The organism is Frankia sp. AvcI1 (assembly GCF_001420875.1).
GTDB classification, from domain to species: Bacteria; Actinomycetota; Actinomycetes; order Frankiales; family Frankiaceae; genus Frankia; species Frankia alni.
The window spans coordinates 115344-173014 of the sequence record NZ_LJFZ01000007.1 but is presented as its reverse complement, the minus strand read 5'-3'; the positions used below and the strand labels follow the sequence as shown (position 1 = coordinate 173014).

Genomic DNA, 57671 nt, shown 5'->3' with positions numbered 1-57671 from the left:
CGCTCACCGGCGGACTCGGTCGAGCATCGGATCGAGCTTGGCGTCGATCTCCGCGATCTCCGCCTCCGTCGGGTTGTAGCCGTTCCAGGCCCGCAGGATGGCCAGCGTGCGCCCGGACCGCTCGGCACGCTCGCCCGGGGTCATCGCGGAGTCGGAAAGGCGGGTGAGGTAGGCCCGCAGGGACATTCCCTCCGCGGAGGCGATGCGGGCGAGNCGGTCACGTACCTCGGTGGGAACCCGGATGTCGGCGTCGGTCATGGCCATGTTTCCTCCGGTCATCTCGGTGGACGGGTCATGTCTGCAGACGGACAGTGCTCGGTCAGCGTACGCCNCGTGGGAGCCATCTGGATCATCTTTGAAGCAAATGCTGTCCGCCATGTGCAGACCGCCAAGAGCAACGGGGAGACCACCGTTGCCGCCGGTCCGGCACGGTCGAGCTATCCGCGCGGGTCGGCGGTCACCTCGTCGCGGGTGAGCAGGGAGGCGAGGTCGGCGGNGGCCCGGCCGGACGCCCAGCCCTCCCGGTCGGTCGCGCTCACCGACCGGGCGACGATCTCCGGGAACATCGTCTCCGTCGCCTCCCGGACGGAGTCCGTCCGGGCTGCGAGCACGGGCAGCAGGCGGCCGTCACCCNCCTCGGCCGCGGCCTGCTCGCTCACCTGCTCGGTCGCGGCCATCAGGCGTTGGCCGATGCGGACCGCGAACGAGGCGAGGAAGGACTGCCGGAACGACCTGGTGCGGGATCGTCCCGCGCGGTCCTGGCGGGACCCGGCCGTCATCATCGCCGCGGTCGCCTGGACCAGCAGCGACGTGTAGAGCAGCTCCACGGCGTCGAGGTCGGGTCGGAAACCGATGACCGTCGCGAACCCGAGGCTCTTCGACCATACCGAGCGGCACCGGTTCGCCTCCGCGACCACGTCGAGCAGGCTGGCCTTGGCCACCTCGTAGGAACTGTCGATGCCGACCCGGCAGCCGGCCGGGGCGTCGCGGGAGCCCTCCCCCGCCGCGGCCGCGAGCAGCGCCTCGTCGATGCTGTGCCGGGCCATCAGCTCCTGGGCCTTGGCGGTGAGCGCCTCGGCCTCCTCGGCGAACTCGGTCGACTCGGCCTTCGCCAGCAGCGCCCGGACCTTGTCGAGGATGCGCGGATTCGTGCGCGGATCGGGCTGCGGCCCGGACGCCTGGCCGGCCGCGGTTCCCCGGCCGTGTCCGTGGCCGTCTCCGTCTCCGTGCCCGTCTCCGTGGCCGTCTTCCTCTCCGTGGCCGGCGGTGTCGCGTCGCGNGGTGCCCGGCGGGGGGCACAGCGTCTCGATCTCGGGCAGGGTGTTCAGCACGCCGAGCAGGTCGAGCGTGTCGACGAGGACCTCCGCCCGGTCCCGGTTCTCCCGCTCACCCCAGGCGTCGAGCCACGCGTCGTCGCGGTCCCACCACACCGTGGCGTCGAGTGNCTCGAGCTGCGCCCTCCACCGCTCGTCGACGGTGGCGGCCGCGTACCGGCGCATCTGCAGGGCGATCGCGTCGACGGCGAGCCGCGCGTGGCGCGGGCCGGCCCGGCGGTGCACGATCCGATGCACGTCGACCGGCTGCCAGCCGCGCTGCCAGGCGGCCTCGACGCTGCGGTCGGCCCAGCCGGTCAGGGATCGATGGACGGCCCGACGTCCGCTCGGCCCGCCCGACGTGGCAACGAGCGACTCCACGCAGGCGGCCAGCGCCGCGTCGTCCTGGTCGATCAGGGCGTTCATCGCCGCCACGACCAGCCGGTCGATCCTCTCCGCCAGCAACTCACGGCGGCTGCGCTCCTCGTAGAACGGCCCCGCCGCCGGCCCGGCCGCCTGATCGCGGCCGCGGCTCGCGCGGGCCTTCTGCTTGGCTTTGCGTCGTTCACGGTTCCGGCTGCCCACGATCACCTCGCACGTTCTCCCGCCCGGAACTGCCTGCCAGCGCCGAGTATCGCAACCCTCGCATGACGGCCTGAACGGATCTGCGGTGGGATAGCCGTGCTTTCCTGTGGTCCCGACCTGGATTCGTCGAGATGCACGCTGACAATTCAGCGCTGCAGCCCGTTCCACGACCATCGCGGGATGAACAGGCCCACCGGAACGTCGTCGGCGGAGTCGTGGTAGGACGACATGGTCGTCGTGGTGGCCCAGGCGAAGTAGTCGTGCAACGCCCGCCGAAGAGGTTCACCGAGGTGCGGCCGGACGTCCGCCAGCGCCTGGTCGAAGCAGGCGATCGCCCGGCGGTCCATCTCCTCGTGCGGACCGTTGCCGCTGTGCATCCGCACGACCGACGTCTCGTCACCGTAGGCGTCGGAGTACGAGGCAGGACCGCCGAGGGCCTCCGCCCAGTACGCGGCGAGTCGCTCGCTGTGCCGCGGGTGGAACCCGTGGCTGAACGCGTGGCTGACGACCTCGTCGGCCATCACCCGCCGATGCCACGCCTGCGCCAGCCGGAGCAGACCCTCGCTGCCGCCCACGGCCTCGTAGATGGTCTGCATGACCCGAGGATGCCACGCCGGCCAGCGTCCACCTCTCCCGGACACCGGCGGCCAGGCCACCGCCTCGGACGCCTCATCNGCAGGGCCGCCGTCGCGGCAGCCTCCGCGATGATGTTGATCGGAGCCTGGTGCAGGGACCGGGTCGGCGCGCCCAGCGCGGGCGAGAGCTCGGCAATCACGACGGAGCCGTCGTCGTCGAGGTGTCCGCCGAACGCCTCGTACAACGGAGGCAGGATCGTGTCGTCGTCGAACTCGTCCACGGGATTGTCAATGGGTTCGAACCCGTCGGGGACGACGCCGAGATCGAACCCGCTTCCGGTCGTGATCGCGATCAGCCGCTCGGGATCGTCCGCGTCGACGACGACGGATCGGCTGAATCCCATCGCGTCCAGCATGGAGTAGGTCATCGTCACCGGTGCCACCATCGCGGCGACTCCCTGGTAGTCGAGCCACCAGGGCTCGACCGCGAGCACGCACAGCGGTGCNGCCATGATTCCCCCCGCGCTGTTGNGCATGTCGGTCCGCAGGGGCATCGTCTCGCGGGTCGCCCCACGGTCGAGGTGGGGATTGTCCTTCCCCAGATACCGATAGCTCATCAGCGCCCGATACGACTGCTCGAACAGTCGCGTCGCTTCCGTNCTGTCCAGGGTCATCGCTTCGTCGCCCTCGCTCACACGGTCGGTTCCGGGGACGTCAGCGTCCGGCGGCCCGGGATCCGGCGGGGATGGTCCACAGCCGGATCGTGTGGTCTCGGCCCCCNCTGGCGAGGAGGCGGCCGTCCGGGGAGAACGCGACGGACTGCACGAAATCGGTATGGCCGGACAGGGGCGGTCCCAACGGGCGGGGATGCGCACGGTCNGTCACATCCCACAGGCGTATCGTCTGATCGAAGCTGGCGCTTGCCAACGTGCGGCCGTCNGGGGAGAACGCCACCGACCACACGGTGCTGGTGTGCCCGGACAGTGCCCTGCCCAGCGGCGCCGGGGCGGCCGGGTCGGTGATGTCCCACAGGCGCACGGTGGTGTCCTTGCTGNCGGTCGCCAGCGTCCGCAGATCCGTGGAGAACGCGATCCCGTACACCGACCCGCGGTGGCCGCTCAGCGGGCGGCCGAACATCCGGGGATGGGCCAGATCGCTCATGTCCCACANCCCCACCGAGTTGTCTCCGGCGGGACCGGCCAGAACGGTGCCGTTCGGGGCGAGTACCGGTCTTGCCCAACTGTTGTCGGTATGACCCGTCGGGAACCGGCTTCGCGGCTGCGGATGGGCCGGGTCGCTCACGTCCCACACCCGCACGACGCCGTCGGTGTTGCTCTCGACGAGGGTGCGGTCGTCCCGGTAGAACTCCACCGAGCTCACCGGGCCGGCATCGGCGGGCGGCACCATCGTGGGTGGATGTGGGTGGGCCGGGTCGGAGACGTCCCAGAGCCGGACCGTGGCGTCCCAGTTGCCGCTGGCGAGGAGGCGGCTGTCCGGGGAGAAGGCCAGCGACACCACGCCGTCGGTGCGGCCGGGCAGGGGCGGACCGAGTGCGTGGGCGTGGGCGGAGTCGGAGACGGCCCACAACCGGACCGTCCCGTCCTTGCTGGCGCTGGCGAGGAGGCGCCCGTCCGTGGAGAACGCCACCGAGGTCACCCAGTTGGTGTGGCCGGTCAACGGCGGCCCGAGCGGTTCCGCGGCGGGGGGATCCACATCCTGGTGACTGGCGACGACGGTGACCACCGTGCCGGCGACGGCCAGCAGCAGCGCCGCCGCAACGGCGAGGAGGCGCCGGCGGCCCCGGCGGCCGGCGGGCGGCTGCGGGGTCGGACGGCGATCCGGCTGCGCGCGATGGCGGCGGCGGTCGGGGCTCCCCCTGGGCGCCAACGCCGGCGGCGACGAGGCCGGCGATGACGAGGCCGGCGGCGACGAGGCCGACGGCGACGCCGCGTGGATGGTGGCCGGGGGCCGCTCGGCGGCGAGGCGGACGTCGTCGTCGAGCCGCAGCGGAACACCCGAGCGGGCGATCCACCCCGGGCCNTAGGCGCTGGNGGCGGCCCGGGCGAGTTCGAGCGCGAACACCTGCGCGGACTGCGGCCGGTCGGCCGGGTTCTCCGCGAGCGCCCGCGTGACCACCTCGGCGACCGGCGCGGGCACCCTGACCGGCGTCCGCAGGTCACGGGCGCCTCGCTTGCCCCGCACCGCGCCGGCGGACGGGTTCGGCTCGCCCGGCGTCACCCCGCCGAGCAGCAGGTACAACACCATGCCGAGCGCGTACAGATCCGTGGCCGCCCCCAACCGGCCGCCCGCCCGCTGCTCGGGTGCCATGAACAGCGGGGTCCCGATCACCGCACTCGCGTTGCCTGCCCCGCCCAGTACCAGCTTCGCGATGCCGAAGTCCGCCACCTTCGGCATCCCGGCGAGGTCGAACAGCACGTTGTCGGGCTTGATGTCCCGGTGCAGCACACCCTCGGCGTGCGCGCAGGACAGAGCCCCGGCCACCGCCAGGCCGACCGCGCACGCACCCGGCTGGCTCAGCGTGGTCCGGCGGCTGGTCAGCGTGCCCCCGCCAAGCATTTCCATGACGATCAGNCGGAGGTCGCCGGTCTCCACGTAGTCGTAGACCCGGACGATGTGGGCATGATCAAGGCGGGCGAGGATCCGCGCCTCGGCGGCGAAACCGGCCGCCGCCCGGTCGTAGCCACCGGCGGTGAGTACCTTGATCGCGACGTCGCGCTGCAGGCGGCGGTGCCACCCGGCCAGCACGAGCCCGAAGCCACCCGCCCCGAGCTGGTCGCCCAGCTCGTAGCCCGGCAGGGCCGCGCCGACCCGCTTCCGATCCACGATCACGCCGGGACCCGCTCCTCGCCAACCTTTCCCTAAAACCACCCCAGATCCGTCCATCTCACCCGACACGATGCGTGATCCTATGGCCTTGCTCCGCATCCACGACAGTGGCTCGACGTCCCCCCTTCCGGACAGGAGGGGGNCCACTCGTAGCCAGGACGGGCCGCGACAACGAGCTGGTCGGCGCATCACTTGGCACAACCGTCAAGAAAGGGCAGGCTGTGGTGCGGGACACGTCGAGTGGACGAGTCGATTGGACGAGGAGCACACGTTGCGGTTCGTGTACCAGTATCCCGAGACCAACGGCACCGAGGCTGACCTGCTGGACGCCGGTGACGTGGGCGAGCTCGCCGTCGCCGCCGAGGCCGCCGGTTTCCACGGGTTCGCCTTCACCGAGCATCCGATCCCCGGCGCCCNCTGGCTTGCCTCAGGTGGCCACCAGTCGCTCGATCCGTTCGTCGCGCTCAGCGCCGCGGCCGCGGTCACCACCCGGCTGCGGTTGCTGACCTATCTGGCCGTGGTGCCCTACCGCAACCCGTTCCTGCTGGCGAAGTCCGCCGCGACCCTGGACAAGATCTCCCACGGCCGCCTCACCCTCGGCGTCGGNACCGGCTACCTGAAGGCCGAGTTCTTCGCCCTCGGCGTCGACTTCGACGAGCGCAACGAGCTGTTCGACGAGGCCCTCGAGGTGCTGCCGCTGCACTGGAAGGGCGAGCCGTTCAGCTACCAGGGCAAGCACTTCACGGCGCGTGACGTGATCGCCCGGCCCCGGCCGGTGCAGGACCCGATCCCGATCTGGATCGGTGGCAACTCCAAGCTGACCCTGCGCCGGGTCGCGCAGAAGGTGCAGGGGTGGATGCCGCTCGGGGGGCCGGCGGAGCTGTTCACCACCACCAGGACCGCCCAGCTCGCGACCACCGAGGCCATGGCCGCGAAGATCCGCGAACNGCGGGACCTGGCCGGCGAGCGCGCATCGCAGCTCGACATCGCCCCGGCCTACCTCGACGCCACCATCAACCGCCCCGACCACGAGGCCGACCGTCACCGCGAGGCGTTCCAGACCCTCGCCGACGCCGGCGTCACCAACCTGATCATCTCGGCGCCGGGCGGGTCACCCAAGGAGTCGCTCGAGTTCATCGAGACCTTCGGCGCCACCTACCTCTGACCCCCCGATCCTGACGCTGGCCCNGGGACGCGCGTCGTCTCGACCGGACGGGCCGGTCGAGACGGTCGGTCTGAGCCGCCGTCCGGTCAGGGATGCCGCCCAGGAAGGCCTGGGCGGCATCTGCCTGACGCAGGACGTCCGCACTCCCGGTGCCGGTGTCGGCCTCGATCAGCAGGTCGGAGGAGCCGGGTCCGGGTAGTCGGCCGCGCGGCCCCCGGGCCCCGCCGGCGCATCGGCGAAATGGGTGGTGCCAACCTCTCCCCACGCACCGCGGTAACCGAACCAGGGTTGCTGACCCGCGTCCACCAGATGCGCGTAGGTGTTCCACCGTTCACCCATGGTGGTGACATCACGCCGATCCGGCCCCGTGGGGAGACCCGCGGTCGGATAGTTCGCGTGGGTATCCAATGCGCTGAAGGCGACGATACGACCATCCCTCTTTTGGGAGCTCCCAGTCACCTTCGTGATCCAACGCCGTCAACTTTCCGGCAGTCACATTGTTGAAGACATAGAAGAAGCAATAGGTAATGCACTCTCCGCGTTGGCACTGGTAATAGACGGGCGCGCGGGATCCCACGTCATCCCCGATTCCATGCCGATCGACATTCGATGGTTGAGGTAGAACCCCTCCTTCTTGGATAGACCATTCTTGTGGTCTTCTCCAAGGGCAGTCCACTCGTTCGACCGGAACACGCGCCCTTCCTTACTGCACCGCGCCAGCCCGGTCTCCGCTCTGGATCCGTACCCCCCGAATTTCAGCCGCCTCAGCCCGATCGCACCTCTCGGGCGTTCATCGCGAGCCACTGTTCCCCACGGGAGCGATAGACGGTCGGGGCGTATCTCTGCACGGGGCCGACAAGTCCGTAACTCAGGCGCCTCACGTCCGCCATGGTGATACTCGAACAACGGGGACCCCGCTCCCNCACCCAACCAGCATTCAGATCGATTGATTCCACCGAGCACCAGGAGTCGCGGCGGTGGGGCAGAACCTCGGGCCTCGAACCGTGGTCGGCCTCGGCATCATCTGACCGCCACCTCGCCGGACGGCAGCGCCAGCGGGCTGGCGACTATCGGTCTGCGCGGTGGCCGGCGGAGAGTCCTTGACGGCCCGGAAAGGGTGGAGTGAGAAGGTTCTTCCTATATCTCCGCAGAGGCGGCAGACCGGTGATCGGCTTAGAGGTGAGGCTGTGGTGGATGGGAGCGCGTCGCTGCTCGGACGGGACTCCGCGCTCGGACGGGACTCCGCGCTCGGACGGGACTCGCTGCTCGGATGGGGCGACGTCCAGGGGGTTCCGGTCGATCGGCTGTCGTACGGCGGCGCTGGCGCAGGAAGGGGAGCCCCCCAGCGGAAGCCGAGGTGGGTGAAGCTTCAGCTGCGGGCCGAACGGGTGACCAGGCGACGGGTGCGGCGGACCGTTGTCGCCGCCGCTGTCCTCACCGTCGGCCTGGCGGGCTGCGGAGGTTCGGTCGCTGGCGGGGAGCCGAGCGGGCGGCCTGCGGCCTCCCCCTCGGCGACGGCCTCCCCCTCGGCGTCGGTCGACCGCGTCGGGGNCGGGATGGGCGGCGCGGGAACCAGCGGTGCGGGAACGGCCGGTGCGGGGACGGCCGGAGTGGGGACGACCGGAGTGGGGACGACCGGTGCACGGCAGGGGGAGGCGGTGTCGGCCGCGGCGACCGGGCTCTCTGTCCCCGGCGCGGGCGGCGCGGCGCACGGCGCCCCTGCCGCCGGCAGCGCCGGAGCGGGCACAACGGCGCCGCGGGCCGCCGAGCCGGCGCGGATCCCGCCGTCTGCGGTCCCGGCCGGTCGGGGCGGCGCCGCGCCACCCGCGGCCGCCGGCACCGGCGGAGCTGGCACTGGCGGGGCTGGCGCCGGCTCGCCCCAGGGGATCAGTCGGACCTTCTACGGCGCCAACAGTCCGGGCGAGAACCTGCCCCAGCGCAAGGCGGGACCCAACGCCAACTCGGGGGGACCGGGGCTGGTGGTCACCTACCCGCCGGCGTCGCCGTTCGTGGTACCCCAGTGCCACAAGCCCGAGCGGTGCCGCGGCGACTCCGCGCAGCAGCCGACCCCTGCCCCGCCGTCGTCCACCGGCGCGTCCACCCACTGGACCCGCCCGCCGAGCGCGGACGGGCCCGGCTGGCGGCCGGCTAGGTGCGGTTGTGCGTGCCCTGGTCGATGGGCAGGGCGACGCCGGTGACGTAGCGGCCCTCGTCGCTGACCAGCCACAGCAGCGCGTTGGTCACGTCGATCGGTTCGATCCAGGGACGACCGAGCGGCGAGACCTTCGCCAGCGTCGCCTTGGTCTCCGCCAGGCCCGGGGCCTCGAGGTCGGGTCGGAAGAAGCGGTGCTGGGACCGGTTCTCGGTCACCATCGGCGTGCCCACGGTCCCGGGGCACAGGGCGTTCACGCGGATGTCATGGCGGGCCAGCTCGTTGGCGAGGGTCAGGGCCAGGCCCACGACGCCGTGCTTGCTCGCGTTGTAGGCGCCGAGGTGCGGGATCCCGGCCAGGCCCGCCCCCGAGCTCGTGAGCACGATGGCCCCGCCGCGGCCGGCGGCGATCATCGGCGGGACGACCGCGCGGATCGTGTTGAACACCCCGGTCAGGTTGACGGCGATCTGGTCGTCCCACTCCTGCGCCGTGATCTCCCAGAGCTTCGCCAGCCGGGGGGAGATCCCGGCGTTGGCCGACACGACGTCCAGCCCGCCGAGCTCGGCGACCCCGCGCGCCACCAGGTCCGCCACGGCGTCGAAGTCCCGGACGTCGGCCTTGTCCCACACCACCCGCCGGCCCGCGGCCTCGACCGCCGCCACCGTCTCGGCCAGATCGTCTCCGGTCCCCAGGGGGTAGTCGAGCGTCGGCAGGTCCTCGAGGACGTCGAGCAGGATCAGATCGGCGCCCTCCTGCGCGAGCCNCACGGCGTGGGATCGTCCCTGCCCGCGGGCCGCGCCCGTGACGAGCGCAACCTTGCCCTCAACCCGACCCATCGCCGCACTTCCTCCCGACGTGACCCATCCGTCAGAAATACCACGTCCCCCGCCCGCCGTGCTGCGAGACGGGTGGGGGACGTGCGCCGTTGCGGACGGCTGCGGCAGGGGTGGCCCAGGGTCAGCCGAGCAGCGCGAGGGCCTCGTTGAAGCTCTTCGAGGGGCGCATGATCTCGGTGGCCTTCACCGGGTCGGGCTGGTAGTAGCCGCCGATGTCGGCCGGGTTGCCCTGCACGGCGAGCAGCTCCTCGGCGATGGTCTGCTCCTGGTCGGTGAGGGTCTTCGCCAGGGGGGCGAAGGCCTCGGCCAGGGCGGCGTCGTCGGTCTGGGCGGCCAGCTCCTGCGCCCAGTACAGGGACAGGTAGAAGTGGCTGCCGCGGTTGTCGATGCCGCCGACGCGCCGCGCCGGGGACTTGTCCTCGTTGAGGAACGTGGCGGTCGCCCGGTCGAGGGTGTCGGCGAGGACCTTCGCCCGGGAGTTGCCGGTGGACAGGGCGAACTGCTCGAAGCTCACCGCGAGCGCGAGGAACTCACCGAGGCTGTCCCAGCGCAGGTAGTTCTCCTTGACGAGCTGCTGGACGTGCTTGGGCGCGGAGCCGCCGGCGCCGGTCTCGAACAGGCCGCCGCCGTTCATCAGCGGGACCACCGAGAGCATCTTGGCGCTCGTGCCGAGCTCCAGGATGGGGAACAGGTCGGTGAGGTAGTCGCGCAGCACGTTGCCGGTGACGGAGATGGTGTTCTCGCCGCGGCGGATCCGCTGCAGCGAGAACGCGATCGCGTCGACCGGCGCCTTGATCTCGATCGTGAGGCCGGCCGTGTCGNACTCGGGCAGGTAGGCCTGGACCTTCTCGATCAGGCGGGCGTCGTGGGCGCGGGCGGCGTCCAGCCAGAACACCGCCGGGTCGCCGGTGGCGCGGGCGCGGGTGACGGCGAGCTTCACCCAGTCCCGGATGGGGGCGTCCTTCGTCTGGCAGGCGCGGAAGATGTCGCCGGCGCTGACAGCCTGCTCCAGCACGGCCTCGCCGGCGGCGTTGACCACGCGGACGGTGCCGGTGGTGGCGATCTCGAAGGTCTTGTCGTGGCTGCCGTACTCCTCGGCCTTCTGCGCCATGAGGCCGACGTTGGGCACCGAGCCCATCGTCGCCGGGTCGTAGGCGCCGTGCGCGCGGCAGTCGTCGATGACGACCTGGTAGATGCCGGCGTAGCTGGAGTCCGGCAGCACGGCGAGGGTGTCGGCCTCGGCGCCGTCCGGGCCCCACATGTGGCCGGAGGTGCGGATCATCGCCGGCATGGAGGCGTCGACGATGATGTCGCTCGGTACGTGCAGGTTGGTGATGCCGCGGTCGGAGTCGACCATCGCCAGGGCCGGGCCCTCGGCGAGCTCGGCCTCGAACGACGCCCTGATCGCCGCGCCGTCGGGCAGCGCGTCGAGGCCCTTGAGGATGCCGCCGAGGCCGTCGTTCGGGGTCAGCCCGGCGGCCGCGAGTACCTGGCCGTAGGTGGCGAACGTCCTCGGGAAGAAGGCGCGGACCCCGTGGCCGAAGATGATCGGGTCGGAGACCTTCATCATCGTGGCCTTGAGGTGCAGGGAGAACAGCACTCCCTCGGCCTTCGCCCGGGCGATCTGCGCGGTGAGGAACTCGCGCAGCGCGGCGACCCGCAGGACGGCGGCGTCGATGACCTCGCCGGCGAGCACCGGCAGGGCGGGCAGCAGGACGCTGGTGCTGCCGTCGTCGCCCACCAGCTCGATCCGCAGGGTGTCGTCCGCGGGCAGGATCACGGACTTCTCGGTGGAGCGGAAGTCGTCGGCGCCCATGGTGGCGACGTTCGTCTTCGACTCGGCGCTCCACGCGCCCATCCGGTGCGGGTGCGCGCGGGCGTAGGCCTTCACCGAGGCGGGGGCGCGACGGTCGGAGTTGCCCTCGCGCAGCACCGGGTTGACGGCGCTGCCCTTGATCCTGTCGTAGCGGGCGCGGATGTCGCGCTCGGCGTCGGTACGCGGGTCGTCGGGGTAGTCCGGCAACGCGTAGCCCTGCTGCTGCAGCTCGGCGACCGCCGCCTTGAGCTGCGGGATCGACGCCGAGATGTTCGGCAGCTTGATGATGTTCGCCCCGGGGGTCTTCGCCAGCTCACCGAGCTCGGCGAGCGCGTCGTCGATGCGCTGCCCGGGTTCGAGATGCTCGGGGAAGCTGGCGATGATCCGCCCCGCGAGGGAGATGTCGCGGCTCTCCACCGGGACGCCGGCCGTCGCCGCGTACGCCTGCACCACCGGCAGGAACGAGTACGTGGCCAGGGCCGGGGCCTCGTCCGTGTGGGTATAGATGATCGTCGAATCAGTCACCGAGACTCCGCTTCACGTCTACTCCGTCTGGGTATCAAGATATGCCGCGCCGGGACCCGCCACCGTGATCACAGCGATGGGTGTGGGCGGGTGCTCGTCGACGAGCCGGCGCCGCTGTGGTCACGATCAGGGCCGTGGCCGGGCACGCCATGGCCGGCGCGCAGGTGGAGCGCGTCGATCGAGTTCGAACGCGGAATCGACACCGAGAGGGTCGGCGAGTCGCCGCCGGGATTCTACGGCACCCGGTTCGCGCGGGTGTGCTCCCGGACGGCCGGCCTGCGGCAACCTGGCCCCGGGTGGCCGCCTTCGTGGCGGTCCGGCCGGGCCGGTGCCACCCGTGGGTGCCCGTCGCGGGCAACGAGGCGAGCACGCGGGCTGCCGATTCTCGACCCCCCATCTGGTGTGACACAGTTCATCCGGAAAATCCGTGGACGGCCGCCTCGGGCAGGATCACGCGGCCGACCGGCCGGTTCGTGTGGGGCGGGGCCAACGGGGTAGATCGTCCGCCATGACCGCCAGCACCNACATCTCCGACCCGTCCGGCCCGGGCCGGCGCGCCGACCAGGAGGACCCGGAGTCCGCACAGGAGCGCCGCAACCGCAACTGGGCCGACATCCTGCAGGAGCTGCGGGTGGCCCAGACGGGCGTGCAGCTGCTGACCGCCTTCCTGCTGGCCTTGCCGTTCCAGAACCGCTTCGCCGACCTCACCNACGGTCAGGAGTGGCTCTACCTCGCGATCGTACTGCTGTCGATCACGGCCACCGGATTGTTGATCATGNCGGTGAGCCTGCACCGCGCCCTGTTCCGCCGGCGGGAGAAGGAGACGCTGGTCCAGATCGCCAACCGGCTCGCCCAGGTCGGGCTCGCCGTGCTGGCCCTGGCGATCTCCGGGGTGGTCCTGCTGATCTTCGACGTCACCAAGGGCCGGACCACGGCCGCGGTCGCCGCGAGCGCCACCCTGGTCGTCCTGGCGGTGCTGTGGGCGGCGATCCCGGCGTTGATCACCCGGTCGGGCACGGAGGACTGACGCACACGGAGGACTGAACCTATGCGCAAGGGCCTGATGACCCTCGCCCTCGCTGTCGCGCTCCTCACCGGGGGCGTGGTGGCCTGTCAGGATTCCGCCTGCGCGGCCGCTCCCGTCGTGCTCGCACGTGGCGGAGGCGGCGGCCACGGCGGCGGAGGGGGCGGCCACGGCGGAGGGGGCGGCGGGCACGGGGGCAGCGGCGGGCACGAAGGCAGCGGCGGGCACGGGGGCGGCGGCGGGCGGGCGGCGCCGCACGGGTCCGGCAGCGGTCACGACGACTGCGACGACTGACTCCGAGCAGGGCCGGCGATGGCGGCGGCGCGGGTGACGCCGAGCGGGCCGGTGGCGGCCTCGGCGGCGCGGGTGACGGCCCGGCGGCAGGCCGCCTGCCGCCTGCCGCCTGCCGCCTGCCGCCGGCGTTTTCGCAGGTATGGCCGGGGAAACAAGCAGCAATGACGACCGAGGGTGTACGGACGGTAGGAGTCGAGGAGGAGTTCGTCCTCGTCGACCCCGACCGGCACGCGGTGCGCGCCGCCGCCTCGCGGGTGCTGGCCCGGGGGGACCGCGACGGCGCCGGCGGGCCGCCGGGCGGCGCGGATCCCGACGGGGATCTCGACGGTGATCTCGACGTCGAGCTGACCCGCGAGCAGGTCGAGAGCGGCTCGGCCCCGCACACCAGCCTCGCCGGGCTGCGCGGATCGCTGGTGGGGCTGCGTCGCGCGGCGGCGCGGGCCGCCGAGGCGGCGGGGGTGGCCCTCGCCGCCACCGCGACCTGCCCCACGCCGACCCGGCCGACCATCACCCCGAAGCCGCGCTACGAGCGGATGCGCGGGGAGTTCGGGCTCACCGCCCGCGAGCAGCTCACCTGCGGCTGCCACGTGCACGTGGCGGTGCACTCCCGCCAGGAGGCCGTGGGCGCGCTCGACCGGCTGCGGCCATGGCTGTCCGTGCTGGTCGCGATGACCGCGAACTCGCCGTTCTGGCAGGGGGCGGACAGCGGCTACGCCAGCTACCGCACCCAGGTGTGGCAGCGTTGNCCCACCGCCGGCGCCACCGGCGCGTTCGGTTCACCGGCGGAGTACGACCGCGTCGTCGACCTGCTGATCCGCACCGGCGCCGCGATGGACGACGGAATGATCTACTTCGACGTCCGGCTGTCGCACCACTACCCGACCCTGGAGCTGCGGGTGGCCGACGTCTGCCTGTCCGTCGACGACAGCGTCCTGCTCGCCGCGCTGGCCCGGGCGCTGGTGGCGACGGCGGCGCGCCAGTGGGCGGCGGGCGAGCCGGTCCCGACCGTGCGCCCGGAGCTGCTGCGCGCCGCGGGCTGGCGGGCGTCGCGCCACGGGGTGTCCGGTGAGCTCGTCGACCTCGAACGCGGCGAGCTCGTCCCCGCCCGGGCGCTGGTCGACCGGTTCGTGGAGTGGGTGGGCCCGGAACTGTCGGCGACCGGCGACGGTGACGCGGTCGCCGCCCTCGTCGACAACCTGTTCGCCCGGGGCACCGGCGCGGACCGCCAGCGCGCCGCCTACGCCCGCCGCGGCCGCATCGACGACGTCGTCGACCTCGTGATCCGCGAGACCACCACCATGGCCTCCCCCTGACCCACGCGACGGCTCAGAACCCAGGGCTCGGGGCTCTGGGTCGTGCGTCCGCCTGTGATCTGGTTTATCCACGCCCAAGGACCCGGTAGCCCCCTCCCCCTGCGCGCCCCCGCCCCCGCCCCCCTACCGGTCACGGAACGTAGTCGTCGACGTGACCCGGACCCGCCCTCCGGGCAGAGTCCGAGCCCACGCGCGGAACGGTTCCGCGGAACCGCGTGATCATCGAGGTCGCGTGCCTCCGCACGCCACAGAGCGCATGTGGACGCGCGCTCCCGGGCTCGGGGAACGGTCAGGGCCCGGGTTCAGGGGCCGGGGCGGAACGAGGCGAAAATCGTACGCATCTGGCCGAGGGCGGCGTCCCAGCCCTGCTCGGGCACGCGCCAACGCAGCCCGTAGCCGTGCCCGTTGNGGACGACGCCGAAGTCGAGGACGTGGATGGTCTGCCCGCCGGAGGTGAACGTGAACTCCCAGATCGCGGCGCTGGTCCCGGCGCCGCCGTCCGCGGGCCGGATGGACAGGCGGCGGTAGCCGGCGGAGCTCCCGCGGACCGCGGGTTCCTGGTCGTGCCAGGCGCCGATGGCGGAGGGACCCGCCTTCGCCTGCACCTCGATGAGCAGGTCCGGGTAGCCGGACGGCGCGGTGGTGATCACCCGCCCGTTGCCGCGCTCGGAGGTCCGCCAGCCGGCGGGTAGCGCGGCCGACCATCCGCTGCTGTCCCGGTGGGTGGTGTACCCGTCGGGTGCCTCCGCGGGGTCGGTCGTGTCCGGGATGAGGGCGCCGAGGTTGTCGCCGGCCGACGACACGGCGGGCGAGGCGGTGGACGGCGCGGACGGCGTGCCCGCCGGCGTCGGGCCGGTTGCGGACGGCGACGTCGTCGGGGACGGCTTCGACCCTGCCGTGGCCGTCGCCGAGCTGCGCGGTGCAGGCGTCGGGGCGGCGGTGGCCGGCGATGTCGTGGCGGCAGCCACCGGGGATCCGGGTGAGCCACCGCCCGCGAGGACCAGGCCGAGCACGATCGCCACGGCGGCGATCACCACGGCCGCGACCCCGGCGAGCACCGCGATCCGCCGCCGACGCGCCGGCCCGTCCGGGTGGTCACGTGGCGCGGCCGGGTCCCGGCGCGGCGCAGCCCGGTCCCCGCCGGACGCGGCCGCATCGAGCCCGCCGGCGGCCCCGGACCCGGCCGCATCGACCCGGCCGCCGGCGCCGGACCCGGCTGCATCGAGCCCGCCGCCTTCGGAGGCGGCGGCCGGACCCGCCGCAGCGGCCTGGCCGGGCTCGCCCGCGGAGCCGGGCCGGGCAGCCCAGCTCGCCCCAGCGTCGAGACCAGCCGGCCCGACCGGGCCGGGCTGGTCGGCGCCGTCAGGCCGATCCGCGAGACCAGGCCGGCCGGTGGGGGCCGGTGTACCGGCTGCGGAGGGGGGCGCGGCCGGACTCACGTTCGACGCCGGCGGCGGGGCCGCGCCCCCCAGGCCGTTCGCGCCATCCGGGCCGTCCGGGCCAAGCTGCGGGATCTCCACGAGCGTGCCGTCGAGGGTGTGGTCGGTCTCCTCCAGCCGGTCGGCGATCTCGCGGAGCCGGCCACGGGCCTCGGCGAGCGACGGCCGCCGCGCCGGATCGGAGTCGAGCAGCTCGGTGAGGATCCCGCGCAGGGGGCCGCTGTGCTGGAACGGCCGACGCCGGTCCTCCACCACGGCCGCGAGGATGGCCAGGGGGCCCTCGCCCTGAAACGGCGGCACCCCCTCGACCGCCGTGAACAAGGTCGCGCCGAGCCCCCACACGTCCCCGGCGGCGCCGACGCGGGCGCCGCGGGCCCGCTCGGGGGCGATGTAGGCGGGCGAGCCGACGAGCGTCCCCGCCTCGGTCAGGGTCGCGTCCCCCTCGGTGACGGCGATGCCGAAGTCGGTGAGCCGCGCCTGCCCGTCGTTGGTGACCAGGACGTTGCCGGGCTTGACGTCGCGATGCACGACACCGCCGCGGTGGGCGGCCTCCAGGGCGTAGGCGAGGCTGACGCCGATGCGGGCCACCTCCAGCGCGGGCAGCCGCCCGGCGGCGCGGATGAGCTCGGCGAGCGAGGTGCCGTCGACGTACTCCATGACGATCCACGTGTGGTCGTCGGTGTCGAGGACGTCGTAGACCGTCACCAGGCCGGGGTGACGCAGCCGGGCCGCGGCGCGGGCCTCGCGCAGCACCCGTTCGCTGAGCACCGCCCGCTCGGCCGGGGACGCCACCGCCGGTCGCCGGACCTCCTTGATGGCCACCCGACGGCGCAGCAGGGTGTCCTCGCCCTCGCGGACGACGCCGCCGCCGCCGCTGCCGAGCACCCGCCCGAGCCGGTAGCGACCGGCGAGCCGACGTTCCTGGCCCGTGGCGCGATCGGTCGCCATCGCTCGCACAGCCCCCTGATCGTGAGGATTTCTCCGCTCTACCCATCCTCTGACGTGGAAACCGGAAAGATGGGGGAAATGGCGCGCAGAGTTCGCCCACAATCCCACAGCCCCGGTCAGGTCGGGCCCGGGCCGGCACCGCCGAGGCCAGGCGGCCACCGCCTTCGGCCCTGACGGGAGGCCCCCGTCGCGGCGCAAACCGTCCCGTCCGGCTGGGCGGGCCAGCGCACCGGGTGCCCATCGGTGCTGCGGCACGGGGCCCGGACGGAGCATGCCCGCACCCCACCGATCACGCACAGACACCGAGATGTCCGGTCGGCGGCGGCGATGACGGCGGGACGACGACCTGGTCGTGCGCTGGCACCGCGCTGGCGCGCCGTCCGGGCGTTGTACAGCGGCGCGCCCGTGCAGCAGGGTGGAGGCCATGCCGAAGCACGTGCCGCCGCGGCCCGCGCCGTCCCGCCCTGCGCCGCCCCGCCCTGCGCCGCCCCCGGCCTCCGCCGCCCTGGTCCCCGCCGCGGCGGATCAAGCTGCGGCGGATCAAGCTGCGGCGACCGCGTTGCGCCGCGCTTTCCGGCGTCACGCCGCCGGGGTGACGATCGTGACGATGAACGGCGCGCAGGGCCCGGTGGGGTTCACGGCGACGTCGGTGGCGTCGCTGTCGCAGAGCCCGCCGCTGGTGTCGCTGTCCNTGGCGGCGGGCTCGTCGATCGTCCCGGCACTGCACGCGGCGGACACCCTGGTCGTGCACCTGCTCGCGCACGACCAGCATGACCTGGCCGCCCGGTTCGCGGCGCCGGGCGCCGACCGGTTCGCCGCGCCGACACGATGGCGCCCGCTGGGCACCGGGGAACCGCTGCTGATCGACGCCGCGGTCTGGCTGCGCTGCCGGATCCGACAGCGGATCCCCGCGGGCGACCACTGGCTGGTGGTGGCCGAAGTGGTCGAGAGCCGGGCGGGGCGGTCCGTCGCGCCGCTGGTCTACCACGACGGCGGCTATGGCACGTTCGTCGGTGCCGCCGCCGGCGGCCGAGGAGACGGCGGCGGCGGGAGCGGCGGAGGGAGCGGCAGCGGCAGGAGCGTCGGCGGCCCGCCCGCCACGGACGACGGCGACCTGGGCATCCGCGCACGTCAGGCGGCTCGCCCGGTCCGGCCGGGTCGAACCACGTCCACAAAGGGCGGGCGATGACGGTTTGTCTCCCCGTCGACGGGCACACAACCGGCACGCACGAGGCACCGGACGCCGACGAGGAGGGATTCCCGATGAAGATCCTGGAACGCATCAGGGGCGACGTGCGACGGTTCCGGCTGCGGCGCCGGGAGCGGGCCGCGCATCCCGACCGCAACCCGCGGTACTGATCGCGCGGCACCACCAGCACGGCCCCGGGCGCGGGGTGGGAGGGCATCACCCCTCCCACCCCGCGCCCTTCGTCTCTCCGATGGCCGCCAGCTCGCCTTCATGATCTTTTCGAGGTCGCCGGCGATTCGTCAACAGCGTTGATTATCTTGTGGTTCCCGAGGTCCGATCCTTCCGGCCGCGCCGGTCCGGATCCGCCAGGGGTACCAGCCGGCGCTCCCCGAGGGCCGTGAGCGCGGCCAACGGGCGGGTGGCCAGCGTGAACAGGACGGCCAACGCCGGGCGGTGCTCGCGGACCAGCTCCGGGCCGATCCTGGCCATCACGGCGGTGAGCCCCGGCAGCGGGCGACCGAACAGGGTCACCTCGGCGATGCGGTCCTCGGCGTCGAGGCGGAGCAACTGCGCCTCCTCGAACTCCTGGCGTCCNCAGCGGCCACGGTAGAACAGCGCCCGCGTCCGGCCGTCTGGGTCGGTGACGACGGTGTGGTACTCGATCGCGTCGATGACGTCGAAGGCGGCGTGCAGCATCTCCTGCGCCCGCGCCCGCCCGCGGAAGCGGAACGCCGCGGTCAGCGGCGAGATGACGACGACGTCATCGGCCAGGCAGGCCGCCGCCGCGGCACTGTCGAGGGCCTCCCCTGCGCGCTGCCAGCGCTCGACGACGTCGACGGGCTCGAGGGGATCCGCGGGAGCGAAGGACATCCGGTGTCTCCTCTTCGCGCCGGCCGGCCGGCCCCGACCGTCCGTCGATGTGATCGCCGCCACGAAACGATACGCCGGGCGCCGACCCCACAGGACGCGGTCGAACGCCCACTCCCCCTGCTGCCGGGCCCGGTCGAACCGGCTCACCACGGCGAACTCCTCCGCGACGGCGCCGTGCTGCCCTGATCACCGTGCTGGCACGGAGGTTGACCGGCCGGCGGGTCCTTCTGCCCCACGCAGGGCGACCCACCCGTTCGGGGGCCCTCGGCAGGCCCGGCCGGGCACCACCGTCGGAAGCNCCGGCAGCCGTCCTCACCTGCCATCCCCTTTTCCCTGGCCGGCGGAGGGTGGCGCAAACGGGCTACACCCTTTCCGTGAGCTCTTTCCGGTAGCCACTTTCAATCTTCACCCCTAGGTCCATGGCGGACCAACAACCTGCGCACCGCGCACCGTGACGGGCCGAAATCCGAGAAACTCGTTGATTGAAGCCCGAAAGGGCTCCGTTCGACCCGTGCGGACGGCCCTTGACACGCCTTCACGCTGACGAAGGTTGCGCCACCAAGGGCGCGACTTCGATCGCAGTTCTGCCCGAGGGTCGCCCCGGACGTCCTTCGTATCGCTCCCCACCGCGGGGTACCCCGTTCGTCGGCGATCTCGCCTTACCCTCTCTGAACTGGTGTTTTGCCTCGGACGGCGGACGAAGTACGTGCCGTCGACCCCGTCCCGCACTCCGAGCGACGCCGTCTGCACGCGTGTGCATCTTCTCGAGTCGAAGCAGGCGGGGAGCCCAATCTTCGTCCCGANCCCACCGCGGTAAGGTGCAAATGCCCAGATTTCTGGATGACGTTGCCGGGAGCTCAAAGTAATGCAATGGATCACACGCTCTCATCTGAGAGCGGGCGCTCGAACGATCGGCGCCGTGGCGGCGACGGGATGTCTGACGTTGGGTCTGCCCGGCGTGGCGTCAGCGACCCCAACGCCGAACAAGGATGCCGGACTGGTGACGCTGGTTCAGGGGCTNCCGGATATGAAGGCGGACGTCACCATGGACGGGCAGACCCTCATCAAGGACCTCGTGGCCAAACAGGTGGCGGCGCCGACGCCGCTGGTCGCCGGGGACCATCGCGTCGAGATCCGGCCTGTCGGTCAGGCGGCGAGCGCGGCGACGCCGGTCGCGACCGACGTCGCCGTCCGCCCGGGCACCCGGCTCTCGGTCGCCGTGGGTCTCGACGCGGCGGGCAAGCCCCTTGCGCGGGTCTACGACGACAGCACCAGCAAGAACTGGCCGGCCAACACGTCGGCGATCGTCGTCCGCGACGTCGCGGCGCTGACGAGCGGCCAGATCAAGATCGACGGCAAGTACGTCGGCGACGTACCGAGCGCCGGTCAGGTCGTCCACCTCTTCCCTCCCGTCTCGCCCGAGGTCGCCGTCAACGGCGTCACCTGCCTCATCACCGGCAAGACCAAGGACGGCCTGCCCTGCGTCTACGTCGGTCCGCCCGTCGTCGGCGTACCGGGTGTCGGCACTCCGGGTGTCGGAGGCGTGGACGTGCCCTGCGTCACCACCGACAAGACGAAGGACGACCTCCCCTGCGTCGGCGGCGTGCCCGGAGCCGGGGGCGTGCCCGGAGCCGGGGGCGTGCCCGGAGCCGGCGGCGTGCCCGGAGTCGGCGGCGTGCCCGGAGTCGGCGGCGTGCCCTGCGTCACCGACAAGCCGGTCACCGACAAGCCCAACGGCATCCCCTGCGTGCCCGGTGTCGGCGGCGTTCCCGGCGGCGGCACGCCAGGCGGTGGCGTTCCCGGTGGCGGCGTTCCCGGTGGAGGCACCCCAGGCGGTGGCGTTCCCGGNGGCGGCGTTCCCGGTGGAGGCACCCCAGGTGGCGGCGTTCCCGGCGGCGGAACCCCGGGCGGTGGCGTTCCCGGCGGGGGCACCCCAGGCGGGGGGACGCCCGGTGGAGGTACGCCGGGTGGCGGCACGCCAGGCGGGGGCACGCCAGGGTCGGGGGGGTCGCACACGGTCACGGTGACCGACACCACGGGCAAGCCGCTGGTGCCGGCCCAGACGGTGCCGACCAAGNCCGGGTCGACCACCAACCTGTACATCGTCGGTGGCCCCGGCTCCTACAGCTGGCTGTCCCACCAGGCCGCGAACTCGCCCACGTCGGTCAACGCCGGCAACAGCGGGCTGGCCGCGGATGACGATCACCCGCCCGTGCTGGCCATCGGCGCGCTCGGCCTCGCGGTCGGGTCGGCCGGGGTCCTGTTCGGGTGGCAGCGCCGCCGAGCGTGGCTGGCCCGCCGACAGGGATGATCGAACATCGCCGACGAACGGCGACCGCCGGTCCGCCGTCCGAGGACGCCACGGACGGACCGGCCGCGCCGGCCGCGGGCCAGGAGCCGGTGCCGGGCGGGCCGGATCGGCCCAGGTCGCCGGGCACCCGGCTGGCGCGGACCCGTCGACGTCGCCGTGGCCGCCGCCTGCTGGTGGTCACGGCGACGGTCGCCGGCGTCGTCGGCGGCAGTGGCATGGCCGGATGGGTGGCGTCGAGACCCCCCGCCGACGTCGGTTCGCTCGCCGCGGGTGCGACGCCGGCCGCCTCCCCGGGGGCGGCGGCGTTCGCGAGTTCCACCCGAACGGGCGCCGCGGCGGGGACCGCGGCGCCGTCGCCGTTCACCGATGCCCAGACGGTCCAACAACGCCGGCCGACGGCCGTCGCCGCGGCGAGCCTGGGCATCTCGGCGCCGGTGACGGTGGCCTCCGTCAACGCGACCACGCGCGCGCTCAACGTGCCGGTCGACCCGGCGATACTGGGATGGTGGGCGGGAGGCGCGGCCCCAGGCGCGTCCTCGGGGACGGTCGTGCTCGCCGGGCACGTGGACTACAACGGCCGCCCCGGCGCCCTCTACCCGCTCAGCCGGGTCGAGACAGGGGCCCTGGTCGAGATCACCAGCGCCGACGGCACGAAGCACGACTACCGGGTGGTGACCCNCCGGCACGTCGTGAAGACCAGGTTGGCGGACACGGGTGTCTTCCGGACGGACGGCCCGCCCCGCCTGGCCCTCATCACCTGCGGCGGCGCGTTCAACACGACCACACACAGCTACCGCGACAACCTGATCGTCCTGGCACTTCCCGTCTGAGCCGGCTTACCGGCTGGCCGGGTGGCCGGGTGGCCGGGTGGCACGCCCGGACGGGCGCAGGCCCGCTCCATCACACGCTGGTCGCTCCGCCCCACGCCGGACGCCGCCGGGTCACGCATCCTGGACCTGGCCTTACTCGGCGCATACCCACAAAAATTGTGCGTAAACGGACGATTCCCTAGTGTCTCGCCCATGAGAACGCGGATGTGGAGACGGCGGATCCTGCTGCCCTCGATGATCGCGGTGAGCACGCTGGTCGGCCTGACGGTCGGGGGCGCCCCGNCACGGGCGGCGACGTGCCCGGCGACGGGGACCAGCAGCGACGANGGATCGTCGATCACCTGTGTCACCTCCCCCGTGGCCGGCGACGCGCGCCTGGTCGACGTCACGATCCACTCGACGGCCATGAACGCCGACGAGTNCGTGCGCCTGCTGCTGCCGACCTCCTACGACACCCAGCCCGACCGGACCTGGCCGGTGCTGTACCTGCTGCACGGCGGGGCGAGCAGCAGCGACATGGCCTCCGACCACACCGACTGGTCGGAGAACACCGACGTCGAGAGCCGGACCGCCGGCCGCAACGTGATCGTCGCCATGCCCGACGGCGGCAGCGCCGGGTGGTACAGCGACTGGGTCGGCGACCCGGCCCGCTGGGAGACCTTCCACACCGTCGAGCTGCGCCAGCTCCTCGAACGCAACTACCGGGCCGGCTCCGACCGGGCGATCGCCGGCCTGTCGATGGGCGGATTCGGCGCGCTGTCCTACGCGGGCCGCCACCCCGGCGACTTCAAGGCCGTGGCCGCCTACAGCGGCGTCGCCCACCCCTTCGGCGACCCTCAGGGCTTCCAGATGCTCCTGGCGGGATCCGGGAAGGACATCAACGCCCTGTGGGGCGACCCGACGACCACGTCCGGGGCGGCGACCTGGCAGCAGCACGACCCGTACTACCTGGTCGACAACCTGGCGTCCATCCCGGTCTACATCTCCTCCGGGGACGGCACCCCGGGCCCGGACGACGACGACCCCGGCCTGGTCAACCTGGAGACGACCACGAACACCCAGAGCCAGGCGGTCGCCCAGCACCTCGCCGACGCCTACGTCGCCGCGCACCCCGGGGCGAGCGGCGATCCGCTGCTCACGACGCACTTCTACAGCCCCGGCGTGCACACCTGGCCCTACTGGTCGCGCGAGCTCGACGCCTCCCTGCCCACCCTGCTCACCGCGATCGACGCCTAGCCGTTCGCACGCGGGCGGCCCCGGTCGCGGTGCGTTCTGCACGGTCTGGGCCCGCGGAGATCTCCTACGGCCGCGAGTGGACAGGCCCCACCCGTCCAGGCCGCGTCCGGTCCCGCGACGGCGGTGTGCTCGCCGCCCGGTAGGCGGCGAGCAGGTGGGAGCCGATGAGGGCGTTGCCCCGCGCGGAGGCGTGCAGGCCGTCGGGGGCGAACAGGGTCGGGTCCGCGCCGAAGCGCCGTGACACGGCGGTCCGCAGGGTCACCGGCGTGCCGCCGGCCGCGGCGACCGCCGGCGTCTGCGCCCGTTCGAGCAGCAGGCCCAACAGCCAGAGGACCTCGCGCAGCGGCGAGCGGACGGCGGAGATGACGCTCAGGTCGGGCGTGGTGCCCACGATCACCCGGGCACCGCCGCGGCGCAGGTCGGTGACGGCGCCGGCGAGGTGGCGGGCGGCGGCCGCCGGGGAGGTCCGGTTGCGGATGTCGTTGACGCCGATCGAGATGACGGCCAGGTCGGGCGCCGCGGGGGCGACCCGGGCGACCTGGGCGGCGAGATGCTCGGCCCGGGCGCCGTCGCGGGCGGCGCTGACGACGCGCACGTGCCGGCCGCCCCCGTCACCGACGCCGTCACCGAGGGCGCGGGCCAGCCAGCCGCCGAGGGTGTCGTCGTAGTCGTGCACGCCGGTGCCCTGGGCGCTGGAGTCGCCGAGGATCCCGAGGGTGAACGGCGGATGCGTGGGGTTGCCGTAGTACTCGCGCACCGGCGGCGCGGGGGTGGTCAGCGGCCGCACCCGGCCGTCGGCCGCGCCGCCCTGGTACAGCGCCAGACGCCACACCCCGACGCCCGCCCCCACGAACGCGCCGCTGCCCGCGGCCCCCGCCGACAGCAGCAACCGGCCTCGCCCGATCATCGCTCCCCCCTCCGGCCACCGACGGGTGGCACGTCCCCCGGCGATCGATCCCCGCCCGCGGCGCCCGTGCCCGCCCGACCGGCGACGCTCGTCACCGGCGGGTCGAACGGACCCGCGACGCGAGGCCGGCGACGTCCCGCGGGCCGTGCTCGGCGAACGCGACGCGGACGGCGGACAGCGTGCCGCGGGCAGGCCCAGATTTTACCCACGGCAGTCGTCACCGCCAGCCGATCCGCCAGCACCGCCCACCAGTGCGGCGCAGCGCCGGAGAGGTACTTCCGATTGGGCGAACGNCGTCCCCGGCCCCCGATCCTCCGCCGCCGTCGCCCCGCCGCGCAGCGGGGCGACGAAGGTCACCACGCCTGCCCGCGGAATACCCGAGACGACCACACGACGCTGTTTACCAAGCCGTAACGGAGAATCGATCCCCGGCCTCCGGACGGATATGGTTTGCTTCCCTCATCCCTCTCGCGGCGGAAACGCCCGCCCGGGCGGGGCACGCGGATCCGGTCCAGATACCGCGTACGGACCGGCGAGCCCGTGAGCGGCGACGAACGTGCCGCCTCGGCGCCGGCGACCTCGGCGACCCGGCCACCCCGGCTGCTGCGGTGACCCCGGCTGCTGCGGCCGTTCTGCCGGATCATCGGCCTGCGCTCGGCGCTCGGCCGGCGCTCGGCGCCGACCCTCACCAGGTCCGACCCAACACCGGCCACGGCCCACCACCTGCCGCGGACACGAACACGGACACGGACACGGACACCATCGGATCCAGNCCATCCCGAATCTGGCACACCCCGGACCCCGCCCTGCCCTGCGGCGGCCGACCGGCGCCCATCCCTCCATCCACGCCCCACTCCCGCGGACGGATGCAATGACCTCACAGAATTCGTCGACGGTCGCCNACCTCACCATCCTCCCCCTGTCACCGAGGTTCGGCGCGGAAGTCGGCGGAATCGACCTCCGAACGGATCTGACCCCGGAACGGCGCGCACTNCTCCGTACACTTCTCTTTGAACACGGGGTGTTGGTCTTCCGGGATCAGGCGCTGGACACCGCCGGTCACGTCGCGTTCGCCGAGGCGTTCGGCCAGATCCTGGTGTTCACCAGCGTCGTCGACCCGGAGCCGGCCCGCCCCGGCGTTCACGAGGTCCACGGCGGCAGCGTCGGCTGGCACTTCGACGCCAGCAGCCTGCCCGCACCGCCGGTGGCCACGGTCCTGCGGGCCGTGCGCGTGCCGGCCGAGGGCAACGACACCCTGTGGGCCAGCGGCGTGGCCGCCTACCAGGCGCTGACCCCCGAGCTGCGCGCGCTGGCGACCGGCCGGTACGTCACCCACGGCCGCGGGGTGGTGCGCGGCCCCGACGACGAACGCCCCGTCGTCGCGCACCGGCTGGTCCGCCGGCACCCGCACACCGGCGAGCACTACCTCTACATCAACCTGCCGGACTGGGACAGCCCGCTGATCCTCGGGATGAGCCCGGACGACAGTGACGCGCTGGTGGCCGAGCTGCGCGCCGCGTACCNGCGCCCGGAACACCAGATCCGCCTGCACTGGACGCCGGGGACGATCGTGCTGTGGGACAACCTGGCCGTCCTGCACAGCGGCACCGGAGAACACGATCCCGACACCCGCCACCTCGTGCGGATCTGCCTCGCCACGCTGCACCCGTGACCACCCCGGGCGGACCGCGGGGATCGCGCGGATCGCGGGGATCGCGCGGATCGGCGCCTTGACATGAAGTCGGGTTCAGCATCCAGGCTAGGTACACGTGATCGGATGACCACCGCGGCACCCGACGCGACGCCCGGAGGAGACCCACCCGATGCCACCCTCGACGCCGCCGATCGCCCCGACGTCGGCCGCCCCGACGTCAGCCGCCCCAACAGCAACCGCCCCGGCTCCCACCACCACGTCGACCACCGCCCCGGCACCCACCGACGACGCCGCCCGGCCGCTCGCGCTCGCCGTGATCGTCGGCAGCGTGCGGGCGGGACGGCTGGGGCCGGCGGTCGCCGGCTGGTTCGCCGGCCACGCCCGTGACCGTGACGACATCCACCTCGACGTCCTCGACCTGGCCGCCTTCCCGTTGCCCGCCGACATGGCCGCCGCCCCCGGTTCGCCGCCCGAGCGGCTCGTCCGCGAGCTCGGGCAGCGCCTCGCCGCCGCGGACGGGTTCGTCGTCGTCACCCCCGAGTACAACCACAGCTACCCCGCGGCGCTGAAGACCGTCATCGACACCTACCGCGAGGAGTGGTTCGCCAAGCCGGTCGGGTTCGTCTCCTACGGCGGGGTGAGTGGCGGCCTGCGGGCCGTCGAACACCTGCGGGCCGTCTTCGCCGAGCAGCACGCCGTCACCGTCCGCGACGGCGTCAGCTTCCACGGCCCGAACGCCGACGACTTCACCGCGGACGGCCCGGCGGGCGGGGCGGGCTCGCCGGCGTACGCCGCCGCCACCCGTCTGCTCGACCGGCTCGGCTGGTGGGGCCGGGCCCTGCGCCACGCCCGCGCCACCGCCCCCTACGCCGCCTGAGCCACCGGAGCCACCGGAGCTATCGGAGCCATCCCTGACCGCGACCCCGCCACGGGGTCTACGTCGATCGCCGCCTGCTCCAGCGGCACCGCGCCACGGTCCGTTGCGCGCGCCGCGGCGGACGACACGGTCGGGGTCCGTCGCCCCCGGACCGGCCGGCCGGGCGCCCTTGCGCGGCCGAGTGACCGNGCCATCGCCGACCACGGGACATCACAGCGTCCAGATCACGGCCTGGGGCACGAAGGCCCCGGCGACCGCCGAGCTTCCCACCACCGTCTGAGCCCCGGTGATCGCCGCGGCGAAACTGTAGTCGCCGCCGAGCGTGCCGAGATCGGTGGTGGTTCCCTGGTACCAGCGGATGGCGTGGTCGTTGCCGGCGGTGTTGAGCGCGGTCGCGCAGACATATCCCCGCGCACTGATGNCACCCGGATCGACGCGCAGTCCGAAACCCGTGATCCGAGTGCGCCGGCCCCGGCTCCAGACGAACGCGTTGATCTCCGTTCCGATGCTGCGCACCAGGATTTCGCCGTTNTCGTTGATGCCGACCGCCTCACTCTGCTGGTCGCCGGAAAGAACGCCCAGATCACGCAGCACCCCGCGCTCCCACAGAAATGCCCGACTGCCCCCGCCGACAGTCTCACTCGTCCCCGCCACCTGGCCGCGGGCGTTCAGCCCCACCGCCCGGCTCCAACCTCCGCCGAGGGTGCCGACGTCGTGGATGCGCCCGTCCGACCAGACGAAGGCATGGTTTTGACCGGTCGCCGTCGCACTGGTTCCGCAGACCTGCCCATGGTCGTTGACGGCCACGCCCTCGCTCGACGGCCCGCCGAGCGTCCCCAGGTCGGTCATGACATTGTCCGCCCAGAGGTAGGCGTGCCGGTCGCCGCCCGCGACGCTGGAGGTACCCACGATCCGCCCGCGGGCGTCGACGCCCGCGGCCTGGCTCCACCGGCCGCCCAGCTCGTCGGTCCCGCCGAGGTAGCCCAGCGGCTGGTGACGGCCGTGGGCCCAGCGGAACGCCTNCCGGGTGTAGTGGCTGACGAGATCGNCGACGACGACGCCCGACTCGTTGATCGCGGTGGGGCGGCTGCTCTGCGGCAGCACCCGCAGCACGCCGGCCCGCCAGACGAAGCCGCCGACCTCGAACGCCGAGCGCTGCCAGAAGCCCGCCACCAGGCCGTCGACGTTCCCGCAGACCACCTGGCCGGGTCCCACACCGGTGGGGTCGGGGATGGCTGTGGCGGCCAGCGCCTGTGGGCCGGTCCGCTCCCGTGCGGACGGCTGCGCGGGGAGCGTCGCGGGCCCGCCGCCGCGGCCGGCGACTCCGTCGAGGACCGCGCCGGACCGCAGCCTCGAAGGAAAGCTGTTCCGGATCCGGCTGACCGGCAGGGCGGGCGTCAGAGCTGACAGGAGGCCTGCCTGTACGAACGCGCGTCGATTTTCCACCCGGGTTCCCTTCAAGCCTGTCGGNGACGTAACCGTCGATGCGTGGACGGCGTCGCGTTCAGCGATCCCCCGCGCTTTCCCGACCCGCCCTCCGGGTCGGCACTATCCCATCGGGACGATCAGACGGCCGGCAGCGACACGACCCCGGACCCTGGAGCCGGGTCCGTTTCCGGGAGATCGAGAGAATTCGGAGCAGCGATAACATCTCGCTGACCAGACTTTAACCGGGCGCTGGTTGGCCGTAGGAGGCGGTAGCGCACCCGGCCGCCGTCGGCATGAATCGTCGCCATTCCCCCTCGGAGTGGGCGGACTGCGGACATCGCGGCCTAGATGGTTACGATTCGCAGGGCGTCTCCGGCACCCTCCCGACGAACCGTCCGCTCACTGAAGAGCAGTTGCTCCGCCCTTGCCAGAAGATCCTGCGGTATCACCAGCAGAACCATCGGATACTGGAGTTCAAGCTTGACCAGGAAGGGCTGGAGCCGCTGGATCTCGACCACCGTGTGACCGAGCTGGACCACGCCGACCACGCCGCCGTCCAACAGGACCAGCCCGTCGGGGACGGGCACGCCGGGCCTGACCGCGTCCATGTTCTCCACGTGCCACTGACGAGCGCTCACCCAGCCGCGCACCTGCGTGCCCACCACGCCCTCCTCCTCGATCCGCAGCCGGGCCCTGGCCACCAGTGCCTGGTGGATGACGNCCATGGGATGGGAGACGGCGATGGGCACGGTGTCCAGATCGNCCCGGATGACCAGGTGCACCCCGGTCGGCGTGAGGTGGACGAGTCGTCCCTGATAGGTGAGCGCGTGCTCCGCGTGGACGATGNCCGCGCTTTCCCACCGCCGCACGACCGCCCGCACGGCGTTCCTTGTGATTAGTCGCTGCGGATCCAGGAGATGCGGGATGTCCGATTCGAAGATGGCCACCATATCGTAGATCCACTCCAGCGCGAACAGGTCACGCCGGTTGAGCCGGATGGACCCNTTGTCCGCCCTGGTCCGACGCTGGATGTCGGCCATATGCGGTTAGCCGGCGAGCGGCGGTGGAGGCGGCGATGGGGGCAGAAAGTCGACCCCGCCAGGAGGGGGCTTGCAAGACGGTTGTGATTTCCGGTTCATAGCCGTGACTATACCTGAACCAGCGCCTTGGAATGAGCTTCCCCACCCGCCCCTCGGGGCACCGGGAAGCGCTGCACGAGAGGCAATTCATTGAATGAGACACACGGCTGGGACAGTGTCTGTAGATTGCCTGGTCACCGCCCTGCCGGGGTCCGCCCAGCAAGAACGTATCCACCCAGAATTGGACTCTCACCCAAGAAGGACGGTCCGGTCGAACGTCGGATCCGGCCACGGTGCGCGCGCCCGCCGGTCCCGCCGGTCCCGCCTCCGCGGTCGAGCGTGGCCCGGCCGCGCGAAACCGACGCGGTCACGACCCCGGGAGTGCGAGAGCGAGTGCGGCAGTGAGTGCGGGAGGAAGCGAGCCTCGGCCGGCCCGGCCGAGGGCTCCGGGAGTCAGATGGCGACGATCTGCAGGCTGTCGCCGGCGCGACCTCGCCGATCGCGACGTTCANGGGAGAGAACGCCCTCGGTCCTCGGCAGAAGATCCTCCGGAATCACCACCAGGACCACAGGATATCGGAGCGCGAGCTCAGCCAGGAAGGGCTGGATCCGCTGGACCTCCACGACCGTGTGACAGACCTGAACCACCCCGACCGTGCCGTCATCCAGGCAGACCAGACCATCGGGATCAGGCCCGGCGGCCCGCACCATCGCCACGTTCTCCACCTGCCACCGGCGGGCGCTCACCCAGCCGAGCACGCGCGCGCCCGCCACGCCACGCACCTCGATCCGCAGCCGGGCCCGCGCCACGAGGGCCTGGTGGATGACTCCCATGGCGGCGTGGTCAGCGGCCGGCCCGGTGTCGAGATCGGCCCGGATGACCAGGCGGGTCCCGGCCGGCGTGAGCTGCACCAGTCGACCCTGGTAGGTGAGGGCATGCTCCGCCGGGACGATGCCCGCGCTCTCCCACCGGCGAACGATCGCCCGCACGGCGTTCCTCGTAATCGGCTTGTTCGGATCCAGTAGATGCGGGATGTCCGATTCGAAGATGGCCGCCATATCGTAGATCCACTCCAGCGCGAACAGGTCACGCCGATTGAGTCGAATGGACCCTTTGTCCACTCGCGTCCGGCGCGGGAGGTCNCTCATCCCCGGCTAGCCGGCAGACGACGGCGCCGGAGAAACGAGGCAACCCGGTGGGGACTGCCGAGCAGGTGGCATCTGATCCATGCGCGGGATTGTACCCGGCCAGACACCAGGGAATGCCCCCACATCGCCACCCCTGAAGCGACGGAAGAGAGCCGCTCCCAGGCGGTCGGTCACCGCGCTACGCGGCCCTCCAGAACTCCGACAATGGCTGTACTCCGCCCTTCCACCGACCGGAGAAATCCGTATTCAGACAGATGGCTGCGCAAAGTTTGCTTTGCCTGCGGAAACGTCGGGCTCGGCGAGCCCGGGCCATCGCCGCGGCGACGATGACCGGCCGGACGTGGCCGGGCTCCGGTTCGCCGCAGCACCCACGGAGCGTGGCGAGCGCTCACAGCCAGCCCTTGCGGCGGAACACGACGTAGAGGATCGCCGCGGACAGCACGAGAACGAACAGGTCGACGGAGAATCCCCAGCTCTCGCCGCTGCCCGGGTAGGGGACGTTCTGGCCGAAGAAGCCGGTGATGAGGGTCGGCACGGCGATGATCGCCGCCCAGCCCGTCATCTTCTTCATCACGAGGTTCAGCCGGTTGCTCTGGATCGTCAGGTTGGTGTCCAGGATCGAATTGATCATGTCACGCAGGCTGTCGGTCCACTCCGTCGCACGCAGCACGTGGTCGTAGACGTCCTGGTAGGCGGAGACCAGCCCGTCGGTGACGAGCCCGGTGTCGCGGCGCATGAGGCTGTTCACCGCCTCACGCATGGGCAGGATCTCCCGGCGGAGCTGGACCAGGCTCTTGCGCAGCTCGAAGCTGCGCCGGTGCACGGTCCCCTCCGGCACGTCCTCGTCGAAGAGCATGTCCTCGAGGTCCTCCAGGGCGCCGTCCAGCGCCTGCACGGCGGTGAAGTAGCCGTCGACGACGACGTCGATGATGCCGTGGACGAGGTAGGCGACGCCGTGCGCGGCCAGGTCGGCACCGTGCACCCGGCGCAGCACCTCGTCGAGGTCGAACGTGTCGTCGCCACGCACGGTGACCAGCGTCCGCCCGGCGATGAACGCGGAGATCTCCTGGCTGACCAACTCCCCGGAGGCCACGTCGAGGCGCACGGCGTAGGTGTTGAGGAACAGGTGGGTCGGGTAGCGGTCCAGCTTCGCCCGCTCGCCGGCCGACAGCGCGTCCTCGACGGCGTGCGGGTCCAGGCGCAGCTCGTCGGCGACGAGGTGGAGCTGCTCGGCGTCCGGGGCGCACAGGTCCAGCCAGACCACCACGTCGTCCTGCCCGCGGAAGCGATCGACGTCGGAAAGGGGGAAGTTCTCCTCGGTCAGCACGCCGCCGCGGAACGCCCGGGTTCGCGCCGCGCCGCCGCGGGGGTGGCCCGCCGCCTCGTCGCCACCGGCCGCCGCCTGACTCGCCGGACCCGGCCGCCCCGATCGCCTGTCCGCGTCGAGGCCGGCGTCGGGACCGGGACCGGCGTCCGGGGCGGGACCGGCGTGGGCGCCATCGCCCACGCCGGTGTGGGGCGGGGGTGTGTCCGCCAGACCCACACGTCCGGATCCGCCCTGATCGACCATGGCCGCCACCGCCTTTCGCCTGCGTGCGGCCCCGCGACCGCTCCGCTGCGAAGGCGGTACCCAGGTCGGCCCGGTCACTCCCGTCGCGCACTGGACCGATCTGTCAACAAACCGATCCGCCGGTGTGCGCCTGCCGCGGGCGGTGGGGACCTCAGCGCACGTCNCGCGGGCGGAACTGGACGCTGATCCGGGGACCCACCGGGCGGGCCGACTTGGGCACCGCGTGGTCCCAGGTGCGCTGGCAGCTTCCGCCCATGACGATCAGGTCGCCGTGGCCGAGTTCGAAGCGCAGCGCCGGGCCGCCGCCACGCGGGCGCAGCAGCAGCGGCCGGGGGCAGCCCAGCACGACGATCGCCACCATCGTGTCCTGCCGGCCACCGCGCCCGATCCGGTCGCCGTGCCAGGCGACGCTGTCCCGGCCGTCGCGATACAGGCACAGGCCCGCGGTGACGAACCGCTCCCCCAGCTCGGCCGCATAGCGCTCGTCGAGCGCGTCGCGCGCCGCGGCCAGCGCCGGGTCGGGCAGNGCCTCGCCGCCGCCGTAGAAGGCCAGCAGCCGCGGGACGTCGACCACCCGCTCGTACATGGAACGCCGCTCGGCCCGCCAGGGGACCCCGTCGCGCAGCCGCTCGAACAGGGCATCCGCCCCCTCAACCCAGCGCGGCCGCAGATCCACCCACGCGCCCGCGGACAGCACACGCCGGCGCACGGCCCCCGCGAGCGGACCGACCTCGACCGACGCCGCCGCATCGAGCAGCGACGCCTGGAACGGGGCGACCTCCACCGACCCAGACTATCAAACACCCGTTCGATCGGGGCGGGTGCGGGGCAGGAGCACCAGCGTGACGAGAAGGGCGGCGGCGGCGAAGAACGCCCCGGCGAGGAAGGCGTCGTGGAAGACGTCGGCCCGCGCCTGGTGCACCAGCGCGGGCACGCCGTGCGCCCGGTCCGTCCGCTCGGCGAGGTCACGGAAGGCATAGGTGGCGGCGACCGCCAGGCCGATCGCGCCGCCCACCTCCTGGCTGGTGTTGATCAGGCCGGCGGCGAGACCCGACTCGTGTTCGCGGACGCCGGTGAACGCCACGACCTGGATCGGCACGAAGGACAGGCCGAGCCCCAGACCGGTACCGAGGAAGGCGGGCAGCAGGTCGACCGGGTAGGAGGCGTCGACGGGCGCTCGGAACAGCAGCAGCATGCCCCCGACGGTGAGCAGCAGCCCGATCATGAGGACCAGTCCGACGGGCACCCTGGTGACGAGCTGTGCGGCGATTCCCGCGCCGACCGCCACGATGACCGCGAGCGGCACGTATGCCAGCCCGGTCCGCAGCGGCGAATAGTCGAGAACCTGCTGCATGAAGAGGCTGGCGAAGAAGAACAGCGTCACCACGTTGCCGAACAGGAGCACCGCGGCGAGGTTCGCCGCGCGCAACGACGGCCGACGGNGAATTCCCAGCGTGATCAGTGGATCGCGGGCGCGTCGCTCGATCAGCAGGAACGCCCCGAGCAGCAGCGCGGAGACGGTGAATCCCGCCGCGATGAGCCCGACGGGCGGATCGGAGTCGTCGACGGTCTGCCCGAGAGAGAAGATCAGCAGGACCAGGCCGGCGGTCAGGGTGACCGCGCCGGCGAGGTCGAACGAGGAGCTTCGCCGGTCGGCCCGGCTCTCGTTCACCACGCCTGGCGCGAGCAGCGCGCCGAGCAGGCCGATCGGCACGTTGATGAAGAAGATCCAGCGCCAGCCGGGGCCGTCGGTCAGCAGGCCGCCGAGGGTCACGCCCGCCACGGACGCCACGCCGCTGAGCGAACCCCACACGCCGAGCGCCCTGGTGCGTGCGGGCCCCTCGGGGAAACTGCTGGTCAACAGGCTCAGCGCCGAGGTGGCGAGGAACGCCGCACCCAGGCCCTGCAGCCCGCGCGCGACGATGAGCTGGACCGCCTCCTGGGCGAACNCACCCAGCAGGGAGGACAGCGCGAACAGCGTCAGCCCGGTCTGCAACATCAGGCGGCGGCCGTAGGTGTCCGCGAGGCGTCCGCACAGCAGCAGGAATCCACCGAGCACCATGCCGTAGGTCGTCACCACGTACGGTAGACGTGTCGCGGAGATGTCGAGCTTGTCCTCGATGGTCGGCAGGGCGACGTTCACGATGGAGACGTCGAGGAAAGTCATGAAGCCGGCAATGCTGAGAAAGGCGAGGATGAGNCCGGGCCGGCGGCCGGACCCGGTCGGCGGAGAAGAGCGGACGACCGTGCCCCGCACGGATTCCGGNATGGACATGAAAGTGCTCCTGCTTCGGCGGCGCGCAACGGCGCACAACGGCGGACCGGAGGTTCGGGGCCCCCGGCACGAGCCAGTTCGACAGCGTTGGTCGAATGCATCGCGAAGCTAGCATTCCGGCTACATTAGGAACCTAGAAGAAAGCCACTATCCCGGAGGTGACCGTGCTCGACCCGCCCCAGACCCGGCCGTCCCCGGCCGCGCCGGCGACCGCNCTGCACCCGCAGCAGGCATGCCCCGTCTCGCCGGTGGTCGACATCGTCTTCAGCCGCTGGACCACTCCCATCCTCTGGACGCTGCACACCTTCGGCCGGCAGCGGTTCGTGGAGCTGGAGCGGCGGATCGGCACCATCACGCCCAAGGTGCTCACGCAGCGGCTGCGCCAGCTCGAACGCGACGGGCTGGTGGTGCGCACCTACCACCAGGAGGTGCCCCCGCGGGTGGAGTACGAGATCAGCGAACTCGGCGTCAGCCTCGCCCCGCTGTTCGCCGCGCTTGCCGGCTGGTCGCAGGCCAACGTCGACCGGGTCGAGCAGGCCCGGCGGTCCTTCGACGCGGCGCAGCAGGACCGTATGGATCACCGTCGGTAGCCGCGCCTCCGCGCGCCGTCCGGTCGTCCCGGCGTCGTCTTGGTGAAAAACAGGACAACTCCGGCCACGTAGGGTCGCCGGCCTTCTACTCTGACGGGGCACCGGGTGGAGGAGTCATGCGGACCGAACGTCGCGGGAGTCGGGCAGGGTGAGGTACGGACTCGGAGTCGATCTCGGGACCACCTTCACCGCGGTGGCCGTCGGTCATCCCGTCTCCGCGGGTCTCGGCCGCTGGGGCCACACCGAGATGGTGAGCCTGGGCAGCCGCAGCGTCGCCACCCCCGCCGTGGTCCACGCCGGCCCGGACGGCCGCCTGCTGACCGGCGAGGCGGCCGTGCGCCGGGCGGCGCTGGCGCCCGCCCACGCGGCCCTGGGGTACAAGCGCCGGCTCGGCGATCCCACTCCCCTGATGCTGGGCGACGCCCCGTTCTCCCCGGCGGCGCTGCTGGCCGCCTCGCTCGGCGACACCGTGCGCGCGGTCACCGACCTGCAGGGGGCGCCGCCGGAGACCATCGTCCTGAGCCGGCCGGCCGTGTGGGGCCCCTACCGGATGAAGCAGTTCGACGAGGTGGCGCGGCTGGCGGGGGTCGGCGACGTGCGGATGGTGACCGAGCCGGTGGCCGCCGCCACCCACTACACCGCCGTCCGCCCGCTCCCACCGGGAGCGATCATCGCCGTCTACGACCTGGGCGGGGGCACGTTCGACACGGCCGTCCTGCGGTTCCGCGCGGGCGGAATGGAGATCCTGGGCCTGCCCGAGGGCGTGGAGTGGCTCGGCGGCCTCGACTTCGACGAGGCCGTCGTGCATCACGTCGACCGGGAGCTGGGCGGGGCCGTCAGCGACATCGATCCGCAGGACCACGCCGGTGCCGTCGCGCTGGCCCGGCTGCGGCAGGAGTGCGTGCTTGCCAAGGAGGCGCTTTCCTTCGACGAGGAGACCGTGATCCCGGTGTTCCTGCCGACCGCCCGCGCCGAGGTGCGGCTCACCCGCGCGCGGTTCGAGGACATGGTCCGCCCGGCGATCCACTCCACCGTGGACGCGCTGCACCGCACCCTGAGCTCCGCCGGGGTCGAGCCGGCGGATCTGTCGGCGGTCCTGCTGGCCGGCGGTTCCTCCCGCATCCCCGCGGTGGCCCGCACGGTCGAGTCGGCCCTGGGACGCCCGACCGTCGTCAACGCGCACCCCAAGCACCTGGTGGCGCTCGGCGCGGCCCGGATCGCCGCCCAGCTCCTCGAACCGGCCACCCCCCACCGCGCCGCCGCCGGCACGCTCCCGCGACCGACCGCTCCCCGCCGGCCCGCCACCACGCCGCCCCCTCCGCCTCCTCCTTCTCCTCATCCACCGCCACCAGCGCCGCTGCCACCGCCACCAGCGCCGCCGCCACCAGCGCCGCCGCCACCAGCGCCGCCGCCGGCGTCCTACCTCCCCGTGGTCGTCGGTCGTCCCACCCCTGGATCCGCGGCCCGCGGGTTCGCGGGCAGTGCGCCGGCCGGGCCCCTGCGCCGGCCCGCGACGGACCCCGCGGCCTCGCCCCCCGGTCATCACCGACGCCCGGCGGTGATCGCGGCCCTGGCCGTCACCGTCCTGCTGCTGGCGGCACTCGTCGCCGTGCTGCGCGGTCAGACCGGATAGGAGGCGTGTCTCCTTGGNCACGACCTCCTGCATCCGCTGACCACCACCCCGGCCGCGGCTGCCTCCGGCCAGTCTTCACACCACGCGTGACCGGCAGAGCACGACGATGCCTCAGCCCGAACCCCAGTCGGATGATCTTGGTGTTCCGCGGAACCGCGCCAGCACCCAGGGTTGGGCTCCGGCGCAGCCGACCGGCACCAGCCGTCACGGTGCTCCCGCACACCATCCCGCGATCACCACCAGCTACGCGCCCACGGCAGGAGCCTGCGCCATGACACCGTCCGCTCCCGCGGGGCCGCTCGACCCCGGCGCCTCACTCGCGCCCGGCGTGCTGCGGGTGGCCGCCGAGCTGCCCTCCGCCGGCCCCCGCGGCGGCGACCTCACCCCGGTGGTGGCGTGGATCGGCGCACAGGTCGGAGCGGAACTCGTCGTCCTGCGGGTGCTGGACCCACAGGATCCGTGGGAACACCGGTGGTCGAGGCCAGGACGGGCAGACGGTCCCGCGGCCGCGACCGTCACCTCGGCGCACCCGATCCGCCATCACGGGGTCGAGGTCGCCACTCTCCTCGTGACCCTGACCGCGCTCCCTGAGCTGGACGAGCGGCGACGCCTGGACGAGCGGCGACGCCTGGACGAGGTCGCGGCCGTGCTCGGCGTCGTCATCGCGGGTGCGGCGGCGCAGACCGGGGCGCGTGCGGCCCGCCGCTGGGGTCAGGACGTGCTCGCCTGGATCGCGGACGCCCGCCAGCGTGCGGCGTCCCGGATGGAGAGCGAGCGCCACGCCCTCGAACGGGATCTGCACGACGGCGCGCAGCTACACCTGGTCTCGCTGCAACTGGCCGCCGCCGTCGTCGAACACCGGCTGGCCACCGCCACCACGGACGAGGACACCGCCACCACGGCGGTGGCCGATCTCGGCGCCCGGCTCGACCGCACCCAGCAGCTGCTGGTCGACACCGCGGCGGGGATCACGCCCGTGCCGCTGCAGGCCGCCGGCCTGGCTCCGGCACTGGCGCTGAGCTTCCGCGAGGCGCACAACGTCACGTTGGACATCAGCGCCGACGTCCGGGCCCGCCGCTATCCGCCGAGCGTCGAGAGCACGGTGTACTTCACCTGCCTCGAGGCGGTGAACAACGCGCACAAGCACGCACCGGGCGCCGCCGTGATCGTCGCCGTCCGCAACACCTATCAGGGGCTGTGGTTCGAGGTCGCCGACGCCGGGCCGGGCCTGGCCGACGCCGCCAGCACCGGCCTGGCGCAGCTTCGGGCCCGACTCGCCGCGGTGGGCGGCTCGCTGCACGTCAGCTCGGCACCCGGGGCGGGCACCAGGGTCGCCGGCACCGTGCCCCTCTGAGCGCCCCTGTGCACTCACCGCCGCGGAGCCGGCGGGACGTGCCGGACGTGCGGGGCCGGCGGGACGTGCGGGGCCGGCGGGACGTGCGGGGCCGGCGGGAGCGGCGGAGGGCCGGGATCGTCGTCGCCGGCGAGCCGCTGCGGCAGCCAGATGTCGACCAGCGCCGCGCCGGTCGGGGACGCCTGGCAGCGCAGCCCCCCGCCGAGCGCGGCCAGCAGCCGGGCGTCGTCGGCGAGGGCGGCCCGCAGTCGCTGCGCCGAGCCGGCCGGGTCGCACACCCGCACCGCGAGGCGCTCGCCGACCCGGGAGAAGTGGACCGACAGCGGCGCGTCGGCTGTCGCGGGCACGGCGGCGAAGACCACCGCCGTCGCGTGGTAGATCCCGGACTCCACCTCCCAGCCGACCCGCCGCCCGAGGTCGCCGGTGCAGTGCACCCGCCGGGGCAGGCTCGCGGCCAACTCCCCCAGTGCCGCCGCCGTCCCCCGGCTGCGCAGGGTCGAGGGGTGCACGGCCCGCACCACCGTGCGAAAGTCGTCGATCAGGTCGTCGACGGCCGCCCGAAGTTCGCGCAGGGTGGCCAGGGTCCGGCTGGGCTCGTCGCGGGCCGCCGCGGCGAACTCCCGCCAGCGCAGGGTCACCTCCGCGAGCCGGCGAGTCGTCCCGGTCAGCACCCAGCCGGCCAGACGGTGCCGCTCGACGTCGAGCACCGCGGCAAGGTCCGCCTCGACCGTCGCCGCCCGCCGCGCGAGGCCGGCCGCGTGGACCGCCTGCTCCCGCTGCGCGGCGTCCGCACGGACCTCGCGCAGCAGCAGCGCCACGCAGTCGGCCGTCTGGGCCAGCAGCTCGGCCGGCACCGCCGCGGCCGTACCGTCCTCCCCGTCGGTGACGACCAGTTCGCCGACCTGCGTTCCGCCGTCGCGGACCGCGGCGACCGCCCGCACCCCCGGTCGGCCCGGCCCGGCGTTCGCGACGCCGTCGGGCGGCGGGTCCTCGGGCAGCCAGAGGTTCGCCTGGCCGGTGCCGGCGGCCAGGGCCAGGTTGCGCAGCAGCGGCGCGACCCGCTGCCCCAGGGTGGCGCCGGCGGGCAGGGGGGCGACATCCTCGGTGAGTACGACCCACGCCGGCCGCACCACCCCGGGCGGCACGACCGTCACCGGGAGTCACCCCAACGGCGGAGACGCGCAGGAGGTCGGCGACGCGCAGGAGGTCGGCGACGCGCAGGAGGTCGGCGACGCGCGGGTCGGGATGGAGCGTCCACGGCCGGTCAGTCTCCCGATGCCCGGGCGTCCAGGTAGCGCAGGACCGCCAGCACCCGACGGTGATGCGCCGCCGAGTCGGCGGGCAGGTCCAGCTTGGTGAAGATGCTGGCGATGTTCTTCTCCACCGACTTCGCCGACAGGTACAGGGCGGCGGCGATGCCGTTGTTGGATCGGCCCTCCGCCATCAGTCGCAACACGTCCGACTCGCGGGGGCTCAGCGTCGCCAGCGGACCGCTGGGGCCGGCGGGGCGGTCGACGAGGCGGCGAGCGAGCACCGGTTCGATCACNATCTCCCCGGCGTCGATGCGGGCCAGGGTGTCGGTGAGGACCTGCACCCCGGCGATCCGCTCCTTGAGCCGGTAGCCGATCCGCTCGGTGCCGATCTCCAGGAAACGCATGAGGTACAGCGTCTCGGCGTAGTGCGACAGCAGGAGCAGCCCGGTGTCCGGGTGGCGGGCCCTGACCCGCGCCGCCGTCGTGAGGCCGCCCTCCGCGCCGGGCGGCATGCGGATGTCGACGATGGCGACGTCGACCGGTTCGACGGCCAGCAGGTCCAGCAGCGCGTCGCCGTCCGCGACGCAGCCGACGACCTCGTATCCGGCCGTGGTGAGCAGCAGCAACAGCCCCTCGCGGAACAGGGCGGCGTCGTCGGCAAGCGCTACCCGCACGTCGGCGCACCGTCCTCGCGTGGGCAGGCCGCAGGAGCGGCTGCGACCGGGCCGCGGGTCAGAGCCGAACGCGCGTCGTCCACGGGCGGATCGTTCCACGTCCACGAGATCGACGCGTGCCTTCGCAGATCACCGTGCGGGCGGTCGTCCAACGACCACGGCCGACGGTCTCACCAGTTGCACCCGACCGTCGCGGGTAACCGCCAGAAGCGTGGCGGGAACGGGGATCGGACGCTCGGGCGCCCCCTGCGGCGCTGCTGCCGGCGCCCTCTCGGGCGACTCCTCCGCCGTCGACTCCGCCGGCGGCGGCGCCTCCGCCAGCGACTCCGCCGGCGGCGGCGCCTCCGCTGCCGGCTCCCCCGCCGGGCTGCCGGCGTTCGCCGGCGCGGTCGTCGACGGACCGGACCGGACCTGCTGCGGCGCCGGCACCGCCCAGCGCAGGCGCAGCGCCTGCGCCGTACCCAGGCCCGCCGGGAGCACCACCCGCAGCCGAAGGCGGGCCGGGCCGGGCAGGGCGTCGGCGAGCCGGCCCAGCGCGGTGAGCAGACCGTCGCTCAGTCCGGCGACGAGGCCGGCCGCCGGTGCGTCGAGCAACAGATCGAACCGGCCGGGGTCGTGCGGCGCGGCGTCGACGTCGGGATCGGCCGGCCACCCCGCGTGGCGCAACGCGATACCGGCCGGGACGACCTGGACGAGCCAGTCGTCCTGCAGGCGGTAGCAGCCACCGCCGAGGTCGGTCAACCAGGGCGCGGGCGCCCGCCAGCGGGCCACGCGCGGCGGCCCGGCCGGCGGGTAGACGGACTGTTCGGCGAGCGGGTGCCACCAGCAGGCACGGCCGACGTCGATCGCGCTGACCCGCGGCCAGCCGTCGGCGCCGGTCAGCAGCAGGCCGTGCTGGGCGAGCACCGGACGACCCAGCCGGTCGGCGAGGCGCTGCGGCAGGCAGGGTCCGTCCGCCGGGTCGACGCCGTAGCGGACCACGTGCATCCCGTCGGGGTCGTCGGCGGCCGGCATCGCGCGCAGCAGGTCCGCGACGACGGGGACGTCCGGCACGGGCTCGCCCGGTGCCCCGACGATCACGCAGATCCCCCCCGACCGCGGCGGCAGGGCGTGCAGCGCCGGCTCGTCGGGCGCGGGAGGCAGCATGCCCGGCGCCCGCGCCCACAGCCCGGCGGGGACGGGCACGACGTCGAGGACCGCCGGGTCGAGCCCGCGGGGCACGTCGGCAGGCGACGGGACGCCGCGGCGTGCGGGCCGTCTGCCCATCAGCCGCCCGACCCCGCCGCCGCAGCTGCGTGCACCGCTGGCATGCTCCGCCTCTCCTGTGCCGGCCGCGCCGCAGTCCCTACTGCGGTCATCACTGCGGTCCCTGCCGGCTTCGCCGCCGCCCTTGCCCGCCTCGCCACCGCCCTCGTCGGCATCACGTACGGGCGCACGCCGTGGTTCACCCGTCAGGATGTCGTCGACGAGTGCGGCCGGCACGTCCGCCAGGCCCACTCCCAGGGCGTCCACGAGCGCGCCGAGGATCAGCCCGGCGACCTCGGGACGCGGATCGCCGACGGTGGCGGGGTCGAGGTGCCCCGCGATCGCGTCGCGGACCACGTCGGCGAGCTCGACGTCCGCGCCCCAGCGCAGCAGGTGCTGGCCCGCCACGGCGGCAGTGACACGTCTCTGTCAGATCCGGCCACCGTCAAGCGCCCCGGCCCCGGCCGTTCCCGTCACCTCCGTTCCCGCCTCCGTCGCGGGGTCGGGAACGGATGGCCGCGGTGTGTCCCCGACCGGGATCGGACGGGTCAGCAGCACGGTGAGGAAGATGACCGCGACGCCGATCGCGCCGACGGTGAACGCCTCGGCCACCCCGTGCGCCAGGACGTACCTCGCCAGCTCGCCGGGGGCGAGGCCGCCCGGCGCGTCGCCGCGTGCGTGCCGGGCGGCGCCGCCGAAGACGGTGACGAGGACGGCCAGGCCCAGCGAGCCGCCGACCTGCTGGGTCGTGACCATCATGCTGGCGGCCGCGCCGGAGTGCTCGGCGGGAACACCCGCGACGAGGCTCACGCTCAGCGGCACGAACAGCAGGCCCAGACCGGCGCCGAACAGCAGCAGCGGCCCGAGCACGACCGAGATGTAGCTGCTGGTCACCGACACCTGCGCCAGCCACAGCATGCCCCCCGTGCTCAGCGCCGCGCCCACCAGCATGAGCGGCTTGGGGCCCGTCCTCGNCAGCAGTCTCGACGCCCGTGAGGCCGACACCAGGATCCCCAGGGACAGCGGGAGGAACGCCAGCCCCGCCCGCAGGGCGCTGAGCCCGAGGACCTCCTGCAGGACCTGGGTGCCGAAGAAGAACATGCTCAGCATGCTTCCGGTCAGCAGCAGCATGAGCAGATAGGTCCGCGCGCGGGCGGCCTCGGCGACCAGCCGCAGCGGGACGACCGGTTGCGCGGCCCGCGACTCGACGACCAGGAACGCCGCGAGCGCGACGACGGCGAGCAGGAAGGCGCCGAGGGTTCGCCCGTCTGCCCATCNGTCCGAGGACGCACGCAGGAACCCGTAGACGCCGGACGCGAGCCCGACCACGGAGCTCAGCGCCCCGGCCGCGTCGAAGCGGCCCTCGCGACGCGGCGGCGTGCGCAGGTAGCGCGGGGCGAGCAGCAGGATGACGAGCCCGAACGGCACGTTGATGAACATGACCCACCGCCAGGACAGCCAGGTGGTCAGCATTCCGCCGGCGATCAGCCCGATCGAGCCGCCGACGCCGGCCACCGCCGCCCACGCCCCCATCGCCCGGGTGCGGGCGGGGCCCGGCGGGAAGTTGGCGGCGATGAGCGCCAGCGCGTTCGGCGACGCGCACGCGGCCCCGACGCCCTGCCCGACGCGGGCGGCGACGAGCATCCACGGCGCGGTGGACAGGCCGCCGAGCAGCGAGGCGATCGTGAACAGGGCGATTCCGCCGAGCAGGGTGGCCCGGCGCCCCATCAGGTCCCCGGCCCGCCCGCCGAGCAGCAGCAGGCCGCCGTAGGCCAGCGTGTAGGCGTTGATCACCCACGCCAGGTCGGTGGCGGAGAAGCCGAGGGACTCCCGGATTCTGGGCAGCGCGACGTTCACGATCGTGATGTCGAGGACGAGCATGAGCTGGCAGGTCACGATCGTGACCAGCGCGATCCGGGCGCGCCTCGCCTCCTGTGGCGACGGCTCGGCAGCGGTCTGCCCCGCCGACGAGGACGACGCCGGGGACATGGACGACGGGGACATGGACGCCGGGGACGAGGACGACGGGGACGAGGACATGGCAGCCTCCCGACCAGACTTCTTAAGATACGAATCCGTATCCAATGCGGGAGGGTAGCAGAGCGCCGNCACCCGAACACCCACCTCGTCGCCGACCTGCCCGGCCCGCGCCAACCCCCTGCCCGGGTACCCTCGGCACCGGGCCGTCGATCCGCCGCCGGCGCCCGATCGACGTCGATCCGGCCGGCCGACGGGACGGGAGGCAGGCGATCGTGGGCGTGGTTCCCGCCGATGCACCGCGCGCGACGGTGACCGGCGCCGCCCGCACCGGCGCGGTCGCCACCCGCCGCCGCGGTGACGGGCTACTGGCGGCGATCTTCGACGCGGTCTTCGACCAGCTGCGGACCGTCGGCTATGCCAACCTGACGATGGACCGGGTCGCGGCCGCCGCCGGCACCAGCAAGACCGTGCTGTACCGCCGCTGGGCCGCCAAGGAAGACATGATCGCCGACGCCGTGCGGTACCGGCTGCCCAACCCGGGCGACGTACCCCTGACCGGCGACGTGCGCGCCGACGTCCACGCGCTGCTTCGCTGCGTGCAGGCGTCGTTCAGCGCCACTCGCGGCACGGCGCTCCAGCTCGTGTCGGCCGAGGCGGGCTGCGGCCGTCCCGCCGTCCGCCAGACGATCATCGACCACGTGGTCGAGCCGTGCGTGCGGCTCATCGGGGAGGTGCTGCGCCGGGCGGCCGAGCGCGGCGAGATCCGGCCCGAGTCCGCCAGCGAGCTCGTGGCCGCCAGTGGACCCGCCATGCTCGTGCAGTACTCGCTGATCCGCGAGCCCATCGTGCCCGACGAGTTCGTCGCCGCCGTCGTCGACCAGATCGTCCTGCCGCTGACGGCCAGGTCCGCCCGCTGACCGCCAGGTCCGCGGGCGTCGAGCACGGCTGAACACGGTCGAGCGGGGCGGCCACCCCCCAGCCCCGACCAGAGGGCGACGAGGGCGACCGGCAAGGCGTATCCGGGTCATGTCCTGAAGCCTTCGGCTCTGCACTAGTTTGGTCCTGACCGAAGGGCGTCGTCACGACACGCGGCGAAGCCCCTCCGGCAGGCCTTGACCCATGGCCCACACCCATGGCCCACACCCATGGCTCTGACCCACAGCCGTGACCCACAGCCCTGGCCCCAGCCCCCCCCACGACGGAGTGTGATGAGTTCTGCGGACGGACGCGTCGATGCAGAATCTTGAACCGGGGGATCCGTCGACGATCGGGCCCTACCACCTGCGCGCCCGGATCGGTGAGGGCGGCATGGGGCGGGTGTTCCTGGCCACCTCGCCCTCCGGTCGGTTGATGGCCGTCAAGATGGTCCGGTCGGAGCTGGCCGGGGACGGCGGCTTCCGTGACCGTTTTCGGCGGGAGGTCGCGGCGGCGAAGCTGGTCAGCGGGGCGTTCACCGCCCCGGTCGTGGACGCCGACCCGGACGCGGCGACGCCGTGGCTGGCCACCCAGTACGTGCCCGGGCCCTCGCTGCACGAGGCGGTGGCGCGCTGCGGGCCCTTCGGGCCGACGGTGCTGCGTCGGCTGGGCGCCGGCGTGCTGGAGGCGATCGTCGCCGTGCACCGCGCCGGCATCGTCCACCGGGATGTGAAGCCGAGCAACGTCCTGCTCGCCGCCGACGGACCGCGCCTGATCGACTTCGGCGTCGCCCGGGCCGCCGACCACACGGAGCTCACCCGGGCGGGCGACGTCGTCGGCACCGCCGCCTACATGTCGCCGGAGCAGGCCGCCGGTGGTGCCGCCGGGCCGGCGGCCGACGTGTTCTCCGCAGCCGCCGTCCTCGTCTTCGCCGCCACCGGGCGCGGCCCGTTCGGGCGGGGCGACCCTGCCGCGATGCTGTTCCGGGTCGTGCACGGCTCCCCGGACCTGACCGGGGTGCCGGCCGATCTCGGCGACGTGCTGCGGTCCTGCCTGGCGAAGGACCCGGCCGCGCGGCCCCGCCCCGACGCGCTGCTGCGCTGGTTCGCCGACGGGGTGGAGGTCGCGGCCGAGACCTGGCCGCCGTCGGTCATCAGCCTGGTGGCGGAGCACGCCGCCGCGATCGGCGCGCACCTGCCGCCGACACGCCCGGACCCGTCCGTCTGGTGGGAGACCCCGGACGCCCCCCGCTCACCGACCCGGATCATGGCCGCGACCTACCAGCCACCCCCACCAGCTCCGCAGCCCCCGCAGCCCCCGCCGCCCGCGCGGACGCCCCCGCCGCAGACACCCGCACCCCCACGGACGCCCCCGCCGCAGACACCACCAGGCCCGCAGACACCACCAGGCCCGCAGGCTTCCCCAGGCCCGCGGACGCCTCCCCCGCGGCCGGCCCAGGTGCCCCGCCACCCCGCGGTCGCCGACGTCGTCTTCCCGGGACGGCGGCGGCGTCTGCTGGTCGTCGGCTCGCTGCTGGTCGGCGTCGGCGTCGTCCTGCTGGCTGTGGCGTTGATCGTCCTCGTCGACCTCCTGTTCACCTACCGGGGCTACAACTCCAGTGGCATCTCCGCCGCGCTCCTGGGGGCCGGCATCTTCGCTGTCCTCGGCGCCGGCGCGCTGTTCCCGGGTTGGTGGCGGCTGCGCTTCGGCCTTCGGCCGCCGAGGCTGACGATCGGCCCGTACGGCCTGCGCGCGCTGTGCAACGGGCAGCGGTACGACCGCGCCTGGCCGGAGGTCGTCCGCGCCGACGTGATCCGGCTGGGACGCCGGGAGGTGCTGGCGGTCTGGCCGGCGCGCCCCACCGCGCCCTGGACCGGCGGGCTGCCCCGGCCGGGCCGCCGGAACCCGAAGGGCCGCTACCGGTTCGCCTGGTACAACCCGGTGCTCCAGTGCGACATCGTGCTGGACATGGCACTGCTGCGGGGACGCCCCGCGCGACGCGTCTCCGCCGCACTCGGCGCGGTCAGCGTCGCCACGGGCCGCTCCGCCCCCGGCCAGGACCCTCTCCGCCCCGGCGCTGGCCCCGGGGCTGGCCCCGGACCTGCCGGCCCCGGCCCAGGGTGGTGATGCCGCGTCGTCGCGAGCTGCGGTGCGCGAGACGGACTGCGGTGCGTCGTGCACCATCCGGTCCGTCAGACCGTGCACACCGCACCGCAGGCGGCCTGCGCCCTGGTGCCGTTGCGGTCAGGCGGCGGCGGGGGTGGGCTCGGGGGTGTCGTCGGGGTCGAGGGAGGGCTCGTCGGGGGCGGAGAGGCTGAGCACGGCGTCGACGACGGCGGGCGAGGCGGACAGCTTGGCCTCCACCCCGCGCAGGCGCAGGGCGACGTTGGGCTCGATGTCGTCGCCGATCAGGTCCACATCGCCGACGACGGTGATCATCCGTGGGCCGACGACCTCCAGGCGCAGGCGTGTCACCCGGTCGACCTCCGGCAGCGCCAGCAGGGCCCGCAGCGTCGCCGCGCGCACCTGCGGGTCGGCCTCCTGCCCGATGAGGAAACGCCGGTTGCGACTGATGAGCACGATGGCGACCACCCCGAGCAGCACCCCGACCAGGATCGAGCCGAGCGCGTCGAAGGCCGCCACACCGGTGATCTGGTGCAGCGCCAGCCCGAGCGCCGCGATCACGACGCCGGCGAGCGCCGCCGAGTCCTCGGCGAAGACCGCGCGCAGCGTCGGGTCGGACGTCTCCACCACGTGCTCGAGGACGTCCCGGTTCATCGACGCGGCCTCGGGCCTGGCCTGGCGCACCGACTGCAGGAACGAGGTCCCCTCCAGCAGGAACGACACCGCCAGCACGATGTAGCCGATCAGGTAGTCCCCGCCGGACTCGCCCGCGAACAGCTCCTGCACCCCGTGGGTGATCGAGACCGCGCCCCCGGCGACGAACAGTNCCATGGCCGCAAACAGCGCCCAGACGTACGCCTCGCGGCCGAACCCGAGCGGATGACCCGGCTCCGGCGGGCGGCGCGAGCGACGGTTCGCCATCACCAGGAAGACCTCGTTGCCGGTGTCGGCCCAGGAGTGGGNGGCCTCGGCGACCATCGAGGCGGAGCCGGTGAGCAGGGCCGCCCCCGTCTTCGCGATCGCGATGACCAGGTTGGCCACGAAGGCGACGGCGACGGTGAGACCGCTCTCGCTCTTGCCGGCGCCGCCGTCCTGCTGCAGCGGGATCGCGTCGCGGGCCTCGGGCGGCAGCTCGGCCGGGGCGGGTGGTGTCGTCAGGCTTTCGCTCACCGGCTCGCACTCCGCCGAGGCTGCCGGCGCCGCGGATGATGCCGGGATGGGCGGGGTGGCGGCAGGCGCGCCGTCGGTGTCAGCGGGCATGCCTTCGTCCTTAGCCCCGATGACCATGTTCTAACCCGACAAGGCCGGATGTGTCGCACGAATCGCCGCCGACGGCCGTGGTGTCGCTCATGTGACCGGTTCGGACGCCGCCCACCCGACGTGGGAACGAGCCGCGCGCTGTTAGCGTGCCCCGGTGGAAGCAACGGGCGGGCGGGGCCTGCGCGTCGACGCGGCGCGCAACTACGAGCGGATCATCGCCGCGGCCGACCAGGCCTTCGAGGACGTCGGGCGGGCCGTGACGCTGGAGGAGGTGGCCCGGCGCGCCGGCGTGGGGGTCGCGACGGTCTACCGCCGGTTCCGCAACCGCGACCAGTTGCTGCGCACCGTGTTCGACCATCTCGTCAGCACCGAGATCGTGCCCCGGCTGACCCGGGAAACCGACGACCCGTGGCACGACCTCGTCGGCGCGTTGGAGGCCACGGTGGCGGCGCTGGCGGGCCGGCAGGTGATCCTCGCCCTCGCCCGGGAGACCGACGCCTTCCACGTCGAGGGGGTGCACCGCTACCTGGAGTCGATGGAACGCCTGCTCGGCCGCGCCCGCGACGCCGGCGTGGTCCGCCCCGAGCTCGAACGCCGGGACCTGTCCGCGGTCGTCGTGATGGCCCTGGCCACGGTCAGCCCCGACGACCCGGCGGGCCTGAACCGCCGCCGCTACCTCGCGCTGCTCGTCGACGGGCTTCGCCCGGCCCCGCACGTCCTGCCACCCCCGGCCCCCGACGGCCAGCAGACCTCCGCGGCAACCTGAAAGCACATTCCGTCCGCCCTCCCGTTGCACGTCGAGGGCACCGGACACGCCCGACTGCGGACGGAAGCGCGCCCGGTGCCGAGAGGCGCCGCCGGGTGCGCCTCCGACGGCACCGGCGCGGTTCCGCGGAACACCATGATCGTCATGGGGTCGGGGGGGAGTCGCGCGGCCGCCACGCACCGATCACGTGCAGAGAGCCCGCGCAGGGATCGCCCATAATGGCAGGGATGACCCACGCCAGCCAGGCGGGCCGCCGCCCACCCGTGACCGCCTCGGCGGGACGACCCGCCGCCACGGTCGAGGCCGCACTGGACGCCGCCGCGGCGTTGCTCGCGGGCGCGGGCGCGCTGCTGGTGTGCGCGGGCGCCGGCATGGGCGTGGACTCGGGGTTGCCGGACTTCCGCGGCGACGCCGGCTTCTGGCGGGCCTACCCGCCGTACGAACGCCTCGGCCTGTCGTTCGTGGAGCTGGCCGACCCGGTCCACTTCCGCGACGATCCGACGCTGGCCTGGGGTTTCTACGGCCACCGCCTCGGCCTGTACCGGGCGACCAGGCCGCACGAGGGCTTCGCCGTGCTGCGCCGGTGGGGCGCGCGGCTGCCCGGCGGGATGTATGTGTTCACGTCCAACGTCGACGGCCAGTTCCAACGGGCCGGCATCGACGCGGTGGCGGAGGTCCACGGCTCCATCCACCACCTCCAGTGCGTCGGCCCGTGCGGCGGGGAGATCTGGCCGGCGGACGGCGTCGAGGTGGACGTCGATCCGGAGACGATGCGCGCGGGCGAGCCGCTGCCCCGCTGCCCGTCGTGCGGCGACCTGGCCCGGCCGAACATCCTCATGTTCGGCGACGGATCCTGGGTGAGCGAGCGGACCGACGCCGCGCTGCGCACCTGTGAGTCCTGGCTGGACGAGGTGACCGGTCCGGGCGACGCCGGCCCGCTGGTGGTCGTCGAGATCGGCGCGGGCACCGCCGTGCCGACCGTGCGCCGCACCGCCGAGTCGCTCGCCGGCCGCCTGATCCGCATCAACCCCGCCCAGCCCGAGATCCGCCCCGGTGCCGGCGTCTCCCTCCCCCTCGCCGCCCTGCCGGCCCTGACCGCCCTCGCCGCTCGGCTGCCCTGAGCCGGCTGTCCGGGGGACCAACAGCGTGCAGCCGGGTGAGCCTCCAACGGCACCGGCGCGGTTCCGCGGAACATCTTGATCACCCAGGTCGAGGACGGGCCGAGCAGGCCGTAGCTCTCCAATGACGTGCAGCGAGCACCCGTATCCACGATCGCCGTCGTGCGGCCCCGGCCGTGTGTGGCCGCTGCGTCTGCCACGGAGCGCCCACCTCCTCGAAGCGCCCACCTCCTCGAAGCGCCCACCTCAGAGTGGCCGGGCGCGTGCAGCACCGCGCCACGCTGCCGGGCACGACCTCGACGCCGACGCTCCTGCCCCGCCAGGACGTCCAGGGTTCCGCCGAGGGACCCGGATCCGGATCCGGCCACGGCCCGCGGCCCACGGCCCACGGACACGGTCGCCCAGTCCGGCCCGGCGAGCCCGTCGGCGACCTCGATGTGACCGACACCGCCGTCGAGGTGACGATGGGGATGGCGGCCGAGGCGGTGGACGACCACCTCCGCTTCCGCAGCGTCCACAGGTGAGGTAGTCGATGTCAGCCACTGCGAGGATCGGCGTGATCGGCGGCGGCGCGTCCGCCGTCTGCCTTCTCGACGCACTGGCCCACCAGCATGACCTTCCCGCCGGCAACCTGGCGATATTCGACGGTGGTCGACACCTGTGGCGCGGNCGCCCTTATCAGCCGGACCTGGACGCGATGCGGGTCAACGCGATACCGCGGGACATGTCCGTACGGGCGGGCGACGACCGCCATCTCGCCGAGTGGCTCGCCGCCCGCAGGCTCGTCGTCGGCGCCGAGTCGTCCTTCCTCGACCCCGTCTCCGGTGCGCCGTTCATCCCGCGGGCGCTGTACGGCAACTACCTGGAGCAGTCCGCCCGGGTGGCGCTGGTGACGTTGGCCGCGCGTGGCTGGAGCGTCGAGCTGCACCGGCGGATGGTGCACCGCGCCGTGCCGACCCGCCACGGCCTGGTTCTGCGCACGGCGGACGGCGAGGAGCACGAGGTCGACTATGCGGTCCTCGCCACCGGCGCGGGCAGACCCGCCGACCCGTACGGGCTGGCTGGTTGCACCGGGTTCGTTCGGGATCCCTACCCGGCCGCCGAGAGGCTGGCCGCGATCCGCCGGGACGACGACCTGGCCGTGATCGGCAGCGGGCTGACCGCGGTCGACGTGACCCTCGCCCTGGCCGCCCGCGGACACACCGGCAGGATCCGGCTGCATTCCCGCCAGGCGGTCCTGCCCGCCGTACGCCAGCGGCCCGCCCGGTTCACTCCGCGCCACGTCACCGCGGCGCGGTTCCGGGCGATGGCCGCCTCCGGTGGATCACTGGCGCTGGCCGACCTGATCGTCATGATCGGCGCCGAGCTNGCGGCGGCGGGCGAGAACCTCGACGCCGTGCGGACGGAGATCGACGCCGCGCGCCGGGAGGAACCCACGCACCGGCTGCGCCGGCAGCTCGGTGCGGTCAACGCACCCGGTGGCCCGCTGCGCATCCTGCAGCAGATCATGCCGGACGTCGGGCCGGACGTCTGGCCGCTGCTGCCCGAACGCGACAAGGACCGCCTGCTGGCCACGCACCACCGCGCCTTCATGAGCCTGTGCTGCCCGATGCCGCCCGCCAGCGCTGTCGCGCTGCTGGGCCTGCTGGAGTCCGGGCAGCTCGAGCTGATCGGCGGACTCGAACGGATCGAGCGAATCGAGTGGACCGAGGGGGCCGACGGGGCCGACGGGGCCGAGCCGGGCGACGGCGGCTTCGTGGCGAGCTCCGCCCACGGCAGGCATCGGGCCGCCGTCGTCGTCAACGCCGTCAACGGCCGCCTCGGCGGCGCCACCGACCTCACCGCGCCGATGCTGACGTCGCTGGTGGACGCAGGCCTGGCCGAGCCGCATCCGCGCGGCGGGTTTCGCCTCGAACGCGCCACCAGCCGCCTGACGGTGGACGGTCGCCCGAGCCGGCGGCTGTTCGCACTCGGGGACCTCGCGATGGGCAGCGTCTTCTTCACCTTCGGCATCCAGTCCCTCGTGGACCGCGCCGTCGACATCGTCACCTCGATCCAGAGTGACATCCTGGATTCAGGGAGCGNCGTGCACAGCGCACGCCGCGCCTTCCGCCCCGCCGCGTGCGACGTCCTCCAACCGATCTGACCCGCGATCCACCCGGAGGTGGGCGAGAGGTCACGCTGGCTCTGCGAGTCGACGAAGGATCTGAGCCGTCTGCTCTTCCAACGGGTAGAACGACTCCACGGCCAGCTGCTGCGCCTCGTTCTGCGCATCGACAGCGGTAGCACCGCCGTGATGGGCGTCGTCCTGATCACGGCCAGTGGCCTGCTGGCATCTCCCACCGGGATGCCGGTCGCGTTCTCGGTCGGATTCGGGATCTATCAGTTGGCCGGCGCGGCCGCACTTGCCTTCGTCGCGACCAGGCCGGCCATTCCGCCCGGTCTCGGCTGGACCGTTGTCGGCCTGAACGTCGTGTCCGGACTCGGTTGCCTGGGGGTGACGGCCACCGACCTGATATCGCTCACCACCTTCGGCACCGCGTTCATGATCGTCGGAGCGGCGGTCGCGGCGGTCTACGCTGCGCTCGAGTACACCGGGCTCAGGCGGACGATCGAAGCCGGTGACAGCCGAACAGCGGAAGCTCGATGACCGGCCGGGATGAACCGCCGTCAGCTTCGGGGAACACTCGCCCGCAGGTACACCGCGGGAGTGGCCAACACGTTGCTTCCGACGGGCCGAGCCCGAGTCGGACATAAAGAAGGTTCAGTAGTCTCCCGAGTAGTAGAGCACGTCTCGGTAGTCTATTTTGGCGACGTTGAGATAGTGTCTGATCTGATCCACGTCACCCTGACCGAGTTTCACGATAGCTCGGCGCACACGATCAGGTTCACAGTNCCACTCTTCGGTGCCNTATTCCCGTAGCAGGGCCAGGACTACAGGGGCCCGGTCCTCCNCAAAGGTATCGCGCACAACCACGACCGTGCCTTCCGCAATCTCCATGATGCAATCATGCCTCGGCTTGCGCGCTGTTGGACAGCCGGGATGAAGGCACTTCGAGTGGGTTGGCTGGCGGCCGGCAGGTGTCGCGTAGCCAGGTCTGGCGTGTGGCGGCCAGCACGTCCGGTGTGGCGTTCNCCCAGATCCGGCCGCTGCTGACCGCATCGAAGGCGTATCCGGGGAAGCGGCCGCGGATCTCGGGGAAGTTCGCGGCCGGGACCGCGATCTCGACGTCCCCGTGCTCGCGCGTCTGCGTGCCGCGGAACAGGTCCAGCGCCCAGCCCGCGGCCACACACCAGGGCGTGGTGATCCCGGCCAGATGCTACGCGACCTGCCCCGGGGTCCAGCACGATGACCACCTGGCACCGAGGGCTTCGATCTCGGTGGCTGCGAGGCCTCCACCCCGCCGGTTGCTGGTGCGCTGGTTGCGGTGCGCTGTGTACGGTCTCGAGGCGAAAACCGGACGGAACGCACCGCAACTGCGGGCCACCGGTGTCAGGCCGCGACCACGGTCCGGGCGGGGTCACGGTCCGGGCGGGGTCACGGTCCGGGCGGGGTCACGGTCCGGCGGAGCCAGGGGCCGGGCGCCCAGCCGACGTGGGTCAGCCGACGTGTGTCAGGCGACGTGTGTCAGCCGACGTGTGTCAGCCGACGTGTGTCAGCCGACGGGGCGCAGGACGTTGCGGTCGGTGTGGGCGACCGGGCTGCCGGGGACCCGCGAGTGGTCGATCGTGGTGGTCTCGTCGTAGGCGAAGCTGCCGTCGGGGTTGACGGTGATGGCCACCTCGTACAGGGTCGTGTTCGCCGCGCGGGCCAGGTACGGGTTGGACAGGATGCCGTACGTGGTGGAGCCGAGTTCCGCGCGCAGGGTGAAGCTCGTCGCGTCCGGCGCGACCACGCCGCCGGCGATCAGGGTCTGCCCGCGGGGCACCAGGAAGCTGCGCATGACGTGGCCGAGCTCGGCGTCCCACAGCCAGTAGCCGAGCTCGGTGTGGAAGGGGTTCTCCTCCCCGAACCGCCAGGCGGCCATCTTGTAGTCGAGGCCGTAGAGGTGCTGCGAGCCGTTGTCCACCGGACCGAACGGCTTCAGGGTGACCCGCTNACGGTACGGGGTGGTGATCATCGAACCCTCGACGTTGCCNAAGGCGACGTCGACACCCTGGTCGCCCTCCCACTCGCCGGCCAGGGCCGCCAGCGGCCCCCACTCCGGACCAACCTTCTCCGTCAACGCCGAATCCTCCAGACTAGAAACACTCGAAACCGGCGCAAATCCGCCGGAACATGCCGACACTACGTGGCACGCCGCCGAACCTCGACGCGCCTGACCCACCCGGGCCCCCACCGCCCGGCCACCGCCAGATCCCGCGCCCGCCCCGCGCCCGCCCCCGCCCCGGCGCCCGCGCCCGCGCCTATCCAGAGGGATTTTTCGGACACGGAGGCCTCTGGATAAGCAGGGAACGGCACCCGAGTGGGGCATGGCTGCCCGTTCGGGCAGGGGATGGCGGGGCCCGGTCGGGCGGGGGCCCGGTGCGGTCGGGCGGTCAGGTCTGCGAGCCGTCGGGGGTGCGGGGGGCCGCGGCGGCCTCGTGCTCGTAGGTCTCCCAGCGGGCGCGGATGTCGTCCTGGGCGAGGCCCTCGAGCTCGGCGACCACATCGGGGGCGACCGCGCCGAGCCGGGTGAACCGGGACTCGGTGGCGGCGAACTCGGCGTAGGTCATCGACGGCTTGCGCGAGTCCAGGCTGAACGCCTGCTCGGCGCGCGGGTCGACCCGGTACAGCGGCCAGTAGCCCGACTTCACCGCTGCCTTCTGGTGCGACAGGCCGTCGGTCATGTCGATGCCGTGGGCGATGCAGTGGCTGTAGGCGACGATGAGCGACGGGCCGGGCCAGCTCGCCGCCTCGTTGAACGCCCGCACCGTGTGCTGGTCGTTGGCGCCGAGGGCGACCTGCGCGACGTAGACGTCGCCGTAGGCGGCGGCGATGAGCCCGAGGTCCTTCTTGCGGGTCCGCTTGCCGCCGCCGGCGAACTTCGCGACCGCGCCGCGCGGCGTCGACTTGGACGCCTGCCCGCCCGTGTTCGAGTAGACCTCGGTGTCGAGGACGAGCACGTTGACGTTGCGCCCGGAGGCCAGCACGTGGTCGAGGCCACCGAAGCCGATGTCGTAGGCCCACCCGTCGCCGCCGACGATCCACACGCTCTTGTCGACGAGGTTGTCGACGAGCGGGTCGAGCCGGGCGTCGTGCTCGGCGCCGGCCAACCGCCGGCGCAGCTCGGCGACCCGGCCGCGCTGGGCGAGGATGCCGGCCTCGGTGCTCTGGTCGGCGCCCAGCAGCTCGTCGACGAGCGTGTCGCCGACGACCCCCGCGGCGGCCATCAGCAGCCGGCGGGCCTCGCGCGCCCGGCTGTCGAGCGCCAGGCGCATGCCGAGGCCGAACTCGGCGTTGTCCTCGAACAGGGAGTTCGACCAGGCCGGGCCGCGGCCGTCGGCACCCGTCGTCCACGGCGTCGTCGGCAGGTTGCCGCCGAAGATCGACGAGCAGCCGGTGGCGTTCGCGACGAGGATCCGGTCGCCGAACAGCTGGGTGAGCAGCTTCAGGTACGGCGACTCGCCGCAGCCGGAGCAGGCGCCGGAGAACTCGAACAGCGGCTGGCGAAGCTGCGAGCCGCGGACGCTGTCCGCCGACACGCGCGTCGGGTCGATCGCCGGCAGCGTCTCGTGGAACGCCCAGCCGGCGCGCTCCTCGGCCAGCCGCGGCGCGGCGTCGACCATCTCGAGGGCCTTGTGCTCCCGGTTCTCCTTACTGGTCGCCGGGCAGACCTTGACGCACAGGCTGCAACCGGTGCAGTCGTCCGGCGCCACCTGGATGGTCACCCGCAGCCCCGCCAGGTCCTTGTCCTTCGGCTGGCGCGACTTGAACGTCGCGGGCGCGTCGGCGAGCAGCGCCGGGTCGAAGGCGGTCATCCGGATCGCGGCGTGCGGGCAGACGATCGTGCACTTGCCGCAGTTGATGCAGAGGTCGGCGTCCCAGACGGGCAGCTCGTGGGCGATGGCGCGCTTCTCGTAGCGGGCCGTGCCGACCGGGAAGGTGCCGTCGATCGGCAGCGCGCTGACGGGCAGCAGGTTCCCCTCCCCCGCCATGATCCGGGCCGTGACCTCCTTGACGAACACCGGGGCGTCGCCGGACAGGCGCCGGGTCGCGCGCTCCCCCACCGTCCGACCGGTCAGGTCGACCTGGGCCAGCGCGCCGAGGGAGGCGTCGACGGCGGCGAAGTTGCGCTGCAGCACGGCCTCGCCGCGCTTGCCCTGCGCGATGCGGATGGCGTTCTTGACCGCCGCGACCGCCGTGTCGGCCGCCAGCAGCCCGGACAGGGTCAAAAAGCAGGTCTGCAGCACGGGGCTGACGATCCCGGGCAGGCCGGNCTCGCGGGCCACCCGGTCGGCGTCGACGACGAACAGGCGCGCGTCCCGGTCGAGCAGGTGGCGCTGGGCGTTGGCGGGCAGGTGCTCCCACACCGTCTCCGCCGGGTACGGGCTGTTGATCAGCACGGTGGCGCCGGTGGCGGCGACGGCGAGGACGTCGACCCGTTCGAGCAGCGAGAACTGGTGGCAGCCGACATACTGGGCGTCGTCGATGAGCCAGGGGGCGTCGACCGGGCGCGGCGACAGGCGCAGGTGCGACACCGTCATCGAGCCCGACTTCTTGGAGTCGAACACGAAGTACGCCTGCGCGTGCAGCGGGGTGTGGTCGGCGGCGATGCCGGCGGTGGCACGGGTGGCGCCGACGGTGCCGTCGCTGCCGAGCCCGTAGAACACCGCGCGCCGCACGTCGTCGGGCTCCGGGTGGCCGTGGTCGTCGACGGCGAGGGAGAGGTTCGTGACGTCGTCGTGGATGCCGACGGTGACCTGGCGGCGCGGCTGGGAGCGNGCCAGCTCGTCGAACACGGCCGCCGCCATCGCCGGGGTGAACTCCTTCGACGCCAACCCGTAGCGGGCGCCGATGACCCGCGGCATGCTCTCGGGCCGCTCGGCGAGCGCGGCGAGCACGTCCAGGCGCAGCGGCTCACCGAGCGCGCCCGGCTCCTTCGTCCGGTCGAGGACCGCGATCGAGCGGACCGTCGCCGGCAGGCTGGCGAGGAACGCCGCGCCGTCGAAGGGCCGGTAGAGCCGGACCTGAACGAAGCCGACCTTCTCGCCGCGCGCGACCAGCCGGGTGACGGCGTCACGCACCGCCGAGCGGCCCGAGCCCATGACGACGACGACCCGCTCGGCCTCGGGGTGACCGGTGTACTCGAAGATCCGGTAGGACCGCCCGGTGGCGGCGGACACCCGGTCCATCGCCCGCTGCACGATCCCGGGGACGGCGGCGTAGTAGGCGTTGGCCGCCTCCCGGGCCTGGAAGAAGGTGTCGGGGTCCTGGGTGGTGCCGCGGATCACCGGGCTGTCCGGGGACAGCGCGCGCAGCCGGTGCGCCTCGATGCGCTCGGCGGACAGCAGCTCGGCGAGCGTGGCGTCGTCGATCTCGGCGACCTCGTTGAGCTCGTGCGAGGTGCGGAAGCCGTCGAAGAAGTGCAGGAACGGAACGCGGGATTCCAACGTGGCCGCGTGCGCGACCGCGGCCAGGTCGTGGGCCTCCTGGGGGGACGAGGAGGCGAGCATGGCGAAGCCGGTGGAGCGCGCGGCCATCACGTCACTGTGATCACCGAAGATGGACAGCGCGTGGGTGGCGATGGTGCGGGCGGCGACGTGGAGGACCATCGGCGTGAGCTCGCCGGCGATCTTGAACATGTTGGGCAGCATCAACAGCAGGCCCTGGGAGGCCGTGAACGTGGTCGACAGGGCGCCGGCCTGCAACGCCCCGTGCACGGCGCCGGNGGCGCCGCCCTCGCTCTGCAACTGGACCACTTCGGGGACCGCACCCCAGATGTTCGCCCGGCCCTTCGTCGCCCAGGCGTCGGCGAGCTCTCCCATCGCCGACGCCGGGGTGATCGGGTAGATGGCGATCACCTCACTTGCCCGGTAGGCCACCGAGGTGGCGGNCTCGTTACCATCGATCGTCTTCTGACCCATACACCCAGAGTCGACGCGGGATGACGCAGCGGCGAGGGACTTCCTTCCCTTCCCGGAGGACGGAAGTTACCGGTGTGAGTCCCTGTTTGAGTGCCTTCGAGGTGACCTGCCGTCCGGTAGGCGTCGGCATCGGTGCTGCNCAGGGCGCTGCGCCGCCCGGCCGGTCGGCGAGGGCCGGGGACGGCACCCCGCGCGCGGGTCGGCCCGGGGCCCGCTCCCACGGCCGCAGGCCGCCACGCACCGCACCGCCGCTNGCACCACCGGGGGTGCGGGCGGATCGAACGTGCTCACCCGTTCGCGGGAGGGCGACAATCGCGGGAGGGCGACATTGCGGACGGTGCGCCGACAACAGGATGCGAGGCGATGTGACCGAGCCAGAGTTCGGCGAGGCGGTCCAGCCGGGATTCGACGAGGCGGCCCAGCCGGCACTCGGCGNCCCGGTCCGGTCCCGCAAGCCGCGGCGGGAGTTCGCCGCGATCCACAGC

The 57671-nt window shown here is 73.2% G+C and carries 32 protein-coding genes and 34 pseudogenes (1 of these 66 only partly in view); 28 read left to right on the top strand and 38 right to left on the bottom strand.

Features of this window, described 5'->3' with window-relative positions:
- Nucleotides 1–634 precede the first annotated feature (634 nt).
- The 11 genes and pseudogenes from UK94_RS46175 to UK94_RS46145 form a co-directional block, all read right to left on the bottom strand.
- Nucleotides 635–1139, bottom strand: a 505-nt coding sequence (locus tag UK94_RS46175; protein ID WP_268761287.1) for a DUF2786 domain-containing protein, incomplete at its 3' end; no start/stop codon positions are given.
- Nucleotides 1140–1445: 306 nt separating this feature from the next.
- A pseudogene (locus UK94_RS46170) lies at nucleotides 1446–1898 on the bottom strand (hypothetical protein); the annotation flags it as partial.
- Between the two features lie 146 nt (nucleotides 1899–2044).
- Nucleotides 2045–2494, bottom strand: coding sequence for a group II truncated hemoglobin (locus UK94_RS09860; RefSeq protein WP_041939326.1), 450 nt, complete (start codon nucleotides 2492–2494; stop codon nucleotides 2045–2047).
- A gap of 693 nt (nucleotides 2495–3187) precedes the next feature.
- A pseudogene (locus UK94_RS73335) lies at nucleotides 3188–3253 on the bottom strand (hypothetical protein); the annotation flags it as partial.
- A 1-nt stretch (nucleotide 3254) separates the two neighbouring features.
- Nucleotides 3255–3331: WD40 repeat domain-containing protein (locus tag UK94_RS46165; protein WP_313949472.1), on the bottom strand; the 77-nt coding region annotated here is incomplete at its 3' end.
- A gap of 22 nt (nucleotides 3332–3353) precedes the next feature.
- Nucleotides 3354–3412, bottom strand: a pseudogene (locus UK94_RS73330) (WD40 repeat domain-containing protein); the annotation flags it as partial.
- Between the two features lies 1 nt (nucleotide 3413).
- A pseudogene (locus UK94_RS73325) lies at nucleotides 3414–3527 on the bottom strand (hypothetical protein); the annotation flags it as partial.
- Nucleotide 3528: 1 nt separating this feature from the next.
- A partial coding sequence (locus tag UK94_RS46160; protein WP_313949471.1) for a WD40 repeat domain-containing protein occupies nucleotides 3529–3610 on the bottom strand: 82 nt, incomplete at its 3' end.
- 33 nt (nucleotides 3611–3643) lie between these two features.
- Nucleotides 3644–4186: pseudogene (locus UK94_RS75945) on the bottom strand (serine/threonine protein kinase); the annotation flags it as partial.
- Nucleotides 4187–4525: 339 nt separating this feature from the next.
- Nucleotides 4526–5065: pseudogene (locus tag UK94_RS46150) on the bottom strand (serine/threonine-protein kinase); the annotation flags it as partial.
- 1 nt (nucleotide 5066) lies between these two features.
- Nucleotides 5067–5377 (bottom strand): protein kinase (locus tag UK94_RS46145; protein ID WP_235487314.1); only part of this gene is annotated, 311 nt, incomplete at its 3' end.
- 196 nt (nucleotides 5378–5573) lie between these two features.
- On the opposite strand from UK94_RS46145, the pseudogene UK94_RS46140 reads away from it, so the two are divergent.
- From UK94_RS46140 to UK94_RS46125, 4 pseudogenes are all read left to right on the top strand, one after another.
- A pseudogene (locus UK94_RS46140) lies at nucleotides 5574–5736 on the top strand (LLM class F420-dependent oxidoreductase); the annotation flags it as partial.
- 1 nt (nucleotide 5737) lies between these two features.
- A pseudogene (locus UK94_RS46135) lies at nucleotides 5738–5926 on the top strand (LLM class flavin-dependent oxidoreductase); the annotation flags it as partial.
- A 1-nt stretch (nucleotide 5927) separates the two neighbouring features.
- Nucleotides 5928–6267 (top strand): annotated as a pseudogene (locus tag UK94_RS46130) (LLM class flavin-dependent oxidoreductase); the annotation flags it as partial.
- Nucleotide 6268: 1 nt separating this feature from the next.
- Nucleotides 6269–6485, top strand: a pseudogene (locus UK94_RS46125) (LLM class F420-dependent oxidoreductase); the annotation flags it as partial.
- 2148 nt (nucleotides 6486–8633) lie between these two features.
- Here UK94_RS46125 and UK94_RS09840 read toward each other — a convergent pair.
- The 4 genes and pseudogenes from UK94_RS09840 to UK94_RS09835 all read right to left on the bottom strand — a co-directional run.
- A pseudogene (locus UK94_RS09840) lies at nucleotides 8634–9400 on the bottom strand (mycofactocin-coupled SDR family oxidoreductase); the annotation flags it as partial.
- Between the two features lies 1 nt (nucleotide 9401).
- Nucleotides 9402–9473 (bottom strand): hypothetical protein (locus tag UK94_RS73320; RefSeq protein ID WP_268761286.1); only part of this gene is annotated, 72 nt, incomplete at its 3' end.
- Between the two features lie 121 nt (nucleotides 9474–9594).
- Nucleotides 9595–10294, bottom strand: a pseudogene (locus UK94_RS46120) (NADP-dependent isocitrate dehydrogenase); the annotation flags it as partial.
- A 1-nt stretch (nucleotide 10295) separates the two neighbouring features.
- A partial coding sequence (locus UK94_RS09835; protein WP_235487235.1) for an NADP-dependent isocitrate dehydrogenase occupies nucleotides 10296–11814 on the bottom strand: 1519 nt, incomplete at its 3' end.
- A gap of 526 nt (nucleotides 11815–12340) precedes the next feature.
- Between UK94_RS09835 and UK94_RS46115 the strand changes: the two are divergent.
- The 6 genes and pseudogenes from UK94_RS46115 to UK94_RS46095 form a co-directional block, all read left to right on the top strand.
- A pseudogene (locus UK94_RS46115) lies at nucleotides 12341–12523 on the top strand (DUF6328 family protein); the annotation flags it as partial.
- Nucleotide 12524: 1 nt separating this feature from the next.
- Nucleotides 12525–12592: pseudogene (locus tag UK94_RS46110) on the top strand (hypothetical protein); the annotation flags it as partial.
- A 1-nt stretch (nucleotide 12593) separates the two neighbouring features.
- A partial coding sequence (locus UK94_RS46105; RefSeq protein WP_235487234.1) for a DUF6328 family protein occupies nucleotides 12594–12841 on the top strand: 248 nt, incomplete at its 5' end.
- A 21-nt stretch (nucleotides 12842–12862) separates the two neighbouring features.
- Nucleotides 12863–13132 (top strand): hypothetical protein, encoded by a 270-nt coding sequence (locus tag UK94_RS34335; RefSeq protein WP_050997125.1) that lies wholly within the window; start codon nucleotides 12863–12865, stop codon nucleotides 13130–13132.
- Nucleotides 13133–13293: 161 nt separating this feature from the next.
- Nucleotides 13294–13877: pseudogene (locus UK94_RS46100) on the top strand (glutamate-cysteine ligase family protein); the annotation flags it as partial.
- 1 nt (nucleotide 13878) lies between these two features.
- A pseudogene (locus tag UK94_RS46095) lies at nucleotides 13879–14445 on the top strand (carboxylate--amine ligase); the annotation flags it as partial.
- 409 nt (nucleotides 14446–14854) lie between these two features.
- Here the strand turns inward: UK94_RS46095 and UK94_RS09815 are convergent.
- On the bottom strand, nucleotides 14855–16832 hold a 1978-nt coding region (locus UK94_RS09815; RefSeq protein WP_235487232.1), incomplete at its 3' end, for a protein kinase.
- A 424-nt stretch (nucleotides 16833–17256) separates the two neighbouring features.
- On the opposite strand from UK94_RS09815, the pseudogene UK94_RS46090 reads away from it, so the two are divergent.
- The 5 genes and pseudogenes from UK94_RS46090 to UK94_RS09790 all read left to right on the top strand — a co-directional run.
- Nucleotides 17257–17523: pseudogene (locus UK94_RS46090) on the top strand (flavin reductase family protein); the annotation flags it as partial.
- A 1-nt stretch (nucleotide 17524) separates the two neighbouring features.
- The coding region (locus tag UK94_RS46085) for a flavin reductase family protein (protein ID WP_235487230.1) at nucleotides 17525–18021 on the top strand (497 nt) is incomplete at its 5' end.
- Entirely contained in the window at nucleotides 18018–18191 is a 174-nt protein-coding gene (locus tag UK94_RS33665) for a hypothetical protein (protein WP_011604438.1), read from the top strand. The genes UK94_RS46085 and UK94_RS33665, both read left to right, overlap by 4 nt.
- Nucleotides 18192–19912: 1721 nt before the next feature.
- A pseudogene (locus UK94_RS75940) lies at nucleotides 19913–20739 on the top strand (DUF4397 domain-containing protein); the annotation flags it as partial.
- A gap of 1715 nt (nucleotides 20740–22454) precedes the next feature.
- On the top strand, nucleotides 22455–23268 hold an 814-nt coding region (locus UK94_RS09790), incomplete at its 5' end, for an alpha/beta hydrolase family protein (RefSeq protein WP_268761269.1).
- 64 nt (nucleotides 23269–23332) lie between these two features.
- Here the strand turns inward: UK94_RS09790 and UK94_RS09785 are convergent.
- Complete coding sequence (locus UK94_RS09785; protein ID WP_011604432.1) at nucleotides 23333–24175, bottom strand: SGNH/GDSL hydrolase family protein; 843 nt, start codon at nucleotides 24173–24175, stop codon at nucleotides 23333–23335.
- A gap of 1823 nt (nucleotides 24176–25998) precedes the next feature.
- Between UK94_RS09785 and UK94_RS09775 the strand changes: the two genes are divergently transcribed.
- A complete protein-coding gene (locus UK94_RS09775; protein WP_083866799.1) occupies nucleotides 25999–26706 on the top strand; it encodes an NAD(P)H-dependent oxidoreductase in 708 nt (235 codons plus the stop codon).
- Nucleotides 26707–30750: 4044 nt separating this feature from the next.
- Here the strand turns inward: UK94_RS09775 and UK94_RS09755 are convergent.
- From UK94_RS09755 to UK94_RS46050, 5 genes and pseudogenes are all read right to left on the bottom strand, one after another.
- On the bottom strand, nucleotides 30751–31905 hold the full coding sequence (locus UK94_RS09755; protein ID WP_231861649.1) for a magnesium transporter CorA family protein: 1155 nt from the start codon (nucleotides 31903–31905) through the stop codon (nucleotides 30751–30753).
- A gap of 191 nt (nucleotides 31906–32096) precedes the next feature.
- A pseudogene (locus UK94_RS46070) lies at nucleotides 32097–32458 on the bottom strand (alpha-ketoglutarate-dependent dioxygenase AlkB); the annotation flags it as partial.
- A gap of 270 nt (nucleotides 32459–32728) precedes the next feature.
- A pseudogene (locus UK94_RS46060) lies at nucleotides 32729–33374 on the bottom strand (MFS transporter); the annotation flags it as partial.
- 1 nt (nucleotide 33375) lies between these two features.
- Nucleotides 33376–33881 (bottom strand): annotated as a pseudogene (locus UK94_RS46055) (MFS transporter); the annotation flags it as partial.
- A gap of 1 nt (nucleotide 33882) precedes the next feature.
- On the bottom strand, nucleotides 33883–34111 hold a 229-nt coding region (locus UK94_RS46050), incomplete at its 3' end, for an MFS transporter (RefSeq protein ID WP_268761284.1).
- Nucleotides 34112–34422: 311 nt separating this feature from the next.
- On the opposite strand from UK94_RS46050, the gene UK94_RS09740 reads away from it, so the two are divergent.
- The 3 genes from UK94_RS09740 to UK94_RS09730 form a co-directional block, all read left to right on the top strand.
- A partial coding sequence (locus tag UK94_RS09740; RefSeq protein ID WP_268761268.1) for a helix-turn-helix domain-containing protein occupies nucleotides 34423–34797 on the top strand: 375 nt, incomplete at its 5' end.
- A 148-nt stretch (nucleotides 34798–34945) separates the two neighbouring features.
- Nucleotides 34946–36430, top strand: a complete 1485-nt coding sequence (locus UK94_RS73310; RefSeq protein WP_055749545.1) for an Hsp70 family protein — start codon at nucleotides 34946–34948, stop codon at nucleotides 36428–36430.
- A gap of 271 nt (nucleotides 36431–36701) precedes the next feature.
- Nucleotides 36702–37784, top strand: a complete 1083-nt coding sequence (locus tag UK94_RS09730; RefSeq protein ID WP_055749544.1) for a histidine kinase — start codon at nucleotides 36702–36704, stop codon at nucleotides 37782–37784.
- 14 nt (nucleotides 37785–37798) lie between these two features.
- On the opposite strand, the gene UK94_RS09725 is transcribed toward UK94_RS09730, so the two are convergent.
- The 7 genes and pseudogenes from UK94_RS09725 to UK94_RS46015 form a co-directional block, all read right to left on the bottom strand.
- A complete protein-coding gene (locus UK94_RS09725; RefSeq protein WP_055749543.1) occupies nucleotides 37799–38938 on the bottom strand; it encodes a hypothetical protein in 1140 nt (379 codons plus the stop codon).
- Nucleotides 38939–39048: 110 nt separating this feature from the next.
- Entirely contained in the window at nucleotides 39049–39318 is a 270-nt protein-coding gene (locus UK94_RS46035) for a LuxR C-terminal-related transcriptional regulator (RefSeq protein WP_268761283.1), read from the bottom strand.
- Nucleotides 39319–39331: 13 nt separating this feature from the next.
- Nucleotides 39332–39711 (bottom strand): response regulator (locus tag UK94_RS46030; RefSeq protein WP_235487226.1); only part of this gene is annotated, 380 nt, incomplete at its 3' end.
- Nucleotides 39712–39840: 129 nt separating this feature from the next.
- A complete protein-coding gene (locus UK94_RS34625) occupies nucleotides 39841–41364 on the bottom strand; it encodes a hypothetical protein (RefSeq protein WP_055749542.1) in 1524 nt (507 codons plus the stop codon).
- Between the two features lie 21 nt (nucleotides 41365–41385).
- Nucleotides 41386–41930 (bottom strand): annotated as a pseudogene (locus UK94_RS46025) (MFS transporter); the annotation flags it as partial.
- Nucleotide 41931: 1 nt separating this feature from the next.
- Nucleotides 41932–42233: pseudogene (locus UK94_RS46020) on the bottom strand (MFS transporter); the annotation flags it as partial.
- Between the two features lies 1 nt (nucleotide 42234).
- A partial coding sequence (locus UK94_RS46015; protein WP_235487225.1) for an MFS transporter occupies nucleotides 42235–42996 on the bottom strand: 762 nt, incomplete at its 3' end.
- A 212-nt stretch (nucleotides 42997–43208) separates the two neighbouring features.
- Between UK94_RS46015 and UK94_RS09700 the strand changes: the two genes are divergently transcribed.
- Nucleotides 43209–43853, top strand: a complete 645-nt coding sequence (locus UK94_RS09700; protein ID WP_083866797.1) for a TetR/AcrR family transcriptional regulator — start codon at nucleotides 43209–43211, stop codon at nucleotides 43851–43853.
- 316 nt (nucleotides 43854–44169) lie between these two features.
- The gene (locus tag UK94_RS09695) at nucleotides 44170–45978 is read left to right on the top strand and encodes a serine/threonine-protein kinase (RefSeq protein WP_011604411.1); all 1809 of its coding nucleotides are present in this window, start codon (nucleotides 44170–44172) and stop codon (nucleotides 45976–45978) included.
- Nucleotides 45979–46095: 117 nt separating this feature from the next.
- Here UK94_RS09695 and UK94_RS46010 read toward each other — a convergent pair.
- From UK94_RS46010 to UK94_RS46000, 3 pseudogenes are all read right to left on the bottom strand, one after another.
- Nucleotides 46096–46801, bottom strand: a pseudogene (locus UK94_RS46010) (cation transporter); the annotation flags it as partial.
- A 1-nt stretch (nucleotide 46802) separates the two neighbouring features.
- A pseudogene (locus UK94_RS46005) lies at nucleotides 46803–46937 on the bottom strand (cation transporter); the annotation flags it as partial.
- Nucleotide 46938: 1 nt separating this feature from the next.
- Nucleotides 46939–47235, bottom strand: a pseudogene (locus UK94_RS46000) (cation transporter); the annotation flags it as partial.
- Nucleotides 47236–47389: 154 nt separating this feature from the next.
- Between UK94_RS46000 and UK94_RS09685 the strand changes: the two are divergent.
- The 6 genes and pseudogenes from UK94_RS09685 to UK94_RS09665 all read left to right on the top strand — a co-directional run bounded on the left by UK94_RS09685 (nucleotide 47390) and on the right by UK94_RS09665 (nucleotide 51769).
- Nucleotides 47390–48001 (top strand): TetR/AcrR family transcriptional regulator, encoded by a 612-nt coding sequence (locus tag UK94_RS09685; protein WP_011604409.1) that lies wholly within the window; start codon nucleotides 47390–47392, stop codon nucleotides 47999–48001.
- A 218-nt stretch (nucleotides 48002–48219) separates the two neighbouring features.
- Nucleotides 48220–49122, top strand: a complete 903-nt coding sequence (locus tag UK94_RS09680) for a Sir2 family NAD-dependent protein deacetylase (protein WP_235487223.1) — start codon at nucleotides 48220–48222, stop codon at nucleotides 49120–49122.
- 260 nt (nucleotides 49123–49382) lie between these two features.
- A complete protein-coding gene (locus tag UK94_RS09675; protein ID WP_157734180.1) occupies nucleotides 49383–49643 on the top strand; it encodes a hypothetical protein in 261 nt (86 codons plus the stop codon).
- An 8-nt stretch (nucleotides 49644–49651) separates the two neighbouring features.
- A pseudogene (locus tag UK94_RS45995) lies at nucleotides 49652–49788 on the top strand (hypothetical protein); the annotation flags it as partial.
- Nucleotide 49789: 1 nt separating this feature from the next.
- A pseudogene (locus UK94_RS45990) lies at nucleotides 49790–50487 on the top strand (FAD/NAD(P)-binding protein); the annotation flags it as partial.
- Between the two features lie 796 nt (nucleotides 50488–51283).
- Nucleotides 51284–51769 carry a hypothetical protein gene (locus tag UK94_RS09665; RefSeq protein WP_200912775.1) on the top strand — a complete coding sequence of 162 codons (486 nt, stop codon included), beginning with the start codon at nucleotides 51284–51286 and terminating at the stop codon, nucleotides 51767–51769.
- Nucleotides 51770–52775: 1006 nt separating this feature from the next.
- On the opposite strand, the pseudogene UK94_RS09655 reads toward UK94_RS09665, so the two are convergent.
- The 6 genes and pseudogenes from UK94_RS09655 to UK94_RS45965 all read right to left on the bottom strand — a co-directional run.
- Nucleotides 52776–53218: pseudogene (locus tag UK94_RS09655) on the bottom strand (heme-binding beta-barrel domain-containing protein); the annotation flags it as partial.
- Between the two features lie 41 nt (nucleotides 53219–53259).
- Nucleotides 53260–53360 (bottom strand): annotated as a pseudogene (locus UK94_RS75935) (FABP family protein); the annotation flags it as partial.
- Between the two features lie 298 nt (nucleotides 53361–53658).
- Nucleotides 53659–55538, bottom strand: a pseudogene (locus tag UK94_RS45980) (4Fe-4S double cluster binding domain-containing protein); the annotation flags it as partial.
- Nucleotide 55539: 1 nt separating this feature from the next.
- Nucleotides 55540–56043, bottom strand: a pseudogene (locus UK94_RS45975) (2-oxoacid:acceptor oxidoreductase family protein); the annotation flags it as partial.
- 1 nt (nucleotide 56044) lies between these two features.
- Nucleotides 56045–56990: pseudogene (locus UK94_RS45970) on the bottom strand (pyruvate:ferredoxin (flavodoxin) oxidoreductase); the annotation flags it as partial.
- Between the two features lies 1 nt (nucleotide 56991).
- A partial coding sequence (locus UK94_RS45965) for a hypothetical protein (RefSeq protein WP_235487308.1) occupies nucleotides 56992–57123 on the bottom strand: 132 nt, incomplete at its 3' end.
- A gap of 539 nt (nucleotides 57124–57662) precedes the next feature.
- Between UK94_RS45965 and UK94_RS09645 the strand changes: the two are divergent.
- Nucleotides 57663–57671: pseudogene (locus tag UK94_RS09645) on the top strand (NAD(+) synthase) (its annotated part continues 1663 nt past the right edge of the window); the annotation flags it as partial.

Bases quoted from the DNA above. Each gene is read 5' to 3' on its own strand.
- UK94_RS09860 (WP_041939326.1), bottom strand. From the start codon at position 2,494: ATGCAGACCATCTACGAGGCCGTGGGCGGCAGCGAGGGTCTGCTCCGG.
- UK94_RS34335 (WP_050997125.1), top strand. From the start codon at position 12,863: ATGCGCAAGGGCCTGATGACCCTCGCCCTCGCTGTCGCGCTCCTCACC.
- UK94_RS33665 (WP_011604438.1), top strand. From the start codon at position 18,018: ATGACGGTTTGTCTCCCCGTCGACGGGCACACAACCGGCACGCACGAG.
- UK94_RS09785 (WP_011604432.1), bottom strand. From the start codon at position 24,175: ATGATCGGGCGAGGCCGGTTGCTGCTGTCGGCGGGGGCCGCGGGCAGC.
- UK94_RS09775 (WP_083866799.1), top strand. From the start codon at position 25,999: ATGCCACCCTCGACGCCGCCGATCGCCCCGACGTCGGCCGCCCCGACG.
- UK94_RS09730 (WP_055749544.1), top strand. From the start codon at position 36,702: ATGACACCGTCCGCTCCCGCGGGGCCGCTCGACCCCGGCGCCTCACTC.
- UK94_RS09695 (WP_011604411.1), top strand. From the start codon at position 44,170: ATGCAGAATCTTGAACCGGGGGATCCGTCGACGATCGGGCCCTACCAC.
- UK94_RS09680 (WP_235487223.1), top strand. From the start codon at position 48,220: ATGGCAGGGATGACCCACGCCAGCCAGGCGGGCCGCCGCCCACCCGTG.